Annotated in this window: 36 protein-coding genes, 1 other RNA gene and 2 pseudogenes; 25 read left to right on the top strand and 14 right to left on the bottom strand. The window is 55.4% G+C overall.

Annotated elements, in window-relative coordinates:
• Positions 1–18: 18 nt before the first annotated feature.
• Positions 19–657 (top strand): annotated as a pseudogene (locus LZ634_RS19185) (efflux RND transporter periplasmic adaptor subunit); the annotation flags it as partial.
• A complete protein-coding gene (locus LZ634_RS19180) occupies positions 657–2,174 on the top strand; it encodes a DHA2 family efflux MFS transporter permease subunit (protein WP_234508055.1) in 1,518 nt (505 codons plus the stop codon). The pseudogene LZ634_RS19185 and the gene LZ634_RS19180, both read left to right, overlap by 1 nt.
• Before the next feature lie 51 nt (positions 2,175–2,225).
• On the opposite strand, the pseudogene LZ634_RS19175 reads toward LZ634_RS19180, so the two are convergent.
• From LZ634_RS19175 to pth, 3 genes and pseudogenes are all read right to left on the bottom strand, one after another.
• A pseudogene (locus tag LZ634_RS19175) lies at positions 2,226–2,465 on the bottom strand (integrase); the annotation flags it as partial.
• A 92-nt stretch (positions 2,466–2,557) separates the two neighbouring features.
• Positions 2,558–3,652, bottom strand: a complete 1,095-nt coding sequence (gene ychF, locus LZ634_RS19170; RefSeq protein ID WP_234508053.1) for a redox-regulated ATPase YchF — start codon at positions 3,650–3,652, stop codon at positions 2,558–2,560.
• A 216-nt stretch (positions 3,653–3,868) separates the two neighbouring features.
• Complete coding sequence (gene pth, locus LZ634_RS19165) at positions 3,869–4,453, bottom strand: aminoacyl-tRNA hydrolase (protein WP_234508051.1); 585 nt, start codon at positions 4,451–4,453, stop codon at positions 3,869–3,871.
• A gap of 278 nt (positions 4,454–4,731) precedes the next feature.
• Between pth and ychH the strand changes: the two genes are divergently transcribed.
• Positions 4,732–5,016 carry a stress-induced protein YchH gene (gene ychH, locus LZ634_RS19160; RefSeq protein ID WP_234508049.1) on the top strand — a complete coding sequence of 95 codons (285 nt, stop codon included), beginning with the start codon at positions 4,732–4,734 and terminating at the stop codon, positions 5,014–5,016.
• 122 nt (positions 5,017–5,138) lie between these two features.
• On the opposite strand, the gene lysC is transcribed toward ychH, so the two are convergent.
• On the bottom strand, positions 5,139–6,500 hold the full coding sequence (lysC, locus tag LZ634_RS19155; protein ID WP_234508046.1) for a lysine-sensitive aspartokinase 3: 1,362 nt from the start codon (positions 6,498–6,500) through the stop codon (positions 5,139–5,141).
• Positions 6,501–7,116: 616 nt separating this feature from the next.
• Between lysC and LZ634_RS19150 the strand changes: the two genes are divergently transcribed.
• Positions 7,117–8,502: a diaminobutyrate--2-oxoglutarate transaminase gene (locus LZ634_RS19150; protein WP_156315701.1), complete on the top strand. Its 1,386-nt coding sequence runs from the start codon at positions 7,117–7,119 to the stop codon at positions 8,500–8,502.
• 13 nt (positions 8,503–8,515) lie between these two features.
• Positions 8,516–9,979 (top strand): pyridoxal phosphate-dependent decarboxylase family protein, encoded by a 1,464-nt coding sequence (locus LZ634_RS19145; RefSeq protein ID WP_234508044.1) that lies wholly within the window; start codon positions 8,516–8,518, stop codon positions 9,977–9,979.
• Positions 9,980–10,030: 51 nt separating this feature from the next.
• Here LZ634_RS19145 and dauA read toward each other — a convergent pair whose 3' ends face one another.
• From dauA to lolB, 4 genes are all read right to left on the bottom strand, one after another.
• A complete protein-coding gene (dauA, locus tag LZ634_RS19140) occupies positions 10,031–11,713 on the bottom strand; it encodes a C4-dicarboxylic acid transporter DauA (protein WP_234508042.1) in 1,683 nt (560 codons plus the stop codon).
• A 123-nt stretch (positions 11,714–11,836) separates the two neighbouring features.
• Complete coding sequence (gene prs / locus LZ634_RS19135) at positions 11,837–12,784, bottom strand: ribose-phosphate diphosphokinase (RefSeq protein ID WP_112203978.1); 948 nt, start codon at positions 12,782–12,784, stop codon at positions 11,837–11,839.
• A 208-nt stretch (positions 12,785–12,992) separates the two neighbouring features.
• Complete coding sequence (ispE, locus tag LZ634_RS19130; RefSeq protein WP_234508067.1) at positions 12,993–13,841, bottom strand: 4-(cytidine 5'-diphospho)-2-C-methyl-D-erythritol kinase; 849 nt, start codon at positions 13,839–13,841, stop codon at positions 12,993–12,995.
• Positions 13,841–14,464, bottom strand: a complete 624-nt coding sequence (gene lolB / locus LZ634_RS19125) for a lipoprotein insertase outer membrane protein LolB (protein WP_234508040.1) — start codon at positions 14,462–14,464, stop codon at positions 13,841–13,843. Before lolB ends, ispE begins: the two co-directional genes overlap by 1 nt.
• Positions 14,465–14,673: 209 nt before the next feature.
• On the opposite strand from lolB, the gene hemA reads away from it, so the two are divergent.
• From hemA to kdsA, 6 genes are all read left to right on the top strand, one after another.
• On the top strand, positions 14,674–15,930 hold the full coding sequence (gene hemA / locus LZ634_RS19120; protein ID WP_234508038.1) for a glutamyl-tRNA reductase: 1,257 nt from the start codon (positions 14,674–14,676) through the stop codon (positions 15,928–15,930).
• A 35-nt stretch (positions 15,931–15,965) separates the two neighbouring features.
• Positions 15,966–17,048 carry a peptide chain release factor 1 gene (gene prfA, locus LZ634_RS19115; RefSeq protein ID WP_234508036.1) on the top strand — a complete coding sequence of 361 codons (1,083 nt, stop codon included), beginning with the start codon at positions 15,966–15,968 and terminating at the stop codon, positions 17,046–17,048.
• Positions 17,048–17,899: a peptide chain release factor N(5)-glutamine methyltransferase gene (gene prmC / locus LZ634_RS19110; RefSeq protein ID WP_234508065.1), complete on the top strand. Its 852-nt coding sequence runs from the start codon at positions 17,048–17,050 to the stop codon at positions 17,897–17,899. The genes prfA and prmC overlap by 1 nt, the downstream gene beginning before the upstream one ends.
• Positions 17,896–18,288 (top strand): invasion regulator SirB2, encoded by a 393-nt coding sequence (gene sirB2 / locus LZ634_RS19105; protein ID WP_234508035.1) that lies wholly within the window; start codon positions 17,896–17,898, stop codon positions 18,286–18,288. Before prmC ends, sirB2 begins: the two co-directional genes overlap by 4 nt.
• Positions 18,289–18,291: 3 nt before the next feature.
• The gene (gene sirB1, locus LZ634_RS19100) at positions 18,292–19,101 is read left to right on the top strand and encodes an invasion regulator SirB1 (protein ID WP_234508033.1); all 810 of its coding nucleotides are present in this window, start codon (positions 18,292–18,294) and stop codon (positions 19,099–19,101) included.
• A gap of 99 nt (positions 19,102–19,200) precedes the next feature.
• Positions 19,201–20,055, top strand: a complete 855-nt coding sequence (gene kdsA, locus LZ634_RS19095; RefSeq protein WP_052285295.1) for a 3-deoxy-8-phosphooctulonate synthase — start codon at positions 19,201–19,203, stop codon at positions 20,053–20,055.
• Between the two features lie 116 nt (positions 20,056–20,171).
• Here kdsA and chaA read toward each other — a convergent pair whose 3' ends face one another.
• Positions 20,172–21,272, bottom strand: a complete 1,101-nt coding sequence (gene chaA, locus LZ634_RS19090; protein WP_234508031.1) for a sodium-potassium/proton antiporter ChaA — start codon at positions 21,270–21,272, stop codon at positions 20,172–20,174.
• A gap of 363 nt (positions 21,273–21,635) precedes the next feature.
• Between chaA and LZ634_RS19085 the strand changes: the two genes are divergently transcribed.
• Positions 21,636–22,316, top strand: a complete 681-nt coding sequence (locus tag LZ634_RS19085; protein WP_234508029.1) for a gamma-glutamylcyclotransferase — start codon at positions 21,636–21,638, stop codon at positions 22,314–22,316.
• Positions 22,317–22,362: 46 nt separating this feature from the next.
• On the opposite strand, the gene LZ634_RS19080 is transcribed toward LZ634_RS19085, so the two are convergent.
• Positions 22,363–22,608 carry a DUF1883 domain-containing protein gene (locus LZ634_RS19080; RefSeq protein ID WP_112203963.1) on the bottom strand — a complete coding sequence of 82 codons (246 nt, stop codon included), beginning with the start codon at positions 22,606–22,608 and terminating at the stop codon, positions 22,363–22,365.
• A 272-nt stretch (positions 22,609–22,880) separates the two neighbouring features.
• On the bottom strand, positions 22,881–23,234 hold the full coding sequence (locus tag LZ634_RS19075) for a DsrE/DsrF/TusD sulfur relay family protein (protein ID WP_052284386.1): 354 nt from the start codon (positions 23,232–23,234) through the stop codon (positions 22,881–22,883).
• A gap of 74 nt (positions 23,235–23,308) precedes the next feature.
• Between LZ634_RS19075 and nasR the strand changes: the two genes are divergently transcribed.
• From nasR to LZ634_RS19040, 7 genes are all read left to right on the top strand, one after another.
• Entirely contained in the window at positions 23,309–24,517 is a 1,209-nt protein-coding gene (gene nasR / locus LZ634_RS19070; protein WP_234508027.1) for a nitrate regulatory protein NasR, read from the top strand.
• Between the two features lie 201 nt (positions 24,518–24,718).
• Complete coding sequence (locus tag LZ634_RS19065; protein WP_234508025.1) at positions 24,719–25,975, top strand: CmpA/NrtA family ABC transporter substrate-binding protein; 1,257 nt, start codon at positions 24,719–24,721, stop codon at positions 25,973–25,975.
• Between the two features lies 1 nt (position 25,976).
• Positions 25,977–26,852 (top strand): nitrate ABC transporter permease, encoded by an 876-nt coding sequence (gene ntrB, locus LZ634_RS19060; RefSeq protein WP_234508023.1) that lies wholly within the window; start codon positions 25,977–25,979, stop codon positions 26,850–26,852.
• 10 nt (positions 26,853–26,862) lie between these two features.
• On the top strand, positions 26,863–27,651 hold the full coding sequence (locus LZ634_RS19055; protein WP_234508063.1) for an ABC transporter ATP-binding protein: 789 nt from the start codon (positions 26,863–26,865) through the stop codon (positions 27,649–27,651).
• A 12-nt stretch (positions 27,652–27,663) separates the two neighbouring features.
• Positions 27,664–31,728, top strand: a complete 4,065-nt coding sequence (gene nirB / locus LZ634_RS19050) for a nitrite reductase large subunit NirB (protein ID WP_234508021.1) — start codon at positions 27,664–27,666, stop codon at positions 31,726–31,728.
• On the top strand, positions 31,725–34,331 hold the full coding sequence (locus LZ634_RS19045) for a nitrate reductase (RefSeq protein ID WP_234508019.1): 2,607 nt from the start codon (positions 31,725–31,727) through the stop codon (positions 34,329–34,331). Before nirB ends, LZ634_RS19045 begins: the two co-directional genes overlap by 4 nt.
• Positions 34,332–34,446: 115 nt before the next feature.
• Positions 34,447–35,838: a YchO/YchP family invasin gene (locus LZ634_RS19040; RefSeq protein WP_414467751.1), complete on the top strand. Its 1,392-nt coding sequence runs from the start codon at positions 34,447–34,449 to the stop codon at positions 35,836–35,838.
• 46 nt (positions 35,839–35,884) lie between these two features.
• Here the strand turns inward: LZ634_RS19040 and narL are convergent, their stop codons facing one another.
• Both narL and narX read right to left on the bottom strand, forming a co-directional pair.
• Entirely contained in the window at positions 35,885–36,535 is a 651-nt protein-coding gene (gene narL / locus LZ634_RS19035; protein WP_052284392.1) for a two-component system response regulator NarL, read from the bottom strand.
• The gene (gene narX, locus LZ634_RS19030; protein ID WP_234508017.1) at positions 36,528–38,327 is read right to left on the bottom strand and encodes a nitrate/nitrite two-component system sensor histidine kinase NarX; all 1,800 of its coding nucleotides are present in this window, start codon (positions 38,325–38,327) and stop codon (positions 36,528–36,530) included. Before narX ends, narL begins: the two co-directional genes overlap by 8 nt.
• A gap of 310 nt (positions 38,328–38,637) precedes the next feature.
• Between narX and LZ634_RS19025 the strand changes: the two genes are divergently transcribed.
• The 6 genes from LZ634_RS19025 to LZ634_RS19000 all read left to right on the top strand — a co-directional run bounded on the left by LZ634_RS19025 (position 38,638) and on the right by LZ634_RS19000 (position 47,518).
• Positions 38,638–40,029, top strand: a complete 1,392-nt coding sequence (locus LZ634_RS19025) for a NarK family nitrate/nitrite MFS transporter (protein ID WP_234508015.1) — start codon at positions 38,638–38,640, stop codon at positions 40,027–40,029.
• 393 nt (positions 40,030–40,422) lie between these two features.
• Positions 40,423–44,166 (top strand): nitrate reductase subunit alpha, encoded by a 3,744-nt coding sequence (locus LZ634_RS19020; RefSeq protein ID WP_234508013.1) that lies wholly within the window; start codon positions 40,423–40,425, stop codon positions 44,164–44,166.
• Positions 44,163–45,701 carry a nitrate reductase subunit beta gene (gene narH / locus LZ634_RS19015; RefSeq protein WP_061281357.1) on the top strand — a complete coding sequence of 513 codons (1,539 nt, stop codon included), beginning with the start codon at positions 44,163–44,165 and terminating at the stop codon, positions 45,699–45,701. The genes LZ634_RS19020 and narH overlap by 4 nt, the downstream gene beginning before the upstream one ends.
• Positions 45,698–46,408, top strand: a complete 711-nt coding sequence (gene narJ / locus LZ634_RS19010) for a nitrate reductase molybdenum cofactor assembly chaperone (protein WP_234508012.1) — start codon at positions 45,698–45,700, stop codon at positions 46,406–46,408. The genes narH and narJ overlap by 4 nt, the downstream gene beginning before the upstream one ends.
• Positions 46,408–47,085 (top strand): respiratory nitrate reductase subunit gamma, encoded by a 678-nt coding sequence (gene narI / locus LZ634_RS19005; RefSeq protein ID WP_234508010.1) that lies wholly within the window; start codon positions 46,408–46,410, stop codon positions 47,083–47,085. Before narJ ends, narI begins: the two co-directional genes overlap by 1 nt.
• 163 nt (positions 47,086–47,248) lie before the next feature.
• Entirely contained in the window at positions 47,249–47,518 is a 270-nt protein-coding gene (locus LZ634_RS19000; protein ID WP_234508059.1) for a hypothetical protein, read from the top strand.
• A 103-nt stretch (positions 47,519–47,621) separates the two neighbouring features.
• Here the strand turns inward: LZ634_RS19000 and LZ634_RS18995 are convergent.
• Positions 47,622–47,745: non-coding RNA, RtT sRNA (locus LZ634_RS18995), on the bottom strand.
• Between the last annotated feature and the right edge of the window lie 64 nt (positions 47,746–47,809).

The following is a 47,809-nucleotide window of genomic DNA, read 5'->3' as shown; positions in this document are numbered from 1 at the left end:
TAAGTTGGAGTCATTACCCTGAAAGACAGCCAGCGTTACGAACAATTGGCAAAGTCGGCGGCCATTTCCCAACAAATCAAAGATAACGCCCGGCTCGATTATCAAAGAATGATAGCCAGAGAACGCAAAGCGGCAAATGATTATCAGACTGAGGAGCGGCGTCTGACAGTGTTATCAGCCAAACTGGACGCTGCGAAGGCAGGCCTCGTGGAGGCGAAGTCGAAACTCGACCAGGCACTGCTCAATCTGGAATACACCGTTGTTCGGGCCCCTATTACGGGTACTGTTGCAAACCGTCGCGCCCGTATTGGTAGCTGGGTGGCGGGAGGGACGCAATTAGTCTCCGTAGTACCGGTAAGCGGCCTGTGGATCGATGCGAATTTTAAGGAAAGCCAGATTGCCGGCATGAAACCCGGGATGAAAGCGGAGATACGGGCAGATGTCCTCCGGGGCAATGTTTTTCACGGGTATGTTGAAAGCCTGGCACCAGCAACAGGTGCCACCTTTAGCCTGATCCCGGTAGAAAATGCCACCGGCAATTTTACTAAAATCGTACAACGTGTCCCGGTGCGGATTGCCATTGATAAAACGGATCAACTGGCGCAGATTCTTCGCCCCGGACTTTCAGTGACCGTTAGCGTCAAAGAACGACGCTAATGGGGCCGGCTATGCGAAAAAATATTGCCTTTGCCAGTATGTGTATCGGGCTGTTTATTGCCCAGCTTGATATCCAGATTGTCTCGGCATCCCTCAATGAAATTGGTGGTGGTCTGTCAGCAGGTAAAGATGAGATGGCCTGGATTCAGACCAGCTATCTGATTGCGGAGATCATGATTATTCCTCTGTCCGGATGGCTATCACAGGTATTTTCTACCCGCTGGCTTTTTACGCTTTCTGCCGGGGCCTTTACCGTAATGAGTGTTGCCTGCGGACTGGCATGGAATATTCAGAGTATGATTGTGTTCCGGGCGTTACAAGGGGCTGCAGGGGCATCGATGATCCCATTGGTCTTTACCACCGCTTTTATCTATTACCAAGGAAGGGAGTTGGGATTAGCCGCTGCGGTGGTCAGTGCGTTGGCATCGTTATCCCCAACGCTTGGGCCAACTCTCGGAGGATGGATTACTGATAACCTTGAATGGCGCTGGCTTTTCTATATCAATATATTACCGGGTCTTTATTTGGTGATGAGCATTCCTTTCCTGGTGGACATTGATAAACCCAATCTGGCACTCCTTAAAAATGCTGATTATCCAGGAATTGCTCTACTCGCGGTTGCACTCGGATGCCTGGAATATTCTTTGGAGGAAGGGGCGAGATGGGGATGGTTTGACGACGGCACGATTGTACTGACATCGGGGCTGACGCTGGTGAGTGCACTTTTATTTGCAACACGCACCCTAACCATATCGAATCCCATTATGGATCTTCGCGCGTTCAAGGATAAAAACTTCTCGTTAGGCTGTTTTTTCTCCTTTGCCGGAGGGGTAGGAATATTTTCAACCGTTTACCTTACGCCGGTATTTCTGGGGCAGGTCAGAGGGTTCAGCGCGATTGATATTGGCCTGGCCGTATGCACGACCGGTATATTTCAAATCCTGTCAGTACCTCTTTATTCATATTTGAGTAAAAAAATAAACCTCAGGTGGTTACTGATGGTCGGGTTGGGTGGATTTGCATTTTCAATGTTTCTTTTCACCCCAATAACCCATGAGTGGGGATGGCAAGAATTACTGCTACCACAGGCTATCAGGGGCGTTTCGCAGCAGTTTGCGATGGCGCCAATCGTCACCTTGACTCTCGGCGGTATCCCCAAGGCGCGGCTGAAACTAGCCTCCGGCGTCTTTAACCTGACGCGTAATCTAGGTGGAGCCATCGGCATTGCATTGTGCGGCACTATTCTCAATAACCGGACTAATTTTCATTACCAAAGGATTGGGGAAAAAATGGTGTCCGTGCCACAAACTGTCCATGAGTTTATTACCAGCCATACTTCGGTATTTACTCAGGGTGGAAGTGATAGCGCTACAGGGCTACTAGCAGCAATAAAATTACTGAGTCAAATGATGATGTTGGAAGCGCAAACAATGGCGTTTTCTGATGCCTTCTTGCTGATCAGTGTCCTTTTGTTTATGGCTTTCATGCTGGTACCTGCAATGGACAGAAAACAGTAATGAATCGCCTCGGGTCTAACCGACACTTCTGTGCCATAAAGAGAGGGGCTCATTATTAGTAGCAGCGTGCGCGAGTTGAGCTTCTAAAGCATCAGGTCGATAACCCATCTCATTCAGAAGAGTATTGCTAGTTACCCTGGTTGCTATTGAGCCGAGAGGATTGTCTCTTTCTGGGAAATGATTTGGTCGATGTCCTCTTAGTCCGTGTAGAACCTTTATTTGCTCTAGAAGTGGCGATTGCAAACCCATAAATAAAGAAGGTTGTACATTTGGCCTCCGCTGCAACCGTCGGAGCACCTCGAGGAGTGTTGCTATGAAACTATCAGAATGTGACTGATATAAAAAATCCACGCAAGTGCGTGGATTTTATGTTTGTTTTTTGTTTAGACGTTGAACAGGAAGTTCATGATGTCGCCATCTTTCACGACGTAATCTTTACCTTCTGCACGCATCTTGCCGGCTTCTTTCGCGCCTTGTTCACCTTTGTAGGTAATGAAGTCTTCAAACGCGATAGTCTGAGCGCGGATAAAGCCTTTTTCGAAGTCGGTGTGGATTTTACCGGCTGCCTGCGGTGCGGTTGCGCCGACAGGGATGGTCCATGCGCGTACTTCTTTCACGCCAGCGGTGAAGTAAGTTTGCAGGTTCAGCAGTTCGTAACCGGCGCGGATAACGCGGTTCAGGCCCGGTTCTTCCAGGCCCAGTTCGGCCATGAATTCTTCACGATCGGCGTCGTCGAGTTCAGCGATATCGGATTCAACGGCTGCACAAACGGCAACAACCACGGAACCTTCGGCGGCAGCGATTTCGCGAACTTTATCGAGGTATGGGTTGTTCTCAAAACCATCTTCGTTAACGTTAGCGATATACATGGTTGGCTTCAGGGTCAGGAAGCTCAGATATCTGATGGCCGCTTTGTCTTCGTCCGTCAGGGTGGTCAGCGAACGCAGCATACCGGCATTTTCCAGCTGTGGCAGGCATTTTTCCAGCGCGGTCAGTTCCGCTTTTGCGTCCTTATCGCCGCCTTTTGCTTTCTTCTGCACGCGGTGGATGGCGCGTTCACAGGTATCCAGATCGGACAGTGCCAGTTCGGTATTGATAACATCAATATCGTCAGCTGGATCCACTTTGTTATTAACGTGGATGATGTTGTCGTTTTCAAAGCAGCGAACAACGTGACCGATAGCTTCGGTTTCACGGATGTTGGTCAGGAACTGGTTGCCCAGGCCTTCACCTTTAGACGCGCCTTTCACCAGGCCCGCGATATCGACGAATTCCATGGTGGTAGGCAGAATACGCTGTGGTTTCACGATTTCAGCCAGCTGATCCAGACGCGGATCGGGCATCGGGACTACACCCGTGTTCGGCTCGATAGTACAGAACGGGAAGTTTGCCGCTTCAATACCCGCTTTAGTGAGCGCGTTGAACAGGGTGGATTTGCCTACGTTTGGCAAACCAACGATACCGCATTTGAATCCCATGTTTAAATCACCTTAATCTTTTGATTTTCAACCTGTTGCTTAAAACAGATTGTAGAAAAGTAAATAACTCCGCCTATTATACACGTCATACGGAAAAAATACCGTATGCACTTCATTCCCCGGGCGGAGGGCGTACCCCGCACCGGTCGCACAACAACGTCAGCGCGGGCGTTTGCCGCCTGACGTAACTGGCATGATGGGTGTGTAAATGAAAACTTATTGTGCCTTAAAGGCATGTAACCGGTTGGTCGCTTTGGTCAGCCCATCTTTCAGCCAAACCTCAGTGCAGCGCGCCGCTTCGTCTACCGCATCGTCGATAAGCTTCTGTTCTGCAGCTTGCGGTTTACCTAATACAAAGCCGACAACTTTGCTTTTATCGCCCGGATGACCGATTCCGATGCGTAAGCGGTGAAAATTGGGGTTATTGCCCAATTTGCTGATGATATCTTTTAGCCCGTTGTGTCCGCCGTGGCCGCCGCCGAGCTTGAATTTCGCCACCCCTGGTGGCAGATCCAGTTCATCGTGCGCCACCAGAATTTCATCTGGATTAATACGATAGAAGGTCGCCAGCGCCGCAACGGCTTTACCGCTAAGGTTCATAAAGGTGGTGGGTACCAGCAGGCGAATATCTTCACCGGCCACATTAATGCGCGAAGTGTAGCCAAAGAATTTACTTTCTTCACGCAGCGGCGCGCGAAAACGCTCTGCCAGCAAATCGACATACCAGGCCCCCGCGTTATGGCGCGTCTGGGCGTACTCTGCACCGGGGTTGGCCAGGCCGACAATCAGTTTAATCGTCACGTAGTTGTTCCTGAGTGGGCAATCTTTTCGGCGGCTAGTTTACGTCGTGGCAGCGCCGTTGACAAAAATTAGCGTCGGAAGGCGCTAAAAGTTAATAATTCAAAATGGCAATAATATTGATTTGATGTATTTCAGTGACTTAAATGTAAAGTTTTGTTGATTATATGTGCCCATTTGTGATCGGTAGCGCACTTATATTTGGTAGTGTTGTCTATACTTTACACACTAGGAATAGGGATATATCCCTAAACCCGCAGCCAATCTACGGAGGTGACACTATGAAACGCAAAAACGCTTCGTTACTCGGTAATGTGCTTATGGGGTTAGGCTTGATCGTGATGGTCGTCGGCGTCGGTTACTCTATTTTAAACCAGCTGCCGCAACTTAATCTGCCTCAGTTTTTTGCACACGGTGCGATTCTAAGTATCTTCGTCGGCGCCGTTCTTTGGCTAACCGGGGCTCGTGTCGGTGGGCATGAGCGCATCAGCGACAGATATTGGTGGGTGCGTCATTACGACAAACGCTGTCGTCGTAACGACAACACGTCACGTCGCCACAGCTAAATAATAGCTCCAGACGGAGCCGGAAAGAAAATTGACGAAGTCCTGGCCGAAAGACCGGGACTTTTCTTTATGCTGGGCACGTTAACCGACCACGTGCCCATTCATCCTATTGACCCAGATTATTATTCAAACAACCGTTGATGCAACGCTTTGACCGCGCTGTCGGCAACATCGCCTGGCAGCAGGAAACAAAGGTTATTATTCGACGCACCATGACAAATCATCCGCACAGCATGTTCGTCAAAACGGGCGAACACATCTTTGCACACGCTGGATGCCTGGGTGAGCTGATTGCCAACCAAAGTGACCAGCGCAAGCCCGGTTTCCACTTCAACGCGACAGTGTGAGGAGAGGGCGGTGAATAGCGCGGTGGTCAGCGTCGGGTCTTCACCCGAAGTGGCATTCGTCGAGTCTAGCGCCAGCGCAATGCTGTTCTCTGAGGTCGTGACCAGATCTGCTGCCACCGTATGCTGTTCCAATAGAGCAAAAATCTGCGCTAAAAAACGATAGGACGGCTGTGAATTCAGGCTATGCAAGCGAACCAGCGTTTGCTTACGGCGTACCGCAACGGCGCGATAGCTCGGCGGATTCTCGGTTGTGCAACAGACCAGCGTTCCACCTGCGGCAGTATCTTTGCTGGAGCCAACAAATACCGGGATATTTTTGCGCATGGCAGGCATTAACGTAGCCGGATGCAGAACCTTAGCCCCGTAGGCGGCCATATCGCTAGCCTCTGAAAACGAGATGCTATCGATACGTTTGGCTTTTGGAGCGATGCGCGGGTCGGTGGTGTAAATGCCGGCCACATCGGTCCAGATATCCACGCGAGCCGCGTGAAGCGCCTCACCCAGCAGGGACGCGGTGTAATCACTTCCGCCACGCCCCAGCGTAGTGGTGTGACCCGTCGCATCGCGACCAATAAATCCCTGGGTAATCATGATGGCTTGCTCAAGGCGCGGACGCAGATGCATTTCTGCTAACTCCGCCAGCGTACTCACCTCAGGCTCTGCGCAACCATAGTTTGAATCGGTACGAACGACGCTACGCGCATCAAACCAGCTGGCTTCAACGTTGCGTTCACGTAAAACTTCGGTGAAAAGCAGGCTCGACATTAACTCCCCGTGGCTGACGAGTTCATCGCTCAGCGCGGTCGACGCAGAGGTCATCGCGGTATGGGCCAGGCGGGCTATATTTTCGAGGAGATTATCAATTTCCGCGCTGATGATAGAAGGCTGCTTCAATCGGGAAATGATGTTGTATTGGATGGTACGTAAAGTATCAAGCTTGTCTAATTGCTGATGACTTTCCAGACCTTCAGAAAGTTCGACCAGCAAGTTTGTGACGCCTGCCGAGGCCGACAGAACCACTAAACGAACATTTTGATCGGCAAGGACAATGCTGGCGCTGCGATTCATTGCATCAAAATCGGCAACGCTCGTGCCGCCAAATTTGGCAACGATGAACTGTGGATAAATGCGAGTCATAACAATCTCATATCAGGGCGCCATAAATACATGGCTAGAAAATTTTCATTCTCGGCATAAGGGAAGATCGCTTCGCCTTACGAAATGTCCGCCCGCGAACATTTCTAATGACAACCCAGGAAATACTTCCTGTTGTCGATAACGAGTTTCGCCTGTCGCTCGTTACCGGGGAATGCGCATTAACTGTTTATTCACAGAGTATGTAAATAAGCGCGCCATACTAAGTGATTTATCCTTGGGGATCGACTTATTTATTTTAATAAACCATAAACAAGTGAAAGATCGTGTTTTAACCAGATAGGCCCTACGGTATTAATGGTAAAAACGTGTAAAAGAATAATAAAACCCTGTCAACGAGATGGCTTTCATTAGATTGTCCTTATTGTAGCCAACTGTTGCTGTTTAAGATAAACGGTAACAAACTTTAGTGGAATTGTTGTTGGTGAATTGTTGTTACTTGATGATTTTAAAGGGGAAAAAGTTGTAAAAAAGTCGACGAAAATAAATGATTGAGCCCGTTGCTAAAACAGCATATATTAGCCGCGTTTTTTTACAGGCAATCCTTTTAACCATTTATTCAATCGGGCGCAAAACTACGCCTGCTTGTAGGAGTGATATGATGACGGATAAAGTCCGTATTGATACTTTAAATGCTAATTCATTACCTCAAAGCAATGATACCTTTTTAGCAAGACAAGCTGAGTTTGAATCTAACGTCAGAAGCTATCCACGTAAACTACCATTGGCTATTGCCAAAGCGCAGGGCGTCTGGATTACTGATGTTGAAAATAATCAATATCTTGATTGTCTGGCAGGTGCCGGTACTCTGGCGCTTGGTCATAATCATCCCGATGTGCTTCAAAGCATTCAAAGTGTCATCTCTAGTGGCCTACCGTTACATACACTCGATCTTACTACGCCATTAAAAGATGAATTTTCATCTTATTTACTCTCTTTATTACCGGGGCAGGGCAAAGAGTATTGCCTGCAGTTCACCGGCCCGTCCGGCGCAGATGCCGTTGAAGCGGCGCTGAAACTGGCTAAAAAAGTCACCGGTCGTTCCAGCATTATCAGCTTCTCCGGCGGCTACCATGGGATGACCCATGGCGCACTGTCCGTGACCGGCAACCTGTCGCCAAAAGAAGCCGTCAGCAACATGATGGCGGAAGTTCAGTTCATGCCGTATCCGCACGAATACCGCTGCCCGCTGGGTATCGGTGGCGAAGCGGGCGTCAAAGCGCTGACCTACTACTTCGAAAACCTGATCAACGACGTTGAAAGCGGCGTGCGTAAACCTGCGGCGGTTATCCTTGAAGCCGTTCAGGGTGAAGGCGGTGTGAACCCGGCTCCGGTCGAGTGGCTGCAGCGCATTCGCAAAGTGACTCAGGAACACGGCATTCTGCTGATTATCGATGAAGTTCAGGCCGGCTTTGCCCGTACCGGTAAGCTGTTCGCCTTCGAACACGCCGGTATTGAGCCAGATATCATCGTGATGTCCAAAGCCGTTGGTGGCGGTCTGCCGCTGGCCGTTCTGGGGATTAAAAAGCAGTTCGATGCGTGGGCACCAGGTCACCACACCGGTACCTTCCGCGGCAACCAGCTGGCAATGGCCACCGGTTTGACGACGCTGAAGATCCTCAAAGACGACAAGATTGCCGACAAAGTTGCCGCCCAGGGCGAGTGGCTGAAAGGCAAACTGGCAGAACTGCAGAAACGCTATCCGGTTATCGGCCAGGTTCGCGGTCTGGGCTTGATGATTGGCCTCGAAATCGTCAAACCAAACGAAGCGCAGGATCACATGGGCTGCTACCCGGCCGATGGCGAGCTGTCTGCTCTGTTGCAGAAAAAATGCTTCGAATCCGGCCTGATTCTGGAGCGCGGTGGTCGTCACGGTTGCGTACTGCGCCTGCTGCCATCTCTGCTGATCACCAATGAAGAGCTGGAAATCTTCCTCGATAAATTTGAAAACGCCTTGCTGGGCGCTGGCGTGAAGCCGGTTTAACGGAGTGGGTCGAATGTCTGATGTAAACCCGATTCTGTCCGGCTCGGCGCAGAGTATTGCCGCCTATCAGGACGCTATCGAGCAGAGCACTAAAGCCGTTGTCGAATGGTTGAAGCAGCCTGAGATGTATCAGGGCAAAACCGTTGAACAGCTGCGCTCCCGTATCAGCCTGAATTTCACCTCCGGGGGCCTGGGTAACCAGGCCGCTATCGAGCGTGCGGTTGAATATTTCCTTAAAGACAGCCTGTCCGTGCATCACGCGCAGTGCGTGGCGCATCTGCATTGCCCAAGCCTGGTGATTAGCCAGGCGGCGGAAGTGTTGATCAACGCCACCAACCAGAGCATGGACTCCTGGGATCAAAGCCCGTCCGCGACCATTATTGAGATCAAACTCATCGAATGGCTGCGTGAGCAGGTGGGATACAGCGCAGGCGATGCGGGTGTATTCACCAGCGGCGGCACCCAGAGCAACCTGATGGGGCTGATGCTGGCTCGCGACGCGTTCTTCGCGCGCCAGGGCCACTCTATCCAGCAGGATGGTTTAACCGGCGATCTGAGCAAAATCAAAGTATTCTGCTCTGAAAATGCGCACTTCTCGGTGCAGAAAAACATGGCGCTGATGGGGCTGGGCTATCGCTCAGTCACGCTGGTGAAAACCGACGCGTTCTCGCGCATGGATGTTAACGATCTGCGTGAGAAGCTGGCGCAGGCGAAAGCCAACGGTGAGCAGGTAATGGCGATTGTTGCCACCGCCGGTACCACCGATGCGGGGGCTATCGATCCGTTAACGGAAATCGCTGCACTGGCTGCGGAACAGCAGATCTGGATGCACGTGGATGCAGCATGGGGCGGGGCGTTACTGCTTTCTGAGAAGTATCGTCACTTCCTTAACGGGCTGGAACTGGCTGACTCTGTCACCCTGGACTTCCACAAGCAGTTCTTCCAGACCATCAGCTGTGGCGCGTTCTTATTAAAAGAAGCGCGTCACTATGAACTGATGCGTTACCAGGCCGCGTACCTTAACTCTGACTTCGATGAAGAGCACGGCGTACCGAACCTGGTGTCGAAATCCCTGCAGACCACGCGTCGTTTTGATGCGCTGAAGCTGTGGATGGGCCTTGAAGCGCTGGGTAAAAAGCAGTATGCCGAAATCATTGATAACGGCGTAACGCTGGCCCGCGACGTAGCCGAGTTTGTGGCCGCACAGCCGCATCTGGAACTGGTGATGCAGCCGCAGCTGGCGAGCGTTCTGTTCCGCTTCCGTCCGGAAAGTACGGACATGGCGTTTGTGGCACTGTTGAACCAGCGTATCGGCGACGTTCTGCTGGCCTCCGGCAGCGCTAACGTTGGCGTTACCGAAGCCGATGGCGTCACCTGCCTCAAGCTGACTCTGCTGAACCCGACCGTGTGCCTGGAAGATGTCAAAGTCCTGCTGGCCAGCGTCAAAGAGACCGCCGAGAAGCTGCTGAAAGCGTGACGTTTGGCGTTGATGCGGAAATGAAAATGGCTCCCTGGGGAGCCATTTTTTTTACTGAATATCCGCCAGCGCGGCGTCTTTGTTCGGGAAGAAGGCCAGTCGCCCCGGAATTGGCTGGATACCTGCGCGCGCCATGGTACGCAGCGGCTGGAACTCAAGATTCGAGACCCGCAGTTCACAGCCTTCCGGCAGTTTGTTGACGAAACGCTGGAACGCGTCCAGACCACCGGCATCAAGTACCGGCACCGCATCCCACTTCAGTACCACAATCCGTTTACCGGCAATGCGCGTTTCCAGATCGGTAAACAACCCTTCGGCGGCGGCAAAGAACAGCGGGCCAATGACGCGCAGTACCAGCACATCGTCGGGTACGGTGACATTCACCGCAGAAAGCCGCGTCATCCGCGCGATGCGGCGCATAAACAGCAGTGATGCCAGCACGATACCGACGCTGATGGCGATAACCATATCGAACAGCACGGTCAGCGACATACAAATCAGCATCACGATGATGTCGTCTTTCGGCGCTTTGCGCAGCAGATAGACCACTTTATGCGCTTCGCTCATGTTCCACGCCACCATCAGCAGCAGGGCCGCCATGGCCGACAGCGGTAGCCACGACAGCACGGGAGCAAGAACCAGCAGCGCCAGAATGACTAAAATCGCGTGAATGACTGCGGAAACCGGTGAGGTGGCGCCTGCGCGCACGTTGGCGGCGGAGCGGGCAATCGCGGCTGTTGCGGTAATCCCACCGAAGAATGGCGCCACAATGTTGCCCAAACCCTGACCAATCAGTTCACTGTTGGCTTTATGTTTGGTGCCGGTCATTCCATCCAGCACCACGGCGCACAGCAGCGACTCAATTGCGCCGAGCATCGCCATCGAAAATGCAGCGGGCAACAACGCCTGCAGCGAGGCCCAGCTTAACGTAAAGGTTGAACCGGGCAGATCCCACGGCAGGACAAACTGCGGCAGCAGCTGCGGGATGCCGTTACCCTGCGAGCCATCCGCCAGAATATAGTGGAACTGAGATCCGATAGTCGCGACGTGGCCGCCAAGCAGATTGACGATGACCATCACCAGGCAGCCGGCAATCAGCGCGGGGAGATGCCCCGGCAGACGCAGGCCGAGACGTGGCCAGAGAATTAAGGTCCCAAGGGTGACAATGCCGATCGCCGCATCACCGAAATTAATGGTCGGCAGGGCCATCGCCAGCGCGCCAACTTTCTGTAAATAATGCTCAGGGACATGTGCCATTTGCAGACCAAGGAAGTCTTTAATCTGCATGGTCCCGATGGTGATGCCGATCCCCGAGGTAAAACCGAGGGTGACCGACAGCGGAATGTATTCGATCAGGCGGCCAAAACGGGCGAGGCCAAAGAGGATCAAGAATAGGCCGGACATCAGCGTGGCAACCAGCAAACCGGCGAGGCCGAACTGCTGGGAAACCGGGTAGAGGATCACCACAAAGGCCGCGGTCGGCCCGGAGACGCTAAAACGGGAGCCTCCGCTCAAGGCAATCACAATCCCAGCAACGGCGGAGGTATAAAGGCCGTACTGTGGCGCAACGCCGCTACCAATCGCCAGCGCCATGGCCAGCGGAATAGCAATAATACCGACGGTTATCCCAGCGATAAGGTCGCGTATAAAGCGCGTGGTGCTGTATTTCTCTTTCCAGCAGGCGTCAATCAGCGCGCGGAAAGGCATTATTTCAGGGGAGAATAATTTATTCACAATACTGTTTCATCCGTGAGCGCATCATCTGTCAGGTGAATGGCAGCGAAGTTGGCATAAATCATACAAATAAACACTATAGACAAAAAAACCCGCCGCAGCGGGTTTTTTAACCAAGTCCGATTAATGCTCGAACATGGCAGAGATGGATTCTTCGTTGCTGATACGACGAATCGCTTCGGCCAGCATCCCGGACAGGGTCAGGGTACGGACGTTTGGCAGCGCTTTGATCTCATCACTTAACGGGATGGTATCGCAGACGATAACTTCGTCGATGACGGAGTTACGCAGGTTGTTTACCGCGTTACCAGAGAAGATCGGGTGAGTTGCGTAAGCGAATACGCGTTTAGCACCACGTTCTTTCAGCGCTTCAGCTGCTTTACACAGCGTGCCGCCGGTATCAATCATGTCATCAACCAGGATGCAGTCACGACCGGCAACATCACCGATGATATGCATAACCTGGGAAACGTTCGCACGCGGGCGACGTTTGTCGATGATAGCCATGTCGGTATCGTTAAGCAGTTTAGCGATAGCACGTGCGCGAACTACGCCACCGATGTCTGGAGAAACCACGATTGGGTTTTCCAGGTTCAGCTGCAGCATATCTTCAAGCAGAATCGGGCTACCAAACACGTTATCAACCGGAACATCGAAGAAGCCCTGGATCTGTTCAGCGTGCAGATCTACGGTCAGTACGCGGTCAACGCCAACGCTGGACAGGAAGTCAGCGACAACTTTAGCGGTGATAGGTACACGCGCAGAACGTACGCGACGGTCCTGACGGGCATAGCCGAAGTAAGGGATAACGGCAGTGATTCGGCCTGCGGAAGCACGACGCAGGGCATCTACCATAACAACCAATTCCATCAGGTTGTCGTTAGTAGGGGCACAAGTGGACTGGATGATGAAAATATCACCACCGCGTACGTTTTCGTTAATTTGTACGCTGACTTCGCCGTCGCTAAAGCGACCTACAGCGGCGTCGCCGAGAGAAGTGTACAGGCGGTTGGCAATACGTTGTGCTAGTTCCGGGGTGGCGTTACCAGCAAAAAGCTTCATATCAGGCACGAGAAGAACCTCAGGCATGCGTCCAGTGGTGGATGAAACGGGCCAAAAACTGTGCGGGCCAGGCGCGATTTCATCCAGGCGGTGTATTAAAGAGCGCGATGCAACGTCTGGAACGGGGTGACGTTGTCACCGGAGCTCAGTTTGCCCGGCAGGGTTTACTCATCACTTTTCTTCTTTCGTCAGCAAAACTGGCGGAAATCCGAATAATTCAGAGTAGGGCTTGCTTTAATGGAGAGAGGTTTACACCTTTCGCCACAAAGCCTTGCAACCATTCCGGGGCTTGCTCAAGCACCTGGCGGGCAGCGAGTTCCGTGTCGAATTCAGCAAAGACACAGGCTCCTGTTCCAGTCAGGCGCGACGGCGCGTATTCTAACAGCCAGGAAAGCACATCATCAACCTCGCGAAAACGTTTTCTTGCGATAACCTCGCAATCATTAGCGAATTCACAATTTAATAACGTATCTATTGACCTGACAGGGGTATTTCGTGGCAGCTCCGGATCGCCAAAAATGACCGGTGTCGGAATACTGACACCCGGGTGGGCAACCAGATACCATTTTTCCGCCACTTCAACCGGTGTCAGCACTTCGCCGACGCCTTCCGCAAAGGCCGCGTGACCGCGAACGAACACCGGCACATCCGCGCCCAGCATTAAGCCGATGGTTGCCAGTTCATCTTCTGAAAGATGGCACTGCCACAAATGATTAAGGGCAACCAGTACCGTTGCCGCATTCGATGAACCGCCGCCCAGGCCGCCACCCATCGGCAAACGCTTGTCGATACTGATATCGGCACCGCTGCCTTCCGGCAGACGCTGGCTTTGCGCCGCCGTTTTCATCAGCAGGCGCGCGGCGCGAATAATCAGGTTCTCTTCATTCGGCACGCCGTCGACCGGCGTCAGCAGCCGCAGTTGCCCATCGGTACGCGGCTCGATGGTCAGCGTGTCGCCATAATCGAGGAACTGAAACAGCGTCTGTAGCGTGTGGTAGCCATCAGGACGCTGCCCGGTAATGTATAAAAACAGGTTCAGCTTTGCGGGAGAGGGCCAGCGGGTCATCATTTAACGATCCAGTTGTCCATTTTCAGCTTGATGCGCTGAGAGCCCTGGGTCAGCTCCATGTTGGATGGCAGCACAGGCTGCGTTTTGCTGTCGTAGCCGCTATAGACCACTTTCCAGGTTTTGCCGTTCTGGCTGTAGTTGAGTTCGCTCAGACGATACTGATCGTCAAGCTTATAGTCGGTAGCGTCGCCCGGTAGGCCGAGGATCCACTGACGCAGGCTGTTGAGTGGAATCGGCATTCCGGTCAGCTTACCGATCATCTCTTCGCCGTCGGCGGCGGTGTAGTGCTGGCCTTTATTATCGGTCAACTGCGCCGAACCCGCCTGGCCTACCAGTTCCAGTTCGGTACTGCCTAACGGGTTGGTGAGCAGCAGGCGATAGTTATCCTGGCCGGTTTGCTGCCAGAAGAAGCGGGCATAAACCTTCTGCTGGTCGGAGATATAAGCAAAGGCGCCGCGCGTCTGGTACTGGCTGAGCTTGCGCACTTCTTGCTGATGCTGCTGCCACTCAGGCGAGGTTGGACTTTTGCCCGGCCCTGGCGGTTGAGTGGTGGTACAAGCGGTAAGAACCAGCGCTGCCAGCGGCAGCAGACGAACCATGCGGAAATCAGACAGGGCCATAATAATGACAATCCTTGAAATGCGTTGCAGTAATTAGGCTTAATGCTAGCGTCGCCGGGGGGCAGCGTCTACGCTCAAGTTGTCTTAAATCATAAAATTAACCCAGCTTACCTATTACTCCAAAAGGGGAGCCTCCCTTTTATTGATCTCGCGCATCCTGTATGATGCGCTCAGACTAACCTTATCAACGCTGGTACTACTCCCGCACAATGACCCTTTTAGCTCTTGGCATTAACCACAAAACAGCCCCGGTAGCGCTGCGAGAACGTGTGACGTTTTCGCCAGATACGCTTGACCAGGCGCTGGAGAGCCTGCTGGCTCAGCCAATGGTACAAGGGGGAGTGGTCCTGTCGACCTGCAACCGCACCGAACTCTACCTGAGCGTCGAAGAGCAGGATAATCAGCATGAAGCGATTATCCGCTGGCTGTGCGATTACCACGGATTAAACGAAGCCGAGCTGCGTCAGAGCCTCTACTGGCACCAGGATAACGACGCTGTTAGTCACCTGATGCGTGTCGCCAGCGGCTTAGACTCGCTGGTGCTTGGTGAACCGCAGATCTTAGGGCAGGTGAAAAAAGCGTTTGCCGACTCCAGCCGCGGCCATCTCAACGTGAGCGAGCTGGAACGCATGTTCCAGAAATCATTCTCCGTTGCCAAGCGTGTGCGCACGGAAACGGATATTGGCGCCAGCGCGGTGTCGGTCGCGTTTGCTGCCTGTACGCTGGCCCGACAAATTTTTGAATCTCTCTCGACGGTCACGGTGCTGCTGGTTGGCGCAGGCGAGACCATCGAGCTTGTGGCGCGCCATCTGCGTGAACATCACGTGCAAAAAATGCTGATTGCTAACCGTACCCGTGAACGGGCGCAGGTGCTGGCGGACGAAGTGGGGGCGGAAGTGATTGCCTTAAGCGACGTCGACGAGCGGCTAAAAGAGGCCGACATTATTATCAGTTCAACCGCCAGCCCACTGCCGATTATTGGTAAAGGCATGGTTGAGCGCGCTCTGAAAGCGCGCCGCAATCAGCCGATGCTGCTGGTAGACATCGCCGTACCGCGTGACGTGGAACCGGAGGTGGGGAAACTCGCCAACGCCTATCTCTACAGCGTGGATGACCTGCAAAATATCATTCAGCACAACCTGGCGCAGCGCAAAGCCGCCGCGGTGCAGGCTGAAACGATTGTCGAGCAGGAAGCCAGTGAATTTATGGCCTGGCTGCGCGCGCAAAGCGCCAGCGAAATCATTCGTGATTATCGTGCTCAGGCTGAAAGCGCGCGTGAAGAACTCACCGCGAAAGCGATTGCCGCGCTCGAACAGGGCGGCGATCCGCAGGCCATCATGCAGGATCTGGCGCGTAAATTAACCAACCGCCTGATCCACACGCCAACCAAATCACTTCAGCAGGCCGCCCGTGACGGGGATGATGAACGCCTGCATATTCTGCGCAACAGCCTCGGGCTGGAGTAGCACAACTCTATTTATTACAAGGTGCATTTACGCCAATGAAGCCTTCTATTGTTGCTAAACTGGAAGCTCTCTACGAGCGCCATGAAGAAGTTCAGGCGCTGCTTGGAGATGCGGCAACCATTGCCGATCAAGACCGTTTCCGGGCGCTGTCGCGTGAGTACGCGCAGCTGGGCGACGTTTCTCGTTGTTATACCGACTGGCGCCAGGTTCAGGACGATATTGAAACCGCGCAAATGATGCTCGACGATCCTGAAATGCGCGAAATGGCGCAGGAAGAGTTACAGGAAGCCAAAGCGCGTGAAGAACAGCTGGAACAGCAGCTGCAGGTTCTGCTGCTGCCACGCGATCCGGACGATGAACGCAACGCGTTTGTTGAAGTGCGCGCCGGTACCGGCGGTGACGAAGCGGCGCTGTTTGCCGGCGACCTGTTCCGGATGTATTCCCGCTATGCGGAATCCCGCCGCTGGCGCGTGGAGATCATGAGCGCCAACGAAGGCGAACATGGTGGCTTTAAAGAAGTGATCGCGAAAATCAGCGGCGAAGGCGTTTACGGCCGCCTGAAGTTTGAATCCGGCGGTCACCGCGTACAGCGCGTTCCGGCAACCGAATCCCAGGGGCGTATCCACACCTCCGCCTGTACCGTGGCCGTATTGCCAGAGGTTCCGGAAGCCGAGCTGCCGGATATCAACCCGGCGGACCTGCGTATTGATACCTTCCGCTCCTCGGGCGCGGGCGGTCAGCACGTTAACACCACCGACTCTGCAATCCGTATTACCCACTTGCCAACCGGCATTGTGGTGGAGTGTCAGGACGAACGTTCCCAGCATAAAAACAAAGCCAAAGCGATGTCGGTGCTGGGTTCGCGTATCCGCGCGGCTGAAATTGCTCGTCGTCAGCAGGCGGAAGCCTCCGAGCGCCGTAACCTGCTGGGCAGCGGCGACCGTAGCGACCGTAACCGTACCTATAACTTCCCGCAGGGGCGCGTGACTGACCACCGTATCAACGTGACGCTTTACCGTCTGGATGAAGTGATGGAAGGAAAGCTGGATATGCTTATCGAGCCTATCGTGCAGGAATACCAGGCCGATCAGCTGGCGGCGCTGTCCGACACGGAATGATGACTTATCGACAGTGGCTACAACAGGCTATCGCGGCCTTCGCAGCGAGCGAAAGCCCGCGGCGTGACGCCGAGATCCTGCTGGGACACGTAACCGGCAAGGCGCGGACCTACATTCTGGCTTTTGATGAGACCGAACTGACGGCCTCGCAGATGGCAACACTGGCGGAGCTGCTGGCGCGGCGCGCTAACGGCGAACCGGTCGCCCATCTGGTGGGGACGCGTGAGTTCTGGTCGCTGCCGCTCTTTGTCTCTCCGGTGACGTTGATCCCGCGCCCGGATACGGAATGTCTGGTTGAGCAGGCGTTAGCCCGCTTGCCACAGACACCGTGCCAGATACTGGATCTCGGTACCGGTACCGGCGCCGTAGCGCTGGCGCTGGCAAGTGAGCGACCGGACTGTCAGTTGACCGCCGTCGATTTTATTGCCGATGCGGTGAAGTTGGCTCAGCGAAATGCCGATAATCTGGATATTCGCAACATCACCATTGTGCAAAGCGACTGGTTCAACGCGCTTGATGAACAGCGTTTTGCCATGATTGTTAGCAATCCGCCCTATATCGATGAGCGGGATGAACACCTGGCTCAGGGCGATGTGCGTTTTGAACCGAAAACGGCATTGGTGGCGGCGCAAAATGGCCTTGCCGATCTGGCGCATATTATTCGCCACGGACGTCAGCATCTGCTGCCGGGTGGCTATATGCTGCTGGAGCACGGCTGGAAGCAGGGCGACGCGGTGCGCGCACTGTTCCAGGAGGCGGGCTATCAGCATGCCCAAACCTGTCGCGACTACGGTGATAACGATCGCCTGACGCTGGCGCAATGGCCGGGTGACGCGGAGGTTTGTCCATGAATTTATTCCAGTGGGTGCTCTATTTACATATAGGGTCGGCCATTGTTTCCGTCAGCTTTTTTGCACTACGCTACTGGTGGAAACACCACGCAAACGCCATGCTGGAGGCGCGCTGGGTGCGCGTTCTGCCACATGCAGTCGACAGCGTACTGCTACTGAGCGGCGTCGCGCTGATGCTGATGACGCGCTATTTTCCTTTCACCGAAGAAGGGACATGGCTGACGGAGAAGCTGTTTGGCGTTATCATTTACATCTTTTTGGGTTTTGTCGCGCTTGGACGTCGTCGTCCGCGCAGTCAGCAGAGTGGCTTTGTTGCCTTCCTGCTTGCGCTGGTGGTGTTGTGCATCATCGTTAAACTCGCCATCACTAAAGTTCCGTTGTTGGGGTAAGGTATGAAGTCACTGGCTGATTTTGAATTTAATAAAGCGCCGCTGTGCGATGGCATGATCCTTATTTCCGAAATGATTCGTGATGATTTCCCATCGCAGAAGGTGCGTGAACAGCTCGAATGCCTGGTGGCATTAGCCCGCGAGGAAATTAGCCCTTCCTGGACGCTGACGCGTCAAATGGAGCGTCTGATTGAGCTGTTTTATCATGAGTGGAATTTTGGCGACTCGTCGGGCGTATATCGCCTGTCCGATGCGCTGTGGCTCGATCAGGTGCTGAAAAATCGTCAGGGCAGCGCGGTAGCGCTCGGGGCGATAGTGCTGTGGATTGCCAGCCACCTCGACATTCCCGTGGTGCCGGTGATTTTCCCGACCCAACTGCTGCTGCGCGCCGATGTTGACGACGAAGAGCTGTGGCTGGTGAATCCGTTCAACGGCGAGACGCTCGACGAACACACGCTTGAAGTCTGGCTCAAAGGCAACATCAGCCCGATGGCGGAGCTGTTTAATGAAGATCTCGATGAGGCGGACAACGCTGAAGTGATCCGCAAGCTGCTCGATACGCTGAAGTCGGCGCTGATGGAAGAGCGGCAGATGGAGCTGGCGCTGGGTGCCAGCCAAACGCTGCTGCAGTTTAACCCGGAAGACCCGTATGAAATTCGCGATCGTGGGCTTATCTACGCGCAGCTGGAATGTGAACATATTGCCCTTACTGATTTAAATTATTTCGTTGAGCAATGTCCGGAAGACCCGATCAGCGAAATGATCCGTGCGCAGATTAATACCATCGCGCACAAGCAAGTTACTCTTCATTAAAATCCGTTTTTAGCGGGGCAAATTCGTACCCTTGCCCCTTTGATGTAACTTAAGTTATTTGCGTATATAATCGCGGAAATACCCTAACAAGGCGCTCTTATGAAAGAAAAAGTGGTTAGCATTGGTGATATCAAAGTCGCAAACGACCTGCCGTTTGTTCTGTTTGGCGGCATGAACGTGCTGGAGTCACGTGACCTGGCAATGCGTATTTGCGAGCACTACGTGACCGTGACCCAGAAACTGGGCATCCCTTACGTATTCAAAGCTTCATTTGATAAAGCCAACCGTTCCTCTATTCACTCCTACCGTGGTCCAGGCCTGGAAGAAGGGATGAAGATTTTCCAGGAACTGAAGCAGACCTTCGGCGTGAAGATCATCACCGACGTTCATGAAGCCAGCCAGGCTCAGCCGGTTGCCGACGTGGTTGACGTTATCCAACTGCCAGCGTTCCTTGCTCGCCAGACCGACCTGGTTGAAGCAATGGCGAAAACCGGCGCAGTTATCAACGTTAAAAAACCACAGTTCGTGAGCCCAGGCCAGATGGGTAACATCGTCGACAAATTCATTGAAGGCGGTAACGACCAGATTATTCTGTGTGACCGTGGTGCAAACTTTGGTTATGACAACCTGGTTGTCGATATGCTGGGCTTTGGCGTAATGAAAAAAGCGTCCAACAACTCCCCGGTTATCTTTGACGTGACCCACGCGCTGCAGTGCCGCGACCCGTTTGGCGCAGCATCGGGCGGCCGTCGTGCACAGGTTGCTGAACTGGCGCGTGCCGGTATGGCGGTTGGTATTGCCGGCCTGTTCATTGAAGCGCACCCAGATCCAGACCATGCCCGTTGTGATGGTCCATCCGCGCTGCCGCTGGATAAACTGGAACCGTTCCTGAAGCAAATGAAAGCCATCGACGACCTGGTAAAAGGCTTCGATGAGCTGGATACCAGCAAATAACGTTGCTTAACGAATAAAAAAAGCCGGTCTGTTGTATAACAGACCGGCTTTTTTATTCGCGAAATATGGAGACCGGAATAGACGCGAAACGTCGTTATCCGGTCTCTCAGCAGCGCTTAGGCAAAAATAGTCATCAGATAAGCCGCAAACAGCGCCAGATGCGCCGCACCGTTCAATACGTTGGTGCGCCCGGTCGAGAAGGAAATCTGGCACAGTACCAGCGAGGCCACCATCACAATCATCTCCGGCATCCCCAGGCCAAACATCAGCTCGTTGCCGGTCATGTAAGCAATTAGCGTCACTACCGGTACGGTCAGTGAAATAGTCGCCAGCACCGAACCAAAGAACAGGTTCATGGCGCGCTGTACCTGGTTATTCAGCACCGCTTTCAGCGCACCCAGGCCTTCCGGAGACAGGATAAGCAGGGCCACCAGGAAACCGGTAAAGGCCACCGGGGCGTTCATGCTGGTCAGTAACGTCTCCAGCGGGTTGGCGTTCATCTTGGTGACGGCAATAACCGCAACCAGATGGACAATCAGCCACACCGCGTGCCACAGGCTGCTATGCGCCGAGGGTTTACCGTGATGCGGATCATCGTCATCGCTGTCATCTTCATGCTCATAAATAAACAGGCTCTGGTGCGTTTTGGTCTGAATAAGCAAGAATACGCCGTACATGGCAGCAGAAATCAGCGCCACCAGCAGCGACTGGCCAATGGTAAAATTGGCACCCGGCAAGGAGGTCGGGAAGACCAGTACAATAATCGCCAGTGGGAACAGGGCAATTAAATACTGTTTGATGCCAAATAGGTTCATATATTGCGTGGCGAATTTACGACCACCGAGCAATAACGAAAAGCCGACTAATCCGCCGGTGACGATCATAATGATGGAATAGAGCGTATCGCGCATCAGGGTAGGGGCGGCATCACCCGTAGCCATTAATGCCGATATCAGGCTAACCTCAAGGATAACTACGGAAAGACTTAAAATCAGAGAGCCGTACGGCTCGCCAAGGCGGTGTGCTAATACATCCGCGTGGCGGACAACGCTAAATGCGCTGCTAAGAATACCAACTAACGCCATGGCGTTAATCGCGATAACCACTGGCAATGACTGACTACTTCCCCAGAATAACAGGATTGCCAGCGCCACTACCGGGAAAATAAGCGACGTCTCCTTATGGCGAGTTTTCACCGCCTCATGCGCGTGGGTCATGTTTGTCTCCATCTGTGCAGGTATTTATAATTATAGAAAAAGCAGTGGTATAAATTAACAAATTTTTCCACTGGCAATGCGATCTTTTACTAAAATTTACCCATAGCGCCATTTTTTCGCGTAGATGTCTATAATATAAAATATCGGTTAAATATTTTTTAAATAACAGCAAATTGCTATGTTGGAATTATCCATTTTTATCGCTAATACGGACGTGAATTGACGCAGAAGTCATAGCAGACAAATTGCATCCTGCCGCATAAAGCTGGATAATATTTCATCAATGACAGCTCCGGAGGTCGCCATTCGTTCCCTTAAGGGCGTATGTGTTGCAGGGAAGAGAAGTGGTGGTGGAGGTTTACAGTGTTAACGCGTGATTTCTTGATGAAGGCAGATTGTACAACGGCGTTTGGCGCCATTGGGGAAACGCTATTATGGTCTGCTGAACAACGTGCGGCATCGCTGGCGGCGACGCTGGCCTGTCGGCCGGATAACGGCCCGGTGTGGATTTTTGGCTACGGCTCCCTGATGTGGAACCCGGCGCTTAACTTTAGTGAGTCCGTCACCGGTACGCTGGTTGGCTGGCACCGGGCGTTCTGTCTGCGTCTGACGGCCGGGCGCGGCAGCGCCTGTCAACCGGGGCGCATGCTGGCGCTCAAAGAAGGCGGGCGCACCACGGGCGTAGCTTACCGTCTGCCGGACGATGAAATTGAAAACGAGCTGTCACTACTGTGGAAGCGCGAGATGATCACCGGCTGCTATCTGCCAACCTGGTGCAAGCTGAGCCTTGACGACGGGCGTACGGTTAACGCGCTGGTATTTATTATGGACCCGCGTCATCCGCTGTATGAGTCTGACACCAGCGTGCAGGTGATCGCGCCGCTGATTGCGCGCGCCAGCGGGCCGCTCGGCACCAACGCGCAGTATCTGTTCTCGCTGGAACAAGAGCTGCAAAAGTTGGGAATGCCGGATGACGGTTTGAATGAGCTGATTGGGAAAGTGCGGACGCTGGTTGGCGGTGTGAATCCGCCGGGGCTGGCTTAAGCTGTATCGTGAAAACCCCGGAAGTGCGTGCTTCCGGGGTGAATCATCAGGCTGCTACGTAGCTGATGGAGTGCTCAAGAGACTGGCTGTGGCTGTCGATCAGCACATTCCAGGTTCCGCTATACGGTACGGTCAGATACGCTTTCTCTTCGTTCTGTACGCTCAAAATATCGGTATTATGACTGCTGGTATTCTTCTGCGTGCTCATTAAATGAATATGGCAACGCTCTGAACAACGCACCACCACCGTATCCCCACCAAACAATGTCAAACTTGCCTTAACCATCGCCAAACTACCCCGCTGCCTATGAGTCAACCCGCATCCTGCGATCGAATCCTCTAATTTCGCCTGTGATATTGTTCACAAATCACTCATGGCATAACACCAAACCCGGGGAGGGCGGATGCTGATTTTGATCAAAAAAACCCGCAACGCTTCAACAAAAATGACAATATCCCTGAATCCATTCAGCCTTCATGACATTCATACGAGTAATGAGGCAGAGTTAATATAAAATTCTTTAAACGGCGATGGTTTTAGTTGGCCCGGCTAATTGAGCGGAATCAGAAGGTCAACACCTTGTCTGCTGCCAGCGTCCACTGCGCCAGTTCGACCAGCGTGCCGATCTCTACGCCGTCAATCAGCGGCAGTGCGCTGATGCCGCGCCCGTCGGTGCAGGTCTTACACAGTTTAACCGGCACGCCCTGAGCGGTGAGGATCTCCAGCATCTGCTGAATGTTGTAGCCTTCGGCCGGTTTTTGTCCGCGCAGGCCCGCAGTCACCGCGTCCGACATTAAGAACAGCTGCAGCTGCAGGTCATCCTGCTGCTCGCGCAGGGCGATGGCTAAACGCAGGCTGTTAAACAGAGACTCGCTGCCATAAGCAGCACCGTTGGCGATAATGACGATACGTTGCATCTGAACTCCTTTAAGGCACGGTTATTGCTAGACGTTAGGACTATCGGTAAGAAAATCCTATAACGGGAGAGCGCATGATAAACCGTGAAGATGAGACACCCGGCGCTATCGAGTGGTTTCGTTACGCGCGTCAGGTGCAAAAAGAGCAGCTCCATCAGCTCGCACAGCAGGGGCAACTGGTGAGCCAGTTAAGCCACGTGGTGCATATGTTACAGTGTGAGCGGGGCGCATCCAACATCTGGTTGTGTTCGCAGGGGCGATTATATGCTGCTGAACGTCGCGCCAGCGCGGCGCTGGTGGATGAACAGGCCCGTAGCCTGCTTGCCCGACTAATCCCGCAATATCTACCTTCCGCCAGCGGCCTGTGCCAACGCATCGCCCGCGCGGTGTGGTCGCTGGAGCAACTGCCCGCACTGCGCGAGAAAGTGAGCGCCTTGCAGATAAGCCCGGAAGCGGCAACCAGCCAGTTCAACCGCACCATTCGCCATCTGCTGAACATCATTCCACAGCTTAACGACAGCATCGACGATCCCACTCTCGCCGGGCGACTGGTGGCGCTCTACAGCTTTATGCAGGGCAAAGAGCTGGTTGGCCAGGAACGCGCGCTTGGGGCGCAGGGGTTTGCGCTCGGCGATTTCAGCGATGAACTTCGCCAGCGTCTGGTCGATAGAATCGATGGCCAGCAGCCCTGTTTCGACAGCTTCTTATCGCTGGCCAGTGCGCCGCTGAAGATGCTGTTTTTTACCGAGTGTCAGGCGGGCATTGCCATTGAACAGCTGCGGCGCATCGCCTGTACCCGCAAACCGACGGCGGATGACGGGCAAAGCGCGTTGCACTGGTTTACCCTGCAAACCCAGCGTCTGGAGCAGATGCGTGGGCTTGAAGAGCTGTTGATTGGCGAGCTGATGAATGCCGTAGAGGCGCTTTTGCAGGAGGACGAAACGTTGGCACCGACGTTTGACGATCCACCTGGCGACAGTCTGGTGCTGCATCTTGACCGTCAGCTTTTACCGCTGGTTCGCCAACAGGCGCGTGAGCTGGAGCAGCTATCCAGCCAGCTGGCTTCGCTAAAGGATACGCTGGAAGAGCGGCGTTTGATTGATAAGGCGAAAAGCATACTGATGACCCATCGACAGATGAACGAGGAACAGGCCTGGCACTGCCTGCGCAAGATGGCGATGGACAAAAACCAGCGGATGGTGGAGATAGCCCGCGCGCTGCTGGCGGTGAAGTCGCTCTGGCAGGACGAGCCAGGGGCACCGTTGCACAATCAGCGGGCATGAATGCCTGAATGCGGTGCAAAAATGTGATCGGGCAACAGGTTTTGCCCGGATACCACGCGATTTTATACCTGGCATCTGAATTGCATTAGTTCTGTAAACAGTCGGTTGTGCGCCAATGGCGGCGCATGAACCACGAGGATAAAGGCGTCCTGCAATGCGTAAGCATTGCCGGGCGCTTTTTTTTTGCATTTGGGAGCGAGTATGGGCGAGACGTTTTCACTATCACGGCGGCGGTTATTACAGGCTGGAGCGGCGCTGGGCGGCGCGATGCTGCTGCCCGGCATGATGCCATCGGTCTGGGCGGCGGGGTCAGATAAGCCGGAGCTCGCAACGGTCAAGGTGGGTTTTATCCCGTTGACCGACTGCGCGCCGCTGGCGATTGCATCGCTAAAAGGGTTCGATAAAAAGTACGGCATCACGCTGGTGCCGAGTAAAGAGGCCAGCTGGGCGGCGGTACGCGACAAACTGGTTAACGGCGAACTGGATGCTGCCCATATTCTTTACGGCCTGCTGTACGGGCTGGAGCTGGGCATTGCCGGTAAACCGCAGGCGATGGCCAACCTCATGACCCTCAACCGCAACGGGCAGGGGATCACCTTGTCGACCGATTTGCAGGAAAAGGGCGTCACCGATCTTAGCGGGCTGAAAACGCTCGTCGCTAACAGCGAACCGGGCACCTATACCTTCGCCCACACCTTCCCAACCGGCACCCACGCCATGTGGCTCTATTACTGGCTGGCGAGCGGTGGCATCAACCCGTTTACCGACGTGCGCACGGTGGTGGTGCCGCCACCGCAGATGGTGATGAACATGCGTATTGGCAACATGGTGGGATTTTGCGTCGGCGAACCGTGGAATGCGCGTGCCATCAACGACCGCATCGGTTTTACCGCCGCTACCAGCCAGGACATCTGGCCGGATCACCCGGAAAAAGTACTCGGCACCCGCCGGGACTGGGTTGAGCAGCATCCCAATACCAGCCGTGCATTGGTTGCCGCGCTGCTCGATGCCGCACGCTGGATTGACGCCTCCGACGACAACAAACGCGAGACTGCAAAAATCCTCGCCCAGCGCGGCTGGCTGAATACCAAAGAGCAATATCTGACGGGCCGCATGCTCGGTGCCTACGACAACGGCATCGGTCGCCGCTGGCAGGACCCGCATCCAATCCGCTTTTTCGACCACGGCGAGGTCAGCTATCCCTGGCTATCGGACGGCATGTGGTTCTTAACCCAGTTCCGCCGCTGGGGTCTGTTGAAAAACGATCCCGATTATTTGGCCATTGCCCAGCGCATTAACCGTATCGATGTGTGGAAAGAGGCGGCGCTGGCGGTGGGCGGTGTGAGTGCGCCAACGCAAACGCTGCGCAGTAGCACATTGATCGACGGCTCGATATGGACCGGGGCCGATCCAGCCGGGTACGCCCGGAGTTTTAACGTTCAACGCCTGGGGGCATGAGATGAAGACCAAAACCACGATTGTCGATGCGCCTGCACCCGCAGGTGAAGTGATTACGTTACCGCCGGTGCAGGTCCGCCGCCAGCCGCCCGCGTTTCGACGTCATCTGCGCGCGCTTGCCGAACGCACCATTCCGGCGCTGCTGGGTCTTGGCCTGTTGGTGCTGGCCTGGCAGCTCGCCGCCGTGAACAGCAAGGGCTTCCCGACGCCGCTCAGTACCCTGGATTCTGCGTTAACGCTGTTTGCGGACCCGTTCTATATCAACGGCCCGAACGACGTGGGCGTCGGCTGGAATGTGCTGGCTTCCTTGCAGCGCGTGGCGGTGGGCTTTGGTCTGGCGGCGCTGGTCGGGATCCCGCTGGGCTTTTTGATTGGTCGCTTTACCTTCGCCTCGCGCATGTTTACGCCGCTGATTGCGCTGTTGCGCCCGGTCAGCCCGCTGGCCTGGCTGCCGATTGGTCTGCTGCTGTTTCAGAAGGCGGAGCCGGCGTCGAGCTGGACCATTTTCATCTGCTCAATCTGGCCGATGGTGATTAACACCGCCGAAGGGGTGAAACGTATTCCGCAGGACTACCTCAACGTGGCGCGGGTGTTGCAGCTTTCCGAATGGACGGTGATGCGCAAAATTCTGTTCCCGGCGGTGCTGCCGTCGGTGCTGACCGGCGTACGCCTCTCAATTGGTATCGCCTGGCTGGTGATTGTGGCGGCGGAAATGCTCACCGGCGGCTTAGGGATTGGCTTCTGGATTTGGAACGAGTGGAACAACCTCAACGTCGAAAACATCCTGATAGCCATTGTGATTATCGGCGTGGTGGGGCTGCTGCTTGAACAAGGGTTGATGCTGATTGCGCGTCGTTTTAGCTGGCAAGAGAAGTGAGGAGAAAATGATGAAACCATTAATTCAGGTGCAGGCCGTAAGCCAGCGTTTTCACACCGACAGCGGCGAGTTTCTGGCGCTGCAAAACGTCTCTTTCGATATTCACGAAGGTGAAACCGTCAGCCTGATAGGCCACTCCGGCTGTGGGAAATCCACGCTGTTGAACCTGATCGCCGGTATCACGCTGCCGACCGAAGGCGGGCTTATCTGCGATAACCGTGAAATTGCCGGTCCCGGCCCGGAACGCGCGGTGGTGTTTCAAAACCACTCGCTGCTGCCGTGGCTGAGCTGCTTCGATAACGTCGCGCTGGCGGTTGACCACGTCTTCCAGCGCAGCATGAGCAAAGCCGAACGCCGGGAGTGGATTGAGCACAACCTTGACCGCGTGCAGATGGGGCATGCGATGCACAAACGCCCCGGGGAAATCTCAGGCGGCATGAAGCAGCGCGTAGGCATCGCCCGGGCGCTGGCGATGAAACCCAAAGTCTTGTTGATGGATGAGCCGTTTGGCGCGCTGGACGCGCTGACCCGGGCGCACCTCCAGGATTCAGTGATGCAAATTCAGCAGGCGCTGAATACCACCATCGTGCTGATCACCCATGATGTGGATGAAGCAGTACTGCTCTCGGACCGGGTGATGATGATGACCAATGGCCCAGCCGCCACCGTCGGCGAGATTCTCGACGTCAATTTACCGCGCCCGCGCAATCGGGTACAGCTGGCGGAGGATAGCCGTTATCACCACCTGCGCCAGCAAATCCTCCATTTCCTCTATGAAAAACAGCCGAAAGCGGCGTAAGGGAGGAGACGTATGCGGCAACTGGTCATGATTGGTAATGGCATGGCGGCTACCCGGCTGGCGGAAACGCTGGTGGCCGCTGCCCCTGATGCGTTTGCGATAACCATTATCGGTGACGAGCCGCATCCGGCCTATAACCGCATTCAGCTGTCGCCGGTGTTAGGTGGGGAAAAGACCTTTGCGCAGACGCAGTTGCACCCGGCGCAGTGGTACATCGACCATGGGATCACCCTGTGCTGCGGTGAAACGGCGCTGGCGGTGGATACGTCGGCGCGCAGGGTTCGCACAACTCATCGCGAGCTGGCGTGGGATGAACTGGTGTTTGCCTGCGGTTCTGCGGCCTTTTTACCACCGCTACCGGGTATCGACCTGCCGCACGTTTTTCCCTTCCGCACCATCAAGGATGTGGATGCCATTCTGGCGCAGCCCGGCGATGCGGTGGTGATTGGTGGGGGCGTATTAGGCGTCGAGGCGGCGGCTGCGTTACGGCGATTAGGTGACAACGTCACTTTAATTCATCGCGGCGATCGGTTGATGGAACAGCAGCTGGACGAACAGGCCGGGGCGCTGCTGGCCCAGCGTCTGGCGGAGCGCGGCATCGGTTGTGAGCTTAATGCCAATATTCAACGGATTACCCCTCAGGCGGTGCAACTCAGCGATGGGCGAGAAATTCCCGCCGCGCGGGTGGTGATGGCCACCGGCGTGCGGCCCAACATTTCGCTGGCGCAACGCGCCGGTATTGCCTGCGATCGCGGGATTATCGTCAACCGCCAGCTGGCTACGGCGGTTGCGGGAGTGAGCGCCATCGGCGAGTGCTGCGAAATCGACGGCCAAACCTTCGGCCTGGTGGCGCCTTGTATGCAGCAGGCGGACGTGCTGGCCGCAAGACTTACGGGTACACCTGGCGATGATTTTCACTGGCAGGACGGCGGCACGCGGCTGAAAGTCACCGGCATCGATCTCTTCAGCGCCGGGCAAATACAGGCCACGACGGAAGATGAACAATGGAGCTCGCTTGACCCACAGACCGGACACTATCGCCGACTGCTGATACGAGATGGACAACTGACCGGCGTTTTGCTGCTGGGCGACTGCGCCAGTGCCGCCACCTTCACCGATTTACTGCATTCCACGCAGCCTGCGCAAGCGGGTTGGATCTTCGACCAATTCACGACGCAGCCATCGGCTGCAGGAACGAAAACCATGACAAAATCAACATTAGCAGTGGTGGGACACGGTATGGTCGGCCACCATTTTCTTGAGCAATGTGTCAGCCGTAACCTGCATCAGCAGTATCAGATTGTGGTCTTTGGCGAGGAGCGCTACGCCGCCTATGACCGGGTTCATTTATCAGAGTACTTTGCCGGGCGCAGTGCGGATTCGCTGTCGCTGGTGGCCGGTGATTTCTTTGCTGAGCATGGCATTGAGCTGCGCCTCTCGCAGACGATAACCGACATCGATATTGATGCTCGTCTTATCCGCGACGCCGAAGGCCATGAGCTGCACTGGGATAAACTGGTGCTGGCTACCGGCTCCTATCCGTTTGTGCCGCCGATTCCCGGTAACGATCTGCCGGGCTGCTTTGTGTACCGTACTCTGGACGATTTGGATGCTATTGCGGCGCGGGCGAAAACGGCCACTCGTGGCGTAGTGATTGGTGGTGGACTGCTGGGGCTAGAGGCGGCGAATGCGCTACGCCAGCTGGGGCTTGCGACGGAAGTGGTTGAGTTTGCTCCTAATCTGATGGCGGTTCAGCTCGATAACGGCGGCGCGGCGATGCTGCGGGAGAAGATTGTTGATTTAGGCGTCGGCGTGCACACCAGCAAAGCCACGACCGCCATCACGCCAATGGCCGATGGGCTGGTGCTGAACTTTGCCGACGGCAGCAGCCTGGAAACCGATATGGTGGTGTTCTCCGCCGGGATCCGCCCGCAGGATGCGCTAGCCCGTAGCGCCGGGATCCTCCTTGGCGAGCGCGGTGGTATCGCGGTGGACAACCAGTGCCAGACTTCCGCCGCCGATATTTTCGCTATCGGTGAATGTGCGCTGTGGGATAACAAAATCTATGGCCTGGTGGCACCGGGCTACCAGATGGCGCGGGTCGCTGCGGCAACGCTCGCCAGTGAAGAGGCCGCTTTTACCGGCGCGGACATGAGCACCAAACTCAAGCTGCTGGGCGTTGATGTGGCCTCCTTTGGCGATGCCCAGGGGCGTACCGCTGGCAGCCAGAGCTATCAGTGGATCCATGGCCCGGAGCAGGTTTATAAAAAAATCGTGGTTAGCGCCGATGGCAAAAAGCTCCTGGGCGGCGTGCTGGTGGGCGATGCCAGCGATTACGCCACGCTTTTACAGATGATGCTGAACGATATAGCGCTGCCATCACGCCCTGAGTCGCTGATCCTGCCGGCGCTGGAAGGTTCCGCCCCGAAAGCCTTGGGCGTTGCCGCTTTGCCGGACAGCGCGCAGATTTGTTCGTGCCATAACGTCAGCAAAGGGGATATTTGCCAGGCGGTCAGCGCTGGCGCGACCAGCATTGGCGCGATTAAAAGCTGTACCAAAGCGGCGACCGGCTGCGGCGGCTGTAGCGCGCTGGTGAAACAGGTAATGGAGTACCAGCTGGAACAGCAGGGCGTAGAGGTGAAAAAAGATATCTGCGAACACTTCCCATACTCGCGACAGGAGATTTATCACCTGGTGCGGGTCAACCGCATTCATACCTTCGAACAGCTGATCCAGCGCTATGGTCACGGTGACGGCTGCGAGATCTGTAAACCGCTGGTGGGCTCGGTGCTGGCGTCGTGCTGGAACGAATACCTGCTCAAGCCTGCGCATTTGCCGCTGCAGGACACCAACGATCGTTATTTTGCCAATATTCAAAAAGACGGCACCTACTCGATTGTGCCGCGGATGCCGGCGGGAGAAGTGACGCCGGATGGACTGATAGCGATTGGTCATATCGCCAAACGGTACGCGCTGTATAGCAAAATCACCGGCGGCCAGCGTATTGACCTCTTTGGGGCGCGGCTGGAACAGCTGCCGGATATCTGGCGCGAGCTGCTGGCGGCGGGCTTCGAAACTGGCCATGCGTATGGCAAATCGCTGCGGACGGTAAAATCCTGCGTCGGCTCCACCTGGTGCCGCTACGGCGTGCAGGATTCCACCGGGCTGGCGGTGACGCTTGAACACCGTTACAAAGGGCTGCGCGCGCCGCATAAAATCAAAATGGCGGTCTCCGGCTGCACCCGCGAATGTGCCGAAGCGCAGAGTAAGGATGTCGGGGTGATCGCCACGGATAAGGGCTGGAACCTCTATCTGTGCGGTAACGGTGGGATGAAGCCGCGTCATGGGGATCTATTTGCCAGCGATCTCGACGATGCCGCCTTGCTGCGTACCGTCGATCGTTTCCTGATGTTCTATATTCGCACCGCCGATCGCCTCCAGCGCACCAGCACCTGGATGGACAATCTCGAAGGTGGGCTCGATTACCTCAAAAGCGTGATCCTCGATGATTCACTGGGGATTGGCGAAGAGCTGGAGCAGGAGATGGCGCGAGTTATCGACAGCTACCAGTGCGAATGGCAAACGACCCTCAACGACCCGCAGCGGTTAGCGCTGTTCCGTTCGTTTGTGAATAGCGACAGCCCGGATGAAGCCGTGGCGCGCCAGCCGGTTCGTGGGCAATTGCAGCTTGCGCCCGTGGCGGAACTGCCGGTGCTGGCCGCGAGTAATAAACCGTGGCAGGCCGTCTGCTCCGTCGAAGCCATTCCACCGCAGGCCGGAATTGGCGCCCGTCTTGGCGAGATGCAAATCGCGCTGTTTCGCTTGAATGACAAAATCTATGCCCTGGATAACCAGGAGCCGGGCAGCCAGGCCAACGTCCTGTCGCGTGGGCTTTTGGGGGATGCCGGCGGCGAGCCGATGGTTATCTCCCCGCTGTATAAACAGCGTATTCGCCTGCGCGATGGGTGCTCATGCGAGAGCGGTGAGCCGATGGTGCGGGTGTGGCCGGTGAGGATTGAAGACGGCAAAGTGTGGGTCGGCAACCAGGCGCTGGTGATGCGCGCGGAGGCATCATGACGCAAACCCGAACCACCTGCCCGTATTGCGGCGTCGGCTGCGGGGTGTTGGCAAGCGTGCATGACGGCGAGGTGAGCGTGCAGGGCGATGATGCGCATCCGGCCAACTTTGGGCGGCTGTGCGTGAAAGGGGCGGCGCTTGGCGAAACCACCGGGCTCGCCGGGCGATTGCTGCATCCGCAGCTTGACGGCCAACAGGTCAGTTGGCCGCAGGCATTGAGCGCGGCCGGTGAGCGCCTGCGGGCGATTATCGCCGAGCATGGCCCGCAGGCGGTGGCGTTTTACGCCTCCGGCCAGCTATTAACCGAAGATTACTATGCGGCCAATAAGCTCATGAAAGGGTTTATCGGCGCGGGAAACATCGATACCAACTCACGCCTGTGTATGTCTTCCGCCGTGACCGGCTACAAACGGGCGTTTGGTGCGGATGTGGTGCCGTGCAGCTATGAGGATGTAGAGTGCAGCGATCTGGTGGTACTGGTGGGATCGAACGCCGCCTGGGCGCACCCGGTGCTGTATCAACGGCTGGTGCAGGCAAAGCTCAATAATTCACAGATGAAAGTGGTGGTGATCGACCCACGGCGCACCGCCACCTGCGATATCGCGGACCGCCATCTGGCGATCGCGCCGGGTACGGACGCGGGCTTATTTGTCGGCCTGCTCCAGGCGATAGCCGAAACCGGCAAGGTGGAAACGGCCTTTGCCGATGCTGATGTCGCACTGGATCGGGCGGCAGAGTGGACGGTCACAAGAGTCGCCGATTTTTGCGGCCTGACAGAGGTCGACGTGCAGGCGTTTTATCAGGACTTCATGGCCGCCCCGCGCGCCATCACCCTCTACACCATGGGCATTAATCAGTCCTCCAGCGGCAGCGACAAATGCAACGCCATTATTAACGTCCATTTAGCCAGCGGGAAATTCGGCCGCGCGGGCTGCGGGCCGTTTTCGCTGACCGGACAGCCAAATGCGATGGGCGGCCGGGAAGTCGGCGGCCTGGCGACGATGCTGGCGGCGCATATGAATTTTGAACCCGCGGATCTCGCGCGGGTGGCGCGTTTTTGGGGCACTGAGCGGCTGGCGCAAACCCCGGGGCTGATGGCGGTGGACTTGTTTTCCGCCATTGGGCGCGGTGAGGTGAAAGCGGTCTGGATTATGGGCACCAATCCGGCGGTATCGTTGCCGGACAGCCATGCGGTGAGCCTAGCGCTGGCAGCGTGCCCGCTGGTTATTGTCTCTGAAGTGGCGGCAGAGACCGATACTTCGCGCTATGCCCACGTTCGTTTTCCGGCGCTGGGCTGGGGGGAGAAAAACGGCACTGTGACCAACTCCGAGCGGCGGATCTCGCGTCAACGGGCGTTTCTGCCAGCGCCCGGGGAGGCTAAGGCCGACTGGTGGATTATCGCCCAGCTGGCGAAACAGCTCGGCTTTGCCGCCGCCTTTGGCTGGCAGCATCCACATGAGGTGTTTAGCGAGCATGCGGCGCTTTCAGGCTTTGAGAATGATGGCCAGCGGGCTTTTGATATCAGCGGGCTGTCAGCGCTGACGCGCGAACAGTGGGATGCGTTAGAGCCGGTACGCTGGCCGGTCAGCCGCCGCGAGAATACGTGGGATCTGCAGCGCGGCTGGCGCGGCGATGGTCAGCTGAGAATGGTGCCGGTGACGCCGCAGGGAATGCAGGCGCGTCCCGAACCGCTGTATCCGCTAATCCTAAACAGCGGCCGTATCCGTGACCAGTGGCATACCATGACCCGCACCGGGGATGTGCCGCGGCTGATGCAGCATATTCCTCAGCCCATCGTTGAGATAGCCCCCCAGGATGCCGTCCGTTTTGGCCTGAATGACGGTGAACTGGCGCGGATCAGCTCTCCGCGAGGGGTGATGGTGGCACGGGCCGTGGTGAGTGACAGCCAGCGTCCTGGCTCACTCTTTACGCCGATGCACTGGAACGACTGTTATTCGCGGCAGGGGAAAATCAATAGCCTGGTCGATGCGGTCGTCGACCCGCATTCGGGACAACCTGAAAGCAAACAGACGGCGGTGCGCATCGCCCCGTGGCAACCGCGCTGGCAGGGCGAGCTTTACTCCCGTTCTCCGGTAGACCTCCCGCCTCATCTGCACTGGTGGCGTAAGGCTGTACCAGGGCTGCATCATCTGACGGTATGCGGCGAACGGACGATTCAGTCGGAACTATTAGCCTGGTGTCAGCGTTACGGTTGGCAGATTCAGGTCGCCAGCCTCGGGGAGACGTGGCACCTGTTGGCCTGGGAACAGGGGCAGCTGATGCTGGGGTTCTGGAGTAGCCGCACGCTGCCGGAGCTTGACTCCGCGCTTATCGAAGGCGCGTTTAACCTGGCGCCGCAAACGTTGATTGAACGTCACGCACTGCTCGGTGGACGGGATTTGGCGCGGCCTGCGGTGGGGAAAATTGTTTGCAGCTGTTTCAGCGTCGGTGAAAAAACCATCGCCGAAGCGATTGAAAAACAAGGCTGCTCGACGCCGGGAGAGCTCGGCAAAATGCTGAAATGCGGCACCAACTGCGGCTCGTGTATTCCTGAGCTGAAAGCGCTATTGGCCTGTGCGCAACCGAAGGTGATGATTTCATGATTATTCAGTCTATTCCTGGAATGGGGCGCGAGGGCTGAAGGCGACAGCTAAAAAGGCTAAACTACAAAATCAGGGTCGGTGGCATTTGACCCTCTTTTGAGTTTGCAATGAGGTTGTGGTGGTCGCTTTACGTTTTTATTCGTCATGTTTGGTGCTGTTAATGCTGGCTAGCGGTGGCGCACGTGCGCGACAGTCGTTTATCGAAGAGGCGGAACATCCCTTCGATGATTTGCCGGATCTCAGCATTGCGCCGGAAAATCATGATGCGGAAAAACAGCTGGCGGAGATGGTGAAATCCTTCGGCGAAGCGAGCATGACCGACAATGGGCTTGATACCGGCGAGCAGGCGCGGTTATTCGCGCTGACCCAGCTCCAGGAGCGAATCAACGGCCAGATGAACCAGCAGCTTGAAAGCTGGCTGTCGCCGTGGGGCAATACCAATATTCAGATGCTGGTCGATGAACAGGGTAAGCTGACCGGCAGCCACGGCAGCTGGTTTGTTCCGCTAGAGGACAACACCCGCTATCTCACCTGGAGCCAGCTTGGCGTCACCCAACAAGATGACGGCCTGGTCGGTAATCTTGGCGTTGGACAGCGCTGGGTCGCCGGGCACTGGCTGCTGGGCTACAACACCTTCTATGACAGTCTGCTGGATGAAAACCTCAACCGCGGCGGCATTGGCGCGGAAGCCTGGGGTGAGAATCTGCGCTTTTCCGCCAACTATTACCATCCGCTGCGCGATTGGCAAAATACCGGCACCACGCTGCAACAGCGTATGGCCCGCGGCTACGACGTCACCGCGCAGGCCTGGATCCCCGCCTATAACCACATCAACACCAGCGTTAGCGTCGAGCAGTATTTCGGCGATAGCGTCGATCTGTTCCGTACCGGTACCGGCTACCATAACCCGGTGGCGGTTTCTCTGGGCCTGAATTACACCCCGGTTCCGCTGCTGACTTTTAGCGCCCAGCACAAACAGGGGGAAAGCGGGGTCAACCAGAACAATCTGGGGATGAAGGTGAACTACCGGTTTGGCGTGCCGCTCAAAAAACAGCTCGCCGCCGATGAAGTCGCGCAAACCCGTACGCTGCGCGGCAGCCGCTATGATGCGCCGGAGCGTAATAATCTGCCGGTGATGGAGTATCGTCAGCGCAAGAGCCTGACGGTGTACCTGGCAACGCCGCCGTGGAACCTGACCGGCTATGAAACCGTGGAATTGAAGCTGCAGGTGCGTGATGAATACGGCGTGAAGTCATTGACCTGGCAGGGAGACACCACCGCGTTGAGTCTGACACCGCCGGCTTCCAATAATGGCACCGAAGGCTGGAGTATCATCATGCCTGCCTGGGATTACAGCGAAGGGGCCAGCAACACCTGGCATCTGTCGGTTATTGTCGAAGATAAGAAGGGCCAGCGCGTCACCTCGAATGAGATAACGCTGGCATTGATCGAGCCGGTCGTCAGCTTTGCACCGATGAACTATGGCTGGTCGGGAACGACGCCTTAATTGTGCGTGACTGAATCCCTGTCACGACAATTAAGCGACGTACGGTTTAGAAGATACGATCCTGATGGACCCAAACGGCTGCTTCGACGCGGGATTTCAGCTTCATTTTCTTGAGCATATGTTTGACGTGAACCTTCACGGTGCTTTCCGTGATATCGAGGCGTCGGGCAATCATCTTATTCGGCAGACCCTGAGCGATGAGCTTCAGAATATCGCGCTCGCGCGGGGTTAACTGGTTGATATCGCGATCCGAGGTGGCGCGGTTGGCGCGCAGGCTGGCCGCCAACACCGGCGTTAACGCTTCGCTCAATACCATTTCACCCGCGGCAGCCTGTTGCAGGGCTTTCAGCAGATCTTCTGGCTCCATGTCTTTTAACAGATAGCCATCCGCGCCGCGTTTGAGGGCGGTGACGACATCTTCTTCATGGTTGGAAACGCTAAACACCACGACGCGGCCGGAGAGCGATTTCTCGCGCAGCTTGTCGAGGGTTTCCAGACCGTTCATGCCGGGCATGTTGAGGTCAAGCAGGATCAGGTCTGGATCGAGCGCTTCTGCCAGCTCAATACCTTGCTCACCGTTGCTGGCTTCGCCCACGACCTGAATATCCGATGCCATGCTGACCAGCTGTTTTACGCCGGTACGCAGCATGGGATGATCGTCAATTAGCAGGATAGTAGCCCGTTCCTGATTACTCATGGATTTCTCCTTGGGGAGTTGAAAGCGATTTTTCGGGGACAAACGTAACCACGACTTCAGTACCGCCGCTTTCACGACGGCGAACCTGGCAATCGCCGCGCAGGCTCTGCGCGCGGTCACGCATAATAATAAGGCCATAATGGTTACTGCGTTCAGCATGCTGCGGCACGCCACAGCCGTTATCCGTCACCACCATTTTTACCTGGTTGCCCTGTTGGGTGACGCTGACTTGTACATCCGTTGCCTGCGAGTGTTTTAACGCGTTGCTCAGCGCTTCGCGGGCGATTTGCAGAACGTGAATTGCCTGATGTGAGGGCACGTAGCGCGGTGGAAGTTGGTAATCAAGCTGAACCGGGAAGCCAAAGTGGCCGCTGTACTCTTTGCAGCTGGACTCCAGCGCCGGACGTAGGCCGGACTCGGTCAGTTTCAGGCGGAACGTGGTCAGCAGCTCACGTAACTGCGCCCAGGAAGAGTTCAATTCATTGCGCACCTGGCCCAGCAGCTCACGGCTTTCCGGGGAGGACTGCTCGTTCTGCATCATTTGCAGGCAGCTGACCTGCATTTTCATGCATGACAGCGATTGGGCGATGGAGTCGTGTAGCTCGCGGGCAATCGTGGCGCGCTCTTCCATGACAATCAGCTGTTGCTGGCGTTCCAGCTGTTTATCCAGCGCCAGCGTCGACGTTAACTGTTCCAGCAGGGTATCAACCAGCTGCTGCTGATCGTGGCTCAGTTCGCGGCCGTGCGGCAGGGTGGCGAGCAGAATGCCGTATTGATTACGCGGATCGGTCAGACGCCATTTTAGCGTGACGCCGTCAGCGGCTGACATATCAACGTCACGCGGGCAGAGGTAGCAACCTTTGTCGTCGCACTCCCAGCCGGAATGACAGCTAAATTCCTGATGATTCTCTTCGTCTTCAATATCGTAGACCCGCACCTCAATCTCGCGCAGCGGGGTCAGTTCTTGCAGGCCGTTGAGCACCGGGGAGATTCGTTCGCACAGCGGTACGCTGGAATGCAGGCGGCGATTGGCCTGCCATAAGAAGGAGAGGATGGCATTTTTTTGCTCAAGCCCGGCGGTTTTTTCCTGCACCCGTTTTTCCAGCGAGGCGTAGCTTTCTGCCAGCTCTGCGGACATGTTATTCAGCGCCATGCCCAGCGTCGCCATCTCATTACGACCGCTGATTTGCGCACGGTAGGTAAAATCACGATGACTGATAGCTTCCGCCATACGCAGCAGCTGACGCCACGGGTGAAGCAGACGGGTGCGTAGCCAGAAAACGGTGAAGATAAACAGCAGCGCCATGAAAACGGCCATCAGCCGGTGCATCCACACCACGTGGGCGATACGCTCCTCGGTGGTGTGATCGAAGACGGTGACCAGCTGATTGATACGGTCAACGAAGCCACTTAAATCGTTGGCAACCGCGCTCTGTGTCTGCGCATGGTGAATATCGGGCGCGAGGTAGGTCAGCCAGTACTGTTGCAGCGAGGCCAGTTGTTTGACCTGTCCGTCGCGTTCGGCGGCGAGCTGCAGTTCGGGGCTGAATACAGTGCGCTGCATTTCATCAAACAGCGCCTGGTCGCTCTCTTTCACCGGGATCGCCGCGAGCAGGCGATAGCTCTGCATACGCAGTGAACCAGCCTGATTAATCGCATGCGCGCTACCCTGGACGCCGTTTATTAGCCGTGCAGAAATCATCATACTCGCCACCCCGATGAGGGTAGACAGCAGTACGATGAGCGCCAGTTGATTCACTAGCGTGAGTGGTGTAAAAAAACGTCTAAACATTCTTCGATGTGGCTCCTGGCGGAAGTCTCTCCGGCGAGTGGCGGTATTTTCGGCTATCGCCTGGAGTATACCCATACCTCAAAAGAGGTACTCCTTTATTTCCATCATAGTCAAGATGGTGGGGGGAATGGGCTAGCAGCATAACAGCCATGTGATAAAACAGGTTTTTTTTGGCGTAAAAACCTACCCACAAAGGGTGATGATGTTTTTTTAAGCAAGATGTGGACAACTTTTCCTTTGATTTATATCAACTTACCGCGCGGTGTAAACCCTACTGTGGCAGGGTTAATATTAATAATCAGAGGTGTCTATGAGTCACTCCACTGCCCCCGAAAGGGCTACCGGCGCTGTCATTACCGACTGGCGTCCGGAAGATCCGGCGTTCTGGCAAGAGCGCGGTCACCGCGTCGCGAGCCGGAACCTGTGGATTTCAGTACCGTGTTTACTGTTAGCATTTTGCGTATGGATGTTGTTCAGTGCCGTTGCCGTCAATTTACCGAAAGTAGGTTTCCAGTTTACCACCGACCAGCTCTTCATGCTGACCGCACTGCCGGGCTTATCAGGGGCACTCCTGCGAGTTCCTTACGCATTTATGGTGCCGATTTTTGGCGGACGCCGCTGGACGGCATTCAGTACCGGGATAATGATTATTCCGTGCGTGTGGCTCGGTATTGCGGTGCAAGATCCTACCACGCCGTTTAGCGTCTTTGTGGTTATTGCGCTACTGTGCGGTTTCGCTGGCGCGAATTTTGCCTCTAGTATGGCTAACATCAGCTTCTTCTTCCCGAAAGCGAAGCAGGGTAGCGCGTTGGGTCTGAATGGCGGTCTGGGCAACATGGGCGTGAGCGTGATGCAGCTGGTTGCACCACTGGCCATCGGCATGTCCATTTTCGCTATCTTCGGCGGTAAAGGTGTTGAACAGGCAGACGGCTCTGTCTTGTTCGTAGAAAATGCCGCGTGGATCTGGGTACCGTTCCTGATTTTCTTCACGCTGGCAGCTTGGTTTGGCATGAATGATCTGTCCGCTTCTAAAGCGTCACTGAGTGAGCAGTTGCCGGTGCTCAAACGTGGCCACCTGTGGATTATGGCGGTGCTTTATCTGGCGACCTTCGGCTCGTTCATCGGATTCTCTGCGGGCTTTGCCATGCTGTCGAAAACCCAGTTCCCGGATATCAATATTCTGCACTTTGCCTTCTTCGGCCCGTTCATCGGTGCGCTGGCGCGTTCTCTCGGAGGCGGTATTTCCGATCGTCTGGGCGGGACTCGCGTGACGCTGATAAACTTCATCGCGATGGCTATTTTCTCGGCACTGTTGTTCCTGACTCTGCCAACCAACGGCCAGGGCGGAAACTTCGTGGCATTCTTTACGGTGTTCATGGGCCTGTTCGTGACGGCCGGGCTGGGTAGCGCATCCACCTTCCAGATGATCTCCGTTATCTTCCGGAAATTGACCATGGATCGCGTGAAAGCGCAGGGTGGCAGCGAAGAACATGCTCTGCGTGAAGCGGCAACGGATACGGCGGCGGCGTTGGGCTTTATCTCTGCGATTGGCGCGGTTGGCGGTTTCTTCATTCCGAAATCGTTCGGTATTTCGCTGGAAATGACCGGCTCCCCGGCTGGCGCAATGAAAGTGTTTCTCGTGTTCTATATTGTCTGCGTCGTTGTGACGTGGGCCGTTTACGGACGTAAAGCGAAGAAATAACCTGAAGCGTTATTTGTGAATAAAGGTGCGAGGTTTCGCACCTTTATTTTTACCGCCACTTAGTTACAACATACTGTTGGTATTTTTCATTCCGTGAGCATCGTGCCCGCAATGGCTTTGCAGGCGATAAAAAGTCTCTACCCCTTAATACCGACAGAGCCGTTTTTTACAGCTTGTAATATTTGTTTTTTGATAAAAAGTCTTAATTTACAGGGTGTTAAAAAATAAAAATAACTACCACCAAGGTGGTATTTGTGTTTTTGGCGGCAGTAATAAAGCAAAGCCACCTTGATCGTTATCAATTCCCTCAATGTTTCAGCGCGTTACCTTCGCTGCAAATTCAGCAATGTCGACTTATCAGAGAGCCGTAAGGCTCCAAACAGGAGAGACCCGATGAGTAAATTCCTGGACCGGTTTCGCTACTTTAAACAAAAGGGTGAAACATTTGCCGATGGGCACGGACAGATTCTAGATACCAACCGGGATTGGGAAGATGGATACCGCCAGCGCTGGCAGCACGATAAGGTCGTACGTTCAACGCACGGCGTTAACTGCACCGGTTCCTGCAGCTGGAAAATTTATGTCAAAAATGGTCTGGTCACCTGGGAAACCCAGCAGACAGACTACCCGCGTACCCGCCCAGACCTGCCAAACCATGAACCTCGCGGCTGCCCGCGCGGTGCAAGCTATTCCTGGTATCTCTACAGCGCCAACCGCCTGAAATATCCGCTGATGCGTAAACGCCTGATGAAAATGTGGCGTGAAGCGAAAACGCTGCACAGCGATCCGGTTGATGCATGGGCGTCCATTATTGAAGATGCCGATAAAGCCAAAAGCTTCAAGCAAGCGCGTGGTCGCGGTGGCTTCGTTCGTTCCTCCTGGCAGGAAGTGAATGAGCTGATTGCGGCATCTAACGTCTATACCGTAAAAACCTACGGCCCGGACCGCGTGGCGGGCTTCTCGCCAATTCCGGCGATGTCGATGGTTTCCTACGCTTCCGGCGCACGCTATCTGTCGCTGATTGGCGGTACCTGCCTGAGCTTCTACGACTGGTACTGTGACTTACCGCCAGCGTCTCCGCAGACCTGGGGCGAACAGACCGACGTTCCGGAATCCGCCGACTGGTACAACTCCAGCTACATCATCGCCTGGGGTTCTAACGTTCCGCAGACCCGTACCCCGGATGCGCACTTCTTCACTGAAGTTCGCTACAAAGGTACCAAGACCGTAGCTATCACCCCGGACTACGCCGAAATCGCCAAGCTGTGCGATCTGTGGCTGGCACCGAAGCAGGGTACCGATGCGGCCATGGCGCTGGCAATGGGCCACGTGATGCTGCGCGAGTTCCACCTCGACAAACCAAGCCAGTACTTCACCGACTACGTGCGTCGCTACACCGACATGCCAATGCTGGTGATGCTCGAAGAGCGTGAAGGCTATTACGCCGCAGGCCGTATGCTGCGTGCTGCTGACCTCGTAGATTCCCTGGGCCAGGAAAATAACCCAGAGTGGAAAACCGTGGCGGTAAATACCGACGGCGACATGGTGGCACCAAACGGTTCCATCGGCTTCCGTTGGGGCGAAAAAGGTAAGTGGAACCTGGAACAGCGCGACGGTAAATCCGGCGAAGAGACCGAACTGCAGCTGAGCCTGCTCGGCAGCCAGGATGATATCGCGCAGGTGGGCTTCCCGTACTTTGGCGGCGACGGCACCGAACATTTCACCAGCGTTGAGCTGGAAAATATTCTGCTGCACAAACTGCCGGTGAAACGCCTGCAGCTGGCTGACGGTACCACCGCGCTGGTCACCACCGTGTACGACCTGACCATGGCCAACTACGGCCTGGAACGCGGTCTGAACGATGAAAACTGTGCAACCAGCTACGATGACGTGAAAGCGTACACCCCGGCCTGGGCTGAGAAAATTACCGGTGTTCCGCGCGCGCAGATTATTCGCACCGCCCGCGAGTTTGCGGATAACGCAGATAAGACGCACGGCCGTTCCATGATTATCGTCGGCGCCGGTCTGAACCACTGGTATCACCTCGATATGAACTATCGTGGCCTCATCAACATGCTGGTGTTCTGCGGCTGTGTTGGTCAGAGCGGCGGCGGCTGGGCACACTATGTGGGTCAGGAAAAACTGCGTCCGCAGACCGGCTGGCAGCCGCTGGCGTTTGCCCTTGACTGGCAGCGTCCGGCGCGTCACATGAACAGCACCTCCTACTTCTATAACCACTCCAGCCAATGGCGCTATGAGTCGGTTACCGCGCAGGAACTGCTGTCACCGCTGGCGGATAAATCCCGCTACACCGGCCATCTGCTGGACTTTAACGTTCGCGCAGAACGTATGGGCTGGCTGCCGTCTGCACCACAGTTAGGCACCAACCCACTGCGTATCGCCGATGAAGCGAAGAAAGCTGGTATGACACCGGTGGACTACACCGTGAAGGCGCTGAAAGAAGGCACTATCCGTTTTGCAGCTGAACAGCCGGAAAACGGTAAAAACCACCCGCGTAACCTGTTCATCTGGCGTTCAAACCTGCTGGGCTCTTCCGGTAAAGGCCACGAATACATGCTGAAGTACCTGCTGGGTACCGAGCACGGTATTCAGGGCGTGGATCTGGGCAAGCAGGGCGGCATGAAACCTGAAGAGGTGGAATGGCAAGATAACGGCCTCGACGGCAAGCTGGATCTGGTGGTGACGCTGGACTTCCGTCTGTCGAGCACCTGTCTCTACTCCGACATCGTGTTGCCAACGGCGACCTGGTACGAAAAAGACGACATGAATACCTCGGATATGCATCCGTTTATTCACCCGCTGTCTGCTGCCGTTGACCCTGCATGGGAATCGAAAAGCGACTGGGATATCTATAAAGGTATCGCGAAGAAATTCTCCGAAGTGTGCGTTGGTCACCTCGGCAAAGAAACCGACGTGGTGACGCTGCCAATCCAGCACGACTCCGCCGCCGAACTGGCGCAGCCGTTAGACGTGAAGGACTGGAAAAAAGGCGAATGCGACCTGATCCCAGGCAAAACCGCACCGCATATCATTCCGGTTGAACGTGATTACCCGGCGACCTACGAGCGCTTTACCTCCATCGGCCCGCTGATGGAAAAAATCGGTAACGGCGGTAAAGGGATTGCCTGGAACACCCAGAGCGAAATGGATCTGCTGCGTAAGCTCAACTACACCAAGGCAGATGGCCCGGCCAAAGGCCAGCCGATGCTGGATACGGCGATTGATGCGGCAGAAATGATCCTCACCCTGGCACCGGAAACTAACGGTCAGGTGGCGGTGAAAGCCTGGGCGGCGCTGAGCGAGTTTACCGGTCGTGACCACACGCACCTGGCGCTCAATAAAGAAGACGAGAAAATTCGCTTCCGCGATATTCAGGCGCAGCCGCGCAAGATTATCTCCAGCCCAACCTGGTCCGGTCTGGAAGACGAGCATGTCTCTTATAATGCCGGTTATACCAACGTTCATGAGCTGATTCCATGGCGTACGCTGTCTGGCCGCCAGTCCCTGTATCAGGATCACCAGTGGATGCGTGATTTCGGTGAAAGCCTGCTGGTTTACCGTCCGCCTATCGACACCCGTTCGGTGAAAGAGGTCATGGGCAAGAAATCCAACGGCAACCCAGAGAAGGCGCTGAACTTCCTGACGCCGCACCAGAAATGGGGCATTCACTCTACCTACAGCGACAACCTGCTGATGTTGACCTTAGGTCGCGGCGGTCCGGTAGTGTGGATGAGCGAAGAAGATGCCAAAGAGATCGGTATTGAAGACAACGACTGGATTGAAGTCTTCAACAACAATGGTGCCCTGACCGCACGTGCAGTTGTGAGCCAGCGCGTACCGGCCGGGATGACCATGATGTACCACGCGCAGGAACGTATCGTGAACCTGCCGGGTTCTGAAATTACCGGTCAACGCGGCGGGATCCATAACTCGGTGACCCGTATTACGCCAAAACCGACCCATATGATCGGCGGCTATGGCCACCTGGCGTACGGCTTTAACTACTACGGCACCGTAGGTTCTAACCGTGATGAGTTCGTAGTGGTACGTAAGATGAAGAACATTAACTGGCTGGATGGCGAAGGCAACGACCAGGTACAGGAGAGCGTAAAATGAAAATTCGTTCACAAGTCGGCATGGTGCTGAATCTCGATAAGTGCATCGGCTGTCATACCTGCTCAGTCACCTGTAAAAACGTCTGGACCAGCCGTGAAGGGACCGAGTACGCATGGTTCAACAACGTGGAAACCAAGCCGGGCACCGGCTTCCCAACCGACTGGGAAAACCAGGAAAAATGGAAGGGCGGCTGGATCCGTAAGATCAACGGCAAACTGGTGCCGCGCATGGGTAACAAAGCGCTGCTGCTGGGTAAAATCTTCGCTAACCCGCATCTGCCGGGCCTCGATGATTACTACGAGCCGTTTGATTTTGACTACCAGACGCTGCATAACGCCCCGGCTGATAGCAAAGCGCAGCCTATCGCCCGCCCACGCTCGCTGATTACCGGCAAGCGTATGGACAAGATCACTAAAGGTCCAAACTGGGAAGACGATCTGGGCGGCGAGTTTGAGAAGCTGTCGAAAGACAAAAACTTCGAAAACATGCAGAAGGCGATGTACGGCCAGTTCGAAAACACCTTCATGATGTACATGCCGCGCCTGTGCGAACACTGCCTGAACCCGGCGTGTGTTGCCACCTGCCCGAGCGGTGCTATCTACAAGCGTGAAGAAGACGGCATTGTGCTGATCGACCAGGACAAATGCCGCGGCTGGCGTATGTGTATCACCGGTTGCCCGTACAAAAAAATCTACTTCAACTGGAAGAGCGGCAAGTCTGAGAAATGCATCTTCTGCTACCCGCGTATCGAAGCGGGTCAGCCGACCGTGTGTTCTGAGACCTGTGTAGGCCGTATTCGTTACCTCGGCGTGCTGCTGTATGACGCAGATGCGATTGAAACCGCAGCGAGCACCGAGAACGAGAAAGACCTGTATCAGCGTCAGCTGGACGTGTTCCTCGATCCAAACGATCCGAAAGTGATTGAGCAGGCGCAGAAAGATGGCATTCCGCTGAGCGTCATTGATGCGGCGCAGAAATCGCCGGTTTACAAAATGGCGATGGACTGGAAGCTGGCGCTGCCGCTGCACCCGGAATACCGCACGCTGCCAATGGTGTGGTACGTACCGCCGCTGTCACCGATTCAGTCTGCGGCCGACGCGGGTGAACTGGGCAGCAACGGTATTCTGCCAGACGTAGAAAGCCTGCGTATCCCGGTTCAGTACCTGGCGAACCTGCTGACCGCGGGTGACACTCAGCCGGTACTGCTGGCGCTGAAACGTATGCTGGCAATGCGTCACTTCAAACGTACGGAAACCGTCGATGGTGTTATCGATACCCGTGCGCTGGAAGAGGTCGGTCTGACCGAAGCGCAGGCGCAGGAAATGTATCGCTACCTGGCGATTGCTAACTACGAAGATCGTTTCGTGGTGCCAAGCAGCCACCGCGAACAGGCTCGTGAAGCGTTCCCGGAGAAAAACGGTTGCGGCTTTAGCTTCGGCGATGGCTGCCACGGTTCCGACACCAAGTTCAACCTGTTCAACAGCCGTCGTATTGACTCGGTGGATGTGAGCAGCAAAACGGAGCCGCACGCATGATCGAACTCGTGGTGGTATCTCGTTTGCTTGAGTACCCGGATGCTGCCTTGTGGCAGCATCAAGGTGAACTCTTCGATGCTCTGGCCTCGTCAGAGAAACTGGATAAAGCGGATGCCCAGGCGCTGGGCATCTTCCTGCGCGATTTAACCGCGCAGGATCCGCTGGATGCACAGGCCGCGTACAGCGAGCTGTTTGACCGCGGCCGCGCAACATCGCTGCTGCTGTTTGAACATGTGCACGGCGAATCCCGCGACCGCGGGCAGGCGATGGTGGATCTGCTGAATCAGTACCAACAGCACGGTCTGGAACTCGACAGCCGCGAGCTGCCGGATCACCTGCCGCTGTATCTGGAATATCTGGCGCAGTTGCCGGAGAGCGAGGCGATTGGCGGTTTGCAGGATATCGCGCCAATTCTGGCATTGCTTTGCGCACGTCTGCAGCAGCGCGAAAGCGCTTATGCGGTGCTGTTCGAACAGCTGCTGAAGCTGGCGAATAGCGCAGTTGACGAAGCGAAAGTGGCGGAAAAAATTGCGGACGAAGCCCGTGATGATACGCCACAGGCGCTGGATGCGGTCTGGGAAGAAGAGCAGGTCAAATTCTTTGCCGATCAGGGCTGCGGTGAGTCGGAAATCAGCAATCACCAGCGTCGTTTTGCCGGAGCCGTTGCCCCGCAATATTTGAATATCTCTAACGGAGGACAGCAATAATGCACTTCCTGAATATGTTCTTCTTCGACATCTATCCGTACATCGCGGGTTCTGTCTTCCTGATTGGCAGCTGGCTACGCTACGATTACGGTCAGTACACCTGGCGTGCGGCGTCCAGCCAGATGCTGGATCGTAAAGGGATGAACCTGGCGTCTAACCTGTTCCATATCGGGATTTTGGGGATTTTCGCCGGCCACTTCCTGGGCATGCTGACTCCGCACTGGATGTATGAAGCGTGGCTGCCGCTGGAAGTGAAACAGAAGATGGCGATGTTTGCGGGCGGCGCGTCCGGCGTGATGTGCCTCGTCGGCGGCGTGCTGTTGCTGAAACGCCGTCTGTTCAGTCCACGCGTGCGTGCCACCACTACCGGTGCCGATATTCTGGTGCTGTCGATTCTGGTTATCCAGTGTGCGCTGGGCCTGTTGACGATTCCGTTCTCCGCCCAGCATATGGACGGTAGCGAGATGATGAAACTGGTGAACTGGGCTCAGTCCGTGGTGACCTTCCACGGTGGTGCTTCGCAGTATCTGGACGGTGTGGCGTTTATCTTCCGTATGCACCTGGTGCTCGGGATGACGCTGTTCCTGATATTCCCGTTCTCGCGTCTGGTCCACATCTGGAGCGTGCCGGTCGAATATCTGACCCGCAAATACCAGATTGTACGCGCGCGTCATTAATTCCGTGCGGGAACAGACAAAACCCTGCTTAGGCAGGGTTTTTTTATGGGCGAGAGAAAATATTGTGTCGAATCAAAACTGCGGGGAGCGGCGTTGTATTTAATACAGGTCTTTATTTTGCTATTCAGGGTGTGTTGTGGTGTTAAGAACGGTTTTTATTGTGATGTGCGCGCTGTTGGGGGGCTTTCTCAGCGTAACCAGCCAGGCGAAAAGCGCGGGTATTTCGGATAATCAAATTAAGCAGCGCATCATTGAGGAGTCGATTGCAGCCTATCCTGGAAATTGCCCATGCCCGTTTAATGCCATGCGTAATGGGCGCGCCTGCGGTGGACGAAGCGCCTGGAGCCGGCAGGGGGGATATTCACCCATTTGCTATAGCCGTGAGGTGACAACTGAAATGGTGAAACAGTGGCGCGCCGCTAATGCTGCATGACTACGCTCGAATCGAACCCTGGTCGAAGCTTCTCATCCTTCCCGCATGGGCAGAACTTAGGGCAATGACTATCGAATGGGGATTTAATGCTATCTGGAAGTGATGGTGGTGGGGGAAGGATGACTCAGCGCTTCGCCCTTCGGGTCGTTGCCTGCGGCAACGCTTTCTCGCTACGCTCGAATCGAACCTTGGTCGAAGCTTCTCATCCTTCCCGCATGGGTAGAACATAGGGCAATGACTATCGAATGAGGATTTAATGCTATCTGGAAGTGATGGTGGTGGGGGAAGGAT

Source organism: Kluyvera intermedia (genome assembly GCF_021440345.1).
Lineage (GTDB): Bacteria > Pseudomonadota > Gammaproteobacteria > Enterobacterales > Enterobacteriaceae > Kluyvera > Kluyvera intermedia_A.
Note: the sequence above shows the minus strand (reverse complement) of the source record. Positions and strands in the feature narration are given on the sequence as shown.

What these genes read in the sequence shown, in the direction of transcription:
- LZ634_RS19180 (WP_234508055.1), top strand. Translation starts at nt 657, where the DNA reads ATGGGGCCGGCTATGCGAAAAAATATTGCCTTTGCCAGTATGTGTATC.
- ychF (WP_234508053.1), bottom strand. Translation starts at nt 3,652, where the DNA reads ATGGGATTCAAATGCGGTATCGTTGGTTTGCCAAACGTAGGCAAATCC.
- ychH (WP_234508049.1), top strand. Translation starts at nt 4,732, where the DNA reads ATGAAACGCAAAAACGCTTCGTTACTCGGTAATGTGCTTATGGGGTTA.
- lysC (WP_234508046.1), bottom strand. Translation starts at nt 6,500, where the DNA reads ATGACTCGCATTTATCCACAGTTCATCGTTGCCAAATTTGGCGGCACG.
- LZ634_RS19150 (WP_156315701.1), top strand. Translation starts at nt 7,117, where the DNA reads ATGATGACGGATAAAGTCCGTATTGATACTTTAAATGCTAATTCATTA.
- LZ634_RS19145 (WP_234508044.1), top strand. Translation starts at nt 8,516, where the DNA reads ATGTCTGATGTAAACCCGATTCTGTCCGGCTCGGCGCAGAGTATTGCC.
- ispE (WP_234508067.1), bottom strand. Translation starts at nt 13,841, where the DNA reads ATGACCCGCTGGCCCTCTCCCGCAAAGCTGAACCTGTTTTTATACATT.
- lolB (WP_234508040.1), bottom strand. Translation starts at nt 14,464, where the DNA reads ATGGCCCTGTCTGATTTCCGCATGGTTCGTCTGCTGCCGCTGGCAGCG.
- hemA (WP_234508038.1), top strand. Translation starts at nt 14,674, where the DNA reads ATGACCCTTTTAGCTCTTGGCATTAACCACAAAACAGCCCCGGTAGCG.
- prfA (WP_234508036.1), top strand. Translation starts at nt 15,966, where the DNA reads ATGAAGCCTTCTATTGTTGCTAAACTGGAAGCTCTCTACGAGCGCCAT.
- prmC (WP_234508065.1), top strand. Translation starts at nt 17,048, where the DNA reads ATGACTTATCGACAGTGGCTACAACAGGCTATCGCGGCCTTCGCAGCG.
- sirB2 (WP_234508035.1), top strand. Translation starts at nt 17,896, where the DNA reads ATGAATTTATTCCAGTGGGTGCTCTATTTACATATAGGGTCGGCCATT.
- sirB1 (WP_234508033.1), top strand. Translation starts at nt 18,292, where the DNA reads ATGAAGTCACTGGCTGATTTTGAATTTAATAAAGCGCCGCTGTGCGAT.
- kdsA (WP_052285295.1), top strand. Translation starts at nt 19,201, where the DNA reads ATGAAAGAAAAAGTGGTTAGCATTGGTGATATCAAAGTCGCAAACGAC.
- chaA (WP_234508031.1), bottom strand. Translation starts at nt 21,272, where the DNA reads ATGACCCACGCGCATGAGGCGGTGAAAACTCGCCATAAGGAGACGTCG.
- LZ634_RS19075 (WP_052284386.1), bottom strand. Translation starts at nt 23,234, where the DNA reads ATGCAACGTATCGTCATTATCGCCAACGGTGCTGCTTATGGCAGCGAG.
- nasR (WP_234508027.1), top strand. Translation starts at nt 23,309, where the DNA reads ATGATAAACCGTGAAGATGAGACACCCGGCGCTATCGAGTGGTTTCGT.
- LZ634_RS19065 (WP_234508025.1), top strand. Translation starts at nt 24,719, where the DNA reads ATGGGCGAGACGTTTTCACTATCACGGCGGCGGTTATTACAGGCTGGA.
- ntrB (WP_234508023.1), top strand. Translation starts at nt 25,977, where the DNA reads ATGAAGACCAAAACCACGATTGTCGATGCGCCTGCACCCGCAGGTGAA.
- LZ634_RS19055 (WP_234508063.1), top strand. Translation starts at nt 26,863, where the DNA reads ATGAAACCATTAATTCAGGTGCAGGCCGTAAGCCAGCGTTTTCACACC.
- nirB (WP_234508021.1), top strand. Translation starts at nt 27,664, where the DNA reads ATGCGGCAACTGGTCATGATTGGTAATGGCATGGCGGCTACCCGGCTG.
- LZ634_RS19045 (WP_234508019.1), top strand. Translation starts at nt 31,725, where the DNA reads ATGACGCAAACCCGAACCACCTGCCCGTATTGCGGCGTCGGCTGCGGG.
- narL (WP_052284392.1), bottom strand. Translation starts at nt 36,535, where the DNA reads ATGAGTAATCAGGAACGGGCTACTATCCTGCTAATTGACGATCATCCC.
- narX (WP_234508017.1), bottom strand. Translation starts at nt 38,327, where the DNA reads ATGTTTAGACGTTTTTTTACACCACTCACGCTAGTGAATCAACTGGCG.
- LZ634_RS19025 (WP_234508015.1), top strand. Translation starts at nt 38,638, where the DNA reads ATGAGTCACTCCACTGCCCCCGAAAGGGCTACCGGCGCTGTCATTACC.
- LZ634_RS19020 (WP_234508013.1), top strand. Translation starts at nt 40,423, where the DNA reads ATGAGTAAATTCCTGGACCGGTTTCGCTACTTTAAACAAAAGGGTGAA.
- narH (WP_061281357.1), top strand. Translation starts at nt 44,163, where the DNA reads ATGAAAATTCGTTCACAAGTCGGCATGGTGCTGAATCTCGATAAGTGC.
- narJ (WP_234508012.1), top strand. Translation starts at nt 45,698, where the DNA reads ATGATCGAACTCGTGGTGGTATCTCGTTTGCTTGAGTACCCGGATGCT.
- narI (WP_234508010.1), top strand. Translation starts at nt 46,408, where the DNA reads ATGCACTTCCTGAATATGTTCTTCTTCGACATCTATCCGTACATCGCG.
- LZ634_RS19000 (WP_234508059.1), top strand. Translation starts at nt 47,249, where the DNA reads ATGTGCGCGCTGTTGGGGGGCTTTCTCAGCGTAACCAGCCAGGCGAAA.